Source organism: Collinsella sp. TF11-5AC, from assembly GCF_003436775.1.
Lineage (GTDB): Bacteria > Actinomycetota > Coriobacteriia > Coriobacteriales > Coriobacteriaceae > Collinsella.
The window spans coordinates 1-45,088 of record NZ_QSQO01000018.1; the positions used below are offsets into that span (position 1 = coordinate 1).

A 45,088-nucleotide genomic window follows, 5' to 3' on the forward strand; every position below is an offset into this window, starting at 1 on the left:
CGGCGCGCTGCGCGCCCCGCACAGGCTAAAGCCTGTAACAAGAAAGGGGGCGGCAACCGGGTGGTTGCCGCCCCCTTTGCGAAGCTAGTTGGCTTCGGAACTAGTGGTCGATGCCGTTGAGGTTCACCCTCGTGAGCGTATAGGTCACATAGTCGGGCGATTGAGGCTTTGCGCTCGCCACGTCACCCTTAACCAGGCTCGCTCTCATTACCAATCGATAGTTCGCGTAGAACTGCTCACGCTGTTCAACCTGCGTGTTGACCTTAACGGTAAAGGGCAGGCTAAACGTAGTGTCACCGTTCTGCGTTTTGAACTTGCCATTCTCCTTCGAGTCAGTGAAGGTGATCGTGCTACCGGAGGGAGCGACCGCGGCAAGCTTACTCTCCGTCACTGTTACGTAGTTGGAGATATCATCCGTTACACTCTCATACGTGCCGTCGGTTCCGCGGCGCTGCAGCTCGAGCGTGTACACAACAGAGTCGGCATTTGCAATTGCCTCGGCGGCGTTGCTAAGTCCACCCAGTTCATACGTGGCACCCAGACCAATCGTGCCATTCGCGATCGGACGTAGGTCGTCCACGTTAATACCAAGCTGCGACTTATCTGGCGCAGAAAGCGTAATGGTCGTATCACCCGTGTCCATGCGATAGTACCCGACGTTACCGGGCTTCGTCTGCGTCAGGCTCGAGGTATTAAGGCCTTCCTTACGCGTCGAAAGCTTGGCAGTATAGGACATCTTGGTACAGGCGTCCTCGCCAGACTGCTTGGACAGGGAGATAACCTTGTTGCAGCCGTCCGGCGTAAGGCGAATCTCTTCCACCACCGTATGCACGGTAAAGGATCCGTCCGTTGCGATCTTGCGGATTCCGGCGAGGTCATGGTCGAGCGTGAGCTTCAGCGAATCATCGCCTGTATCCGTCACGGTCTGCGTGAACGCAGGCATCGAAGCGTCACACGGCTCCCAATCGCCGCCATTCCACCTGTAGTTCTGACCGCCGATGGCAACATAAAACTTCGCAATTGCCGAGGTTCCGCTCGGGAAACTACTTACTCCCATTAGGTTGTTGTTGGCGCCATAGCGACACAGCGATGTATCGAGCTGATAGAACAGATGGTCACTCTCTGTATAGTATTGGCTCGGGCTAAACGTAACCCTATCTTTGACGTCAAGAGAAAGCACGTAGGCGGCACCGTCCTCCGACTTCGAAACCGGAATGCGCGCCGCATTTTTATTGTCGACTACACTCTGCTCATAATTGGACAAGATACTGTATGTCGATGCCGTACTGTTTTGATTATCTTCGCCACCGGTGCGCAAGACGTGATGCAAATTCCAAGATATGCGGGCACCCGAAGAATTCGAGTCAATAGACGAAGCCGTAAAACCGTTGATACTAGCTTGCGTCCCGCCGTCGCCCGACTTAGGCACGTTGACAACTAGGTAGACGCTCTCCGATGCACGCTTCTCTCTGCCGGTATCCTTCTCTTTAGGTACCTTTAGCGTATAGCGCTTGTTGCTGGGAACGTTAGCGCCCGCAACCTTAAACAGCGTCCACTTGTCTCCGATCTTCGCCTTAGCGGTCGCCTCTGCCTCGTTATTACACTCGGCCCATGTGCCGGCGCCATCCTTTTCGGCGTACACATCCAAAATCTCGCTCAGCCATCGCTCCTGATATGGATTGCCCGCAGAATCCTCAAAGCCCGCATTTCCGCTCAGGGAAACGCTCGTTGCTCCGCCTTCGCCCACCGTATAGTGGTACTCTCTGCCACCGGCCTTGCCATCAACGTTCGCATCGATGAGCGTAAGCTGGGTGCCCTGGGGCAACCTTCCGTCGGCACCATTGAAGAGGATGCTCTTGCCGAGCCCCTTCATCGAGCCGCCGGCAGCCATATAGCTGTCCCAGCCAAAGTCGACTTCCTTCCCATTAGCAGAATTGTATGTCCAGGTAAGCAGACCCGTCATCGGCTCGCCAAAGCTCGTAAGCACGTGTGCATCTTTTCCAAGGTTAGCGTAGTCTTTTTCTTTAAATTGAGTGCCGTAATCATACGTTGCAGTGAAATCGATCTCGAGCTTGCGCTTAACGATGATCGGCACCTGAACGTTGTAGCTCTGACCCGCCTCGGTAAAGGTAACGGTCAGGAGCGTAAAGCGACCTTTGCCATTGTCCCAATCGGAGCTTGGGCTAAACGACATGTTCTTTTTACCGTTGTTCACCACACGAAGTGTGGGATTGTTCGACGCGTCATCGTCCTTAACGAACACACCATCCTTGAGTTGGAACACCTCTGCTTTGGCCGTCACGTGCGGATTGGTGCCATTCTCGTTATTCAATCTGCAAGCGTCGGAGAAGCCGCCGTTCGTGACGATGTTTAGATAGCTCTTGACCGACGTATTATCGGTACCCGAGATCACCAAAACGGGAAAATCCGTTGCAACCTTGCTGTCGCTTGCATCGTTATTCGCATTGAACATGCTCGCCACGGATTTGGCGTTATAGCTCGACGTATTTTGATATGCGCCATCGTCATTGATGCCGCCGATGTTGGTGTAGGTGTAACGGTTGGCAACGCCGGGGCTCGACGGATTCTGGATGGCCGTGGCAAGGCCAACGTTCATGCCGTCGCCGAACAGATAACGGCCGGCCGTGTCAGCATCGGAGGCGCGCACAGCAAGGTCACTCGTCGGACTCGTCGTGACGTAGGGCGAAACGGCCACCGTCACATTGCCGTTCGCAGCATCGTTGCCATACAGTGTCGCGCCATTGGCATCGGAAAGCTTGTCTTCATAGGCAGCAAATGCGATGTATGACTTTTTGTTCACTTTTTTAAGGTCGTCGGTGCCGGAAGAATTGCGCATCAGCTTGAGCGATTCACTCGCGCTGTTTGGTCTAATGGCAATTCCTGCGACAAAAACGTTGACGAGATCAGCGGATGAACTATTTCCGAACAAATATCCCTGGCTAGTTTGCGCCCCAAAGATATTGCGATCCATGAGCACGTTTACGAGCCTAAATGAGCCACGGCCATCGCCAGACACGCCACCAGAACAACTTCCCAGTGATGGCCTCCATATTGCACTCTTGCTACCGGTAAAGTTGTTCTCACCAATGGTTGAATTCAGCAGCGTAATAGAGTTCGCCGTGTTACCGATCGAACCTACAACGCCACCAGAATATGAGCCATCAATGACGAGTCCGGTAATAGTTGAATTCTTGACCTCGAGGGCGAGCCCGCCGCTCAGATTACCGATTAAACCGGCAGAGCATTCGCGCGCACCAAGATAGATATCTTTTATTTCACAGCTATCGAACTTAAACGTGCTGCCCGAAGCCGCCTGACCGACTGCGCCAGCAACATACTTAAGATTATTCGATCCTCTAACACCAAATACCGTTTTACTCTGCACGTCGCCTTGGATGCACAGATTGTAGACAGACACGATTCCATTTTCGGACCTTCCGATAAGGCCGCCGGTCCCCTCGGTCGCGCTCGATGCTGCCGGCTGAAGCGTGACATTGCTGATCTCCGCCTTTCCGGCACCCTGCGAAGGCGTTCCAGCATCATCGGTGTTCACCAGGAAACCACCTCCAGCAAGGCCCGCGATACCGCCAGTCCTTGCGTTGGAAACAGTTGACATAATTGTGGAATTCTCGGCAATAGACATGCTCGCCGTTGTCCAAACGCCACCCGCGGAATTTTGGTTCAGTTTGCCGACGAAGCCACCGACGTTTTGCACGCCAGAAATGTCCATGTTGCTATAAGCACAATCGTAAAGCTTGACCGGAGAATAGCGCGCGTTCGAATTTGAAGTGTCGTTACGATTCACCAGCAAAGTTGCATCTTTGTCAGTCCTGCGGCTACCATAGCCGGATGCGCCAAGCAATCCGCCAACGTTATTGGGGCCATTCACCCTGCAGTTATCCATGGTAATTCCTGCATATTTGCCGTAATCTGCCAGCGAGCTCGCGTTCGCCGTAGTACCCGCAAGCAGACCGACGCCAACCTGCTCATTACCCGCACCACTGGGGGCGCCGGCTGCATTGGTATACGTAAGAGAAACATTGCAGTCGTAGAACTGTAAGTTCTGGACGGTATAGCCGCCGTTGCCCGTAGCGGCAGCATCGTCCGTTGCTGGAGTGCCGATACTCCCCGATACGTTGGTCGAGGTGTACGTTACGGTGCCAAAGAGAGCGCCCAATCCGGTGAGTTTGTAATTATCGTCGGCGTACTCCGTGACCCCATATACCTTGTTGGCCTTCTTGCTACCGACCTTTATTTTTGCACCGTTGCCGTTGATGCACGCAACAAGCGGCACGATTCGATCGCGGTCGGCGCCCTTACCGGATGCGCATGCGTTTGAGTAGTAGCGACCCGAAAGGCCCGTGTAACCCGTACCGTAAGGCGTCATGTCATAATCAATGTCCTTGTCCGTGTTCACGAACCGCAAATCCATTCCCGAGACCTGCGCGGCACAGATGTTGCCCGTCTGCCACGTGGCATACTTCGATACCAGGTAGGGAGAGTTAACATCCAAGCCATCGCCTGCATAGTCGAGAGCGTTACCCTCCTGGATACCGGGGCTTTTCATGTCATCGTTTTTCGCATTAGCAAAGTCGTCAGCGGCACTCGCCGGCCTTCCAACATGTGTATAGCTCGCGTTGCGAACTTTGCCGTATTGTTGGTTGCCGAATTTGTACATTCCCGTTGCGTTGCCGCCACCCATGTAGGCACGCGAGCCCGCATACGTTCCATACGCATCGTTCGTGGTATTCGTATTCGCCGAACCACCGGCCGCGCCGCTGCTGATAATGGCCGAAAGTACGAGCAGTCCCTGCGAGTCATTGACGGTTGTGGTTATGGCGAGGTTATTATTGGTGCCATCTCCCCTATAGCGGCCCTGTGTTGCACCCGTCTCGATGCAGTTCGTTTTCGAAGTATCAAGATTGTTCACCTTGTAGTTACGATCAGTGTTGTCGAGACTCTTACCATCGGCAAGCTCGCTGAACGCATAGCCGTCGATTACGCGGCCAACATACGGGTTGTCATAGAGAGAAGTACCGGCGCTATGCCAGGGGTTAAGGGCACCGTCGCCGCGCGAAGAGTTGCGGAAGATGACGCCGCCACCCGCAACAGCACCAACGTAGCCGCCAACGGGCACAAGGTGCGCGCCGCCGCCATTATCGCCTGCCGCCCCAGCAACGCTAAAGCCGGCATCCGCATTCACCGACACGTCATCGATGATATTGTCACCGCCCATGATGCAACCGATCACGCCGCCAAAGAACGCGCCCGGCACACCAGATGTATCTTTACTCTTATATGCAATTGAGACCGGCGTGCCCGAGTATTCAATATTCAGGTTGCTCACAACGCTGCCGTAGCTATACGGGATCAATCCGGAAAGCGCGCTTGCGCCTTCGGGCTTGTTAATCTTGATGGTCGCTAAACCGCCGTCTCTCAGATTGCCAACAACAACCCCCCTGAACGGGTTGCTCTGATTGCCCAAACCCTGGAAAGCGGTGGTATCGAGCACAAGTGTATCGCTACCTTTTCCCTCGCTATCAACCGGCTCGATACTGTAGTAGGCGCTTTGGAGATAGCGGTGCATCGTCGCATCGTCAAGCGAATCCCCAGAGTCGGTGGTGTTATCCTCCGTCTTCCTCTCCCATGTTTTGTTCGCCTGTTTGTAGATGTACGTCACTTCGTTTTCAGGCTTCTCACTGGACGAACGACGCTGACATAGCTCTTCCTGATTGGCGGCAATCGTTACTTCCCAACCGTCGATTGCATTTTGCGTGTTGATATACTCAGCAACCGTGTTGAGCTCTGATGCTTTAGTTATGGCATAGGGATCGCCATAGGTACCGCAGCCCGTCGTAAGCTTGGGCACACGCTGGTTAACTTTGATTTCGTGGTATTGGACTTTGTTTTCGTTGACATTGCCCTTTTTCACATACGGGAGATAACCACCGAATTGCGGAGTATCCGCATTTGCCTCTTTGTTGTCAACGGTGACGAGGCCAGCGGGGGTCCCATAGGTGCTCTCGTCGTAGTACCAGAGTTGCTTACCGGAGTATTCGCCCTTCGAGTCGATCTCGCTACCGAATGTGACCTTATCGTTTGTCTGGTCATCCTTCATAAAGGTATACACCGCAGAGCCAGTCTTGCCCTCGCCGTAGCCAAAGCTCTCAAGCAAGCTTGCACGGGTAAAGATGGCGTTGTTCGTAGCACTCGGCACGTTGATGGTACCAAACGTCGCCGTAACCTGGTCGGCACTCGAACCCACGCCCAGTCTTCCAAAAAGTGAGGTTGCTACCTTGGTGTTGCGGCCGTATCCCGTAGCCGTGATGTTCTTCGCGCTCAGGTTCACGTACGTCTGCATCTCGTTTATAAGCAGAGGCATATAAGCATCAGCGCCCGTGGCCTCACTAGCGCCATCGACGGTCAAATTGTTGAGCGTAAGGCCATCAATCGAGATTTTTCTAATAGTGGTGGTCGTGCCATTGTTAGACCCATACACGTAGCGACACACCAGCGCGCCCGAAGAGCTTCCACCCGCGGCGGCAATATCATTCTTGCTTCTCCCGTCATTGACAACGGGCCCAACAGTGCCACCCAAAGTGACGGCATTCACCGTAAGATCGCCATTTGCCACCGTTCGGAAAAGACCGCAGTGCATGTTCTCGTGCTGGGTAGCAGCAGAGTTCAGCTTGTTGCTTTTCTGCTCGGCCTTGATGTCGGAGTAATGGAAGGTGATGGTCGCATTACTAACCGTCACCTTTCCGTTCGGCTGGGTGGGATAGTAACTATAGCCCGTCAAATCAATTTCGACGCTTCTGCCGCTTTCGCCGCCGATGGCCACGGCGTCGTTGAACGCTTGCGGCACAATCATCGAGCGAATTGCGGCTGGAGCATAGCGGTAAGCGGACCATAAGAGCAGCTTTTCCGCCGTATCGATTTTGCTAATTTTGGAGCTGCCTTGCCCAAGTGCCGCATAGGCTTTGTCGAGGTTGTAGTAATACCTCGTCCAGGCATTCGTGTTGTGGTTCTTGCCGAAATCGGAACGGTTGCGATAGCTGTTGTCGTTTCCCGGCTCTCCGCTCATGTCGAGCTTGCCGTCATTAACGCCGTCTTTGGTATGAAGCGAAACGACGACATTCCATTCGCCGTCCATGAGTTTGCTGGCGTCTTTATTTCCATAGGCAGGCCTCGTGCTGTTGCCGACCCATTCATCAAACGAAGTAGCATTGTCGTTGCTTTTGATTGCCGTGTTGTTGATTTTCACGCCATTGCCCGCAGCAACACCATTGACCTTATATGCAGTGTCCCAACCCGCCTTGTTCTCCAGATACAAGCCGCTATAAGTTTCCACTCCATATGTTGTGGAATTCTCCGTCCTACCGCCTCGACCGATGATCAGACCAAGTACCGTTACCTTATCGGCATTAATGGTTGCGTTCGAAAGATCGATCGCATAGTCGTTGATGATCCATTGGCCACTGGCTGCGTATACGAGGCCGCCGAGTTCGCTTGAGCTGTTTGCGGTTATGGAAGCGCTGTTCGTCTTGAGAGCATACGTACTGTCGCTGGTGTTTTTGCTGCTATCCCCGATGGTGACAACAGCATTGCCCCAGCTATAGCCCAGAAGACCACCGGCGCCGTTCTTCGCGTCACCGTTCTTGCCAACGGTCATGCTGAACGAGTCGAACGAAAGGCCCGTGATGTTGACGTGTTTCTCTTGCGTTCCTTGAGCGATGCAGCCGATGAAGCCGCCGACCTGGGATTTCTTATTGCTCGCGCTGTCGCCCGCGGTAATCGCATTTTCGCTCGTCGTCGCGTCACCGACCTCGAGACTCGTCACGTTGACGATAGCGACAACGTCCGCCACATAACCGATAGCGCCGCCAATGCGCGTGTTGCCGTTGAGGGTAGCGCCCGTTTTGACGGTCGCTTGCGCCTTCGTGCTGCCACTTATGTTGCTGCTGCCGAAAGTAACGGTTCCACCACCCCTCACGCTACCAGCAATGCCGCCAATGTTGACATCGTTGCCGAACGTATCATCGCAGGTGATTTTCGGCTTGCACGTAACGCCGTTGAGTGTTGCCTCGCCAGTGATAGTTGCCGCAAGCGAGCCAGCGTCGACGCCTAAGCCGTTATCGAACTTCATAACGCCATCGACGGTAAGGTTATTCACCGTCGCGCCACCGCCGATAGCGGCAAAGAGGCCCAGACGGCTGTGACGGTAAATCTTGCCGTTGCCTTCAGTCGAATCGTTTGCGCCAAGCGCATTGCCGTTGCGCGTACCGTAAGGTTCGCCAATCGCCAAGGTAACGGTATGATGGTCTCCCTCGACAGCCCCTACGAAAGCGTTAACTTGCCCGGACCCATCACATGCAAGACCTTCAAGGCCTGTGCCTCGCAGGTCAATGTTGGAAGTAATTGAAAAAGTATTCCCGCTATTACCATACCAGCTTGTAATTTTATTTGCGCTGACGCCGAAGACGCCGCCAAAGTAACCGTTCGTTTGAACCGTCATGGCAATGCATGCGAATGTATCCGCATCATTAATGAGGTATCTACCCGACCTCCCGTCGCCATCTTGGGACCGTAGCTGATTACCCCAAGAGTAGCCAGCACTGTTGCCAGCATCTGGAGCACCACTCAGATTGCACAACGGCTGATAAAAGGTGCTTTCATCAAGTTTAATAAGATCCTTGCTGAGCTTGCCCTCCTCTCCGGTCAGGCGGATAACCTGGTTATAGGTCAGGTCATCGATCCTCGCCGCAGCAGGACGTTTGTAAAGCCAATAATTATCGTTCGTTGCCTCAGCATCCGAGCCTGAACCTAGAGCAAACACCAATGGGGCGCATCCATCCAAGGATCTAAGAATTTGGCTGGTATTACCGTTGGCCTCGAGCTTGCAATCGGATAAATCGGTAGTCCCACGCAAGCGCAAGACGCCGTTCCATGCCGAACCCACAATTCCGGCACCGCATGCGATTGATTCATTTTTATCAGTTTTAACGCGAACGTCCCCACAGTCCAGAATTCCAAAACGCGAACGCCCGCCCACGCTATAGCCGCTATCCAAGGCGCCAACAACACCGCCAAACCCGCAGTTCTTTCCATTGGCTTTTGGAGAATGGCACGTGACATCCGCGCCGTCAACGATTACAACGCCTCCAGTATTGTTGCTCTTTGCCACCCAGCCGACCAGGCCTCCTGCCAGTCGCGGCGCGGCGCTGCATGTAGTATCAACCGAACAGCGGTTGCCCGTGGCATCCGTCTTTATATGAAGGGTGTTGTTCGACTTCTCTGTGTTGGTCACATCCTGAACTCTACCGACCAGACCGCCATAGATGGAGCTGGAGCCCGTCACCAGTTTGCTAGTATACGAGCCACCTGATATTGCGACATCGCCGTTCGTTGTGTCCAGGAGACCGAACACGCCGCCCGCGCCCGTGTCCCCACTTTGGCCAAGATTCACGCCCTCGCCCGTATCGATTTGGTCGTTGTCGGCAAACTCGACCGGGCCGGCAAAACTAACGTCGCCGATGAAGCCGCCGGAACTTTTGCTGTTCTTATCGCCGACGTTGGCGGGACAGGTGAACTTCTTGTTGTTCGCGCCCAGCGCGAGCTTGGTCGCCTTACCGATGAAGCCGCCACTGGCGGTGGTGCCCTTGACGGTGAGCATGTGCAGGTCGAGAGCCTCCGTGACGTTGACTGTGGCGCCCGTGTTCGAACCGACGAGACCTACGACACCACCGGCGGAACCGCTTGCAGACTGAACGGTAGTAGCGGGAACATTAAGGGTGCCGACGTTCAGAGTCGCGCCATCCTCGACCGTGCCTACGAGCAGACCGGCATTACCGGAGCTCGTCTTGACGACACCGCCCGCGGCAAGGCTATCGGGAAACTTAACAGACCCCACCGTAAAGGTTCCGCTCTTGACTGTATTCGCTAAAAGACCGATGTTTCCCGCTGCATTTACGTTGAGCTTCTCGAGAGAACCGGCAGGGCCATAGGTGACCTCTGTAGTAAGGTCACCCATCGCCTCACCCAAAAGGGGCGCCGTCAGAGCGGAAGTCGTATCCGTCCCGTCGGTGCCTACGGGATTCGCGATGTTGACCACAGCGTTGAGCGTCTTGCCCCCACCGCTGACCTTCGAAGCGACCATCGGCGCGCTATAGCTAGTCGCGCCCACCCACTTCATCTTGACCATATTGTTTTGGTCAGTCAGCTTGAGGCTATTAAAAACCGTCCGATCAGCCGTAAGCTCGACGGGACTATCAACGCCATTCAGCGACCTATAGATCCTGCCTTCAAACGGACGCTCATCACTGCCAAGACCCTGAAAAGACATGCCGTTATTAGCCGACTCGGTGAGCTTCGCATCGCCTGTGATGATAACCTTGATCTGCGCATCATAGTAAAGCGAGGCGTCGGCGTTAGACAGGACGGCGAACGCCTCCGACGACTTGACATCAAGGCTTCGGATTCCACTCCTGTCGTCTTTGCGTACGATGTTTTCCGCACCGTTCGCCTCGAGCAGCTCGGCAAGCTCATCGAGATTTGTAATCGACGCATCGGCCTGGGCCTCAGCGTCTTCCGAAACCGCGGCATCGGCATCTTGCTCGACATCATCAGCGGCAGCATCCCCTGCCGCATCGTCGCCCTCCGTCTGGTCGCCCGTGGAATCGGAACCCGCGGCGCTATCGACGGTATCGCCCGTTGCGGCATCGTCTTTCGCAGCGCCATCCTGGGCACTGTCACCCGCGGCACCAGCATCACTCGCCCCAGACCCATTCGCGGTGTCGTTCTTGGTCTCGTCATTCTCGGCAGTATCCAACGCCTTCGCAGATGCGGCAGCAATCTCGTTCGAGATGTTCTGCCAGCCTGCCGCCACAGCAGCCACCGTGGGCGAGCATGCTTGGAGCACCATGACCACCGTCATGAACTCTGCGAATATGCGCTTTGCCGTTCTCATCGATTCCGTACCTCTTATCCTAAAACTCCGCTTCCAGAGTTATCGAGTCTCCGTTGTGCCCGTCAGAGTAGTTCCGTTCACGCTAATGTCCAGGTCGCCCCAGCCACCGGGCGTTTTGCCGTCCGCTCGGTAAAAGTTGACGACCATCGAACCCGGCTCCATGGTGAACGTAGCCTTGCGAGCTGCAGCATCCACCGTCGCGCCATGGTTGATCTCAAAGAACGGGTCGATCTCCACGTTCTCCCCCCACGCGAGCGTGACGTTTGCCGGTGCGCCCGTAACCGTCACGCGGTAGTTGTACGCAGCGTAATCAGCAAACTTGCCAGCCTCATCGACCAGCGCGCCCTCAACCGCAGCGGTCTTGACCTCGGCCCTCTTTGACGGCACGACTTTCGCCGCCAGACAGGCTAGCTCGGTGCCGGGGCTCTTCTCCGATACGACCGTGGCCTTAATCACAAAGTATGCTTGTCCCAACTTAGCCTCGGGGAAGGTCACGGTGTAGTCGTTCTTGGTAGGTTGATTCTCCGGAAGCGTGACGCTGCTACCGGGCTGGGGCGCATAGCTCCACGTGGCGCCATCAAGCCCGTGCCCCTCGACCGTCAAGGTGTATGTCACATTTTTGTCGTTGCAGAAGTTGCTGTTGCCCAGCAAGTAGTTGTAGATGCTAAAGGTAAAGTTGCATTGCCCGTTGCTGGGATACACCGTAACGGAGCGCTGGGCATGGGCGAGTTCGTCGTTGCTAGGCGCACTCATATAGCCCGTGAGCAAATCGCTCGCAAACAGGCTCTGCGCGGTGCCCGTTGCGGCGACGGACTTTAGAAATCCGTTGGCGGTGTAGGCGGAATAGGTAAAGTAACCACCCATCACGAGCGCCACGGTGCAAACAAGTGCGATTGCCGCCACAACCAGCTTATTCTTGACTAGGCTTTTGGCTTTCGCCAGCTGCTCGCGCTCGGCATCCTGCTGCTTCTCTCGCTTCTCCATGTGCGCCCCCTCTCCTACTTACCGCTCGTGTTGCGCGCTATCAGGTAGATCACGTCGGTCTCTTTGGTGCTCTCGTCCCACGAAAGCTTGATGATAAAGTTGAGTGTGTCATTGCCAGTCGAGCCGTCGAGCGTCTTGGCGTTGAGTTCGCTTTTGCCGAATTTCTTGTATCGGTAGAGCGGGCGCGCGTTGCGCTGGACGTTTTGATAGTCCTTGAATGTAGGATCGCTTGCGCCCTCGCCCGGCACGGCTGCCAGACCGTCGTTCTCCTTGTTGATATATTCGAAGCTCGTCAGCAGGTTCTCTCCGGTTGCTTTCCAGCTATAAGATTTGCCGCCTGCGGTACCGCTCACGTCGGGCGTCTGGAGCGCAGACGTGTTCTCGGCTTTATACAGCTCGATAGTGAGACCTTTAATGTTGGTCGTATTCGCAAGCTGCAGCTCAAACCCGTCGCCGCCCGTCTGCACGCAAAACGGGCGCTTGAGCGTCACCGTGTTGCCAGTCTTGGTATCGCCGTATTCGGGGTTGTAGCTCAGGTCGATCTGCTCGGCTGCCGTAGCGTTGGGGCCCAGCACCTTGAGCTCTGCCGGCTCCTTGATCTTGCCGACGGTGGAGCCGTGATTGGCATCGACAAACCATCCGAGCGTCAATCCCAGCAACGCGAGAAGCACGGCCACCAGACCCACGATGGCCAGGGATTCGCGACGGTGGTCGCTCACCCAAGCCTTGATGCGCTCGATGCGGCCAGCCGGACGCGCTTCGCCGTGCGAGCCGAACCCGTTGCCGCCGGGGTTTGCCGCTCCTTCGTTGTGCTTGATATCGCCCTGCTCGCGGGCATTAAGCTGCTCGTCCATTTATTTATCCGCCTCCTTGGCGGTGAAGCGCACGCGAATGTACTTGACGTTCTTGCCGATAATCTCGTCGGCGTTGTTGTAGTAGCCGGCGCAGGTTTCCACATCCGCAGAGGACATGCCGGCTCCGACAGGCGGAACCGCGCTAGGCGCCTGACCTGGCACGCTCGTGCTATCGGCGCGGAAATAGCGCGCGTGGTTATTGTTGATGTCGCCGACGAGGGCTGCGTATCCCGCGGCGGGGTCCGTGCTCGCAAAAAGGTTGCCACCGTAGCCGGCGTTGCCCGTGCGAACGTAGCTCTTAAACTGCTCCGGCCAAATCCAGTAGAGGGTTTTGGGTACGGTTTTGGTCGTGCTATTTGAGTCCGCAGGGCAAAAGTCCGACGCCGGAATGGTAAAGCTCTGCGTGATGACGGTAACGCTGGCTCCGTCCTGGGTCACCGTGGTTGTCGTGGGGACCAGCGGATTGGAGTAAAAGCCAGAGGTGTCTTTGCCCTGAAAAACCAGGATATGACCGCGCACCAAATCTTTAAGCGAGTTGATGATCTCTTCGTTTTTCGATGCATCCGCAGCGGTGCCGCCCGTGCCCGCAGCGCTCGTCTGGACAGAGATTTCCCAGGTCATTTCCACCGTGATATCACGCAGGTCATTACAGAGCGGCTTGACGTTGAGCTGAAGCTGGCCCGCCGATCCCGGAGAGAGACTGCCATCGGCACTCATGTTATTGAGGTTGAAAAGATTGTTCACGGCAAGGCTTGTACTGTCCGACGCGTAGTTGTCCTGGGCGTCGTACTTACCTGCCGTGCCGCCCTGCGTTCCCGAAAGCACAAACCGTGGGCCCTTCGCCCCGATCGTACTCCCCGTGGCACTCACTCGGTTATTCGCGGCAAACCAGGCCAGGCATGCAAAGATGGCAACGATGGCGGCCAGCACAAACAGACCGCTCACCAGGAAATCTTTCCAGAAATCCTTGAGGGTCCGCACGTGCTCGTCGGCAGCTTGGCGGTACTCGGCCGCCGTCTTGTGCTGCTGGAGCTCGCTATGTCGGTCCATGCCACTCATCGTTTACGTTTGCCCTGCTAGCGGGCGTGCCATCCTTTCCGCTTGGGTGTGCTCAATCCATTGCTCGTAGGCATAGAATTCAGGCAGAATACAACACCATACGATAAGGTAAAAGAATAGCATTGACCTGCGGTTTGCTCCACAGCGCAAGCCTTAATGATGTCTTAAAGATTACAAGCAGCAGCCTGTCCCCCTTGCACCAACCTGGTGCGTTGAGATTGAACGTCAACCCGTCCATCGCACATAGCTCGCGCAACAGTTCGCACGCCCACCCAAGCTTTGCCTCACCTTAACCTCATTTTGAGGTTAACAGCACCCTATTTTCAGCATTTGCCCAGTTGTTTGCTTGCCTCATCTTAACCTCATCTTAGCCTCATTTGAGGTGAAGATGAGGTTAAGGGTGCGTTTAAGCCAGTCGAGCACCCTTAACACGCCCTCGTTAGCGCCAGCGGCCTCCCCCCCCCCATATGTCAAACCCTTGGTGCAAACAAACCTGACCCCCTTGCACCAATCCGTAGCGCCGGGCGGAGAACACACGGCGTGCCGTCCCTTAACGCCCCAGCGCGCGCACGGGTATCACGTAGATACCGTCCTCGACCTCGCGGGCGTACTCGCCCACCCCCACAATCACGGCCATAAACTCCGGTTCGCGTGTGCGTGAACGAGGATTTCCACAGACCTTCTTGCGAACGCGCTTGAGGCTCTCAACGCCGGCGCTCGCTTTATCTTCGCTTACCTTAATCTCAAAGGCGGCCCACCGTCCGTCGGCTAGCTGCACGATAGCATCGCACTCAAGGCCCGAATCGTCGCGATAATAGCGCACGGGCGTGCTATCCAGCAGGTCGAGCGAACGTGCGTAGACCGAAAGGTCGCGTATGACCAAATTCTCAAACACCAGACCAAATGTCTGCCAGTCGGCAAGCAGCGCCTGCAAGGACATACCTAGCAAGGCGCAGGCAAGGCTCGGATCTGCCAGATAGCGCTTGGGCTTGACGGTAAAGCGTCGTTTGTCGCGCGCGGCGGGAACCCAACCGGGGACCTCCTCGAGAATGAACATGCCTTTGAGGGCATCCAGGTACCTGCGCACCTTGGTCTCATCGGCAAACGCTGCGGGTTCCTCCTCGGCACCGAACATATCCATAAGAATCGTTTTATACGTGGCTGCCTGTCCCAGATTGCGCGCGATCGATGCGGAGACTCGACGAGCAATATCGGGGTCGAGACCGACCGCCGGGAAGCTGCTCGAAAACGTGGTGTTGAGATATTCGCGGGCGATGAGCTGAGCGTCAGCCGAAACCATATCGATCGCCTCGGGCCAGCCGCCGCGGCAGGCGGCTTCGACAAGCCCCGGTGTATCGCCATTGCACCGACAGGGCTCAAAACGATGCTCAAACAAGCCCGCCAGGCTCACCTTGCCGTTGGACTCACCTGTCTCGGCAAGCGTCATGGGGTGCATGCGGACGCGGCCGATGCGTCCGGCTCCACTATGCGCGGGCGCCTCCGCCTTTGAGCCAAACGCAGGCGTGGCGGAACCCGTGAGGATATAGGCGCCGCGCGTGCCCCGGGTGCGGTCAACCTCGTGTCTAACGTAGTCCCAAATCTGGGGAACGCGCTGCCACTCATCGATAATATGCGGACGGTCTCCCAGCAACATCATCGCCGGGTCGGCACGCGCGAGGTCGAGATTCTCGTCGACATACGAGACGGACGCCCCGTGCTCAAGCGCGGCCCACGTCTTGCCACACCACTTGGTGCCTGCAATCTCGACCGCGCCAAAGACGCGAAGGTAGCGTTCGATTTGCGCATCCACGATACGTGGGATGTATCCGTCCCGATGTAGCCTCTCACCTGCCATGAGCCACCCCCGCAGATTTCCAGGTCCTGCTTTCTGATTCCTCTATTCCACTGTAGCAAATTCGGATTTTCGGGTGGTTGCGATTCGGATTTTCGTGTTCATATAATTCGGATTTTCGTGTTCTAAGTATTCGGATTTTCTGGTACTCAAGATTCGGATTTTCTGAACCAGCTGGTCAGCGGGCGCTCTTATTGGCAAAAAGGCGGGGAGCACCGATACGGCACTCCCCGCCCACTCAATACGCGATGGCTTTCTTGCTTAGAGCTCGTTGGCCGCGTGATACGCCGTGCGAATGGCGCTCGCGATGTCGGCGGTGCGCTCGCCCGAGCAGTCGCCCACGCAGGTCACGGGCACTGTCACGCCCTCCAGGTCAAACGCGTTGGCCTTGGAGCCCACGGCCATCACCACGTAATCGCAGGCGATCTTCACCGGCTCCTCGACGCCGTCCTCGGTGGTGCGAACGGCCTCCACGCCCTCGTCGGTAATGGCGGTCAGGCGGGTCTTCACGTGCTGCTCAACGCCATGCTCGGCAAAGTCGCTCATAATCAGCGGCAGGATGGTCTCGGACTCGCCCGCGGCAATCTTGTCGAGCATCTCCACGATCGCCACCTCGCAGCCGTGCTGCAGCAGGTACTCGGCAGTCTCGGTGCCCACCAGGCCACCGCCGATAACGGCGACGCGGCCCGTAAGCTCCACCTTGCCGGCCAGCACGTCCCAGCTCGAGACGACCTTCTCCGAATCGGCACCCGGAACGGGGATGACCACGTCGTGCGCGCCCACAGCCACAATCGCGGCGTCGGCAGCGTTGAGGTCCGCGGGGCTAGCGGTATGGTTGAGCTCAACCTTCACGCCCAGGCCGGGCAGAATCTTCTCGTAATACTCGACCGAGCGCATGATCTCGTCCTTGCGCGGAGGCGCGGCTGCCAGCACAATCTGGCCGCCCAGATGATCGCTCGCCTCGTAGACGGTCACGTCGTAGCCGCGCTTGGCCGCCACGCGCGCGGCCTCCAGGCCGGCAATACCGCCGCCCACCACGGCAATCTTCTTGTCGCCCTCGCCCGGCTTAATGGCGATGGTCGCCTCGTCTCCGTTCTCGGCATTGAGCACGCACGAAATGTACTTGCGGTTTTGGATCGCATCGACGCAGCCCTTGTTGCAGTTGAGGCACTCGCGAATGGGCTCGCCCGTGGCGGCCTTGAGCGCAATGTCGGGGTCGCACATGAGCGAACGGCCGTAAGCGATGATGTCGGCCGATCCGTCTTCCAGGATCTTCTCGCCGGCCTCGACCGAGACAACGCGGCCGACGGTTGCCACCGGCACGGAGACCAGGGCCTTGACGCGCTCGGCCACGGGCAGCGTCCAGTTGTAGGGCATGGCGCCCATGGGCGGAATGGTGTCGCCCATGTTGCCGGTGTGGTTGGCCTGTGCGACCTGGATCATATCGATGCCCGCGCCCTCGAGCAGCTTGGCAAACTCGCAGGCCTCGTCGGGCAGCAGGCCGCCCTTGCCGCGCGGCGTGCCGTCGGGGTTCTCCATGATCACGGGGAGCTTGTACTCCACCATCAGCTCCGGCGCGGCTTCCTTAATGGCGGCGACGACCTCCAGCGCATAACGGACGCGGTTCTCGAACGAGCCGCCATACTCGTCCGTGCGCTTGTTGAGGATGGCGGAGCACAGCGAACCCACCAGACGGTCGCCGTGGACCTCGATGGCGTCGATGCCAGCCTGCTGCGCGCGGGCGGCCGAGGCGGCGATGGCCTCCTTGATCTGGGTGAGTTGCTCCACGGTGGCCTCGTTCACAAAGTGCTGCATGTCGTGGTGCAGTTTGGCGTAGGCCTGCTTGCGGATCTCGTTGGACTCGGCCATCTTGGCGGCGAAGGTCTCCTCGTCGCCGGCGGCCTTGGCCTCCTGCGCGGCCTTGGCGGCAGCCATGGAGCCCATGACCATGCGGCCGACACCGGGCACGTCGTACTCGGGGTGGAACAGCTGCAGCGCGACCTTGGCGCCGTGCTTGTGGACGGCGTCGGCCAGTGCCTTAAACGTGGGGATCTGGGCGTCGGTCGCCAGCTTGGGCGTGGGGCTCGCGGTCATGACGGGAGCGACGTCGCCGATGACGATGTAGCTCACGCCGCCACGGGCCAGACGCTCGTAAAAAGCCAGGCTGCGCTCGCCGATGGAACCGTCGCGCTCCTCGTAGCCGGTGGTCAGCGGCGGGAACATAATGCGGTTCTTGAGCTCAAGGGGGCCAACCGTAATGGGCTGGAGCAGCTTGGATGCAAGTGCGGTCATGGATATTCCTCTCTTGTAGGCGCGGCGGCGATGATGCCGCGTAGTTGTCTAGAGGATATGGCATGGGAGCACGGCGACGCAACGGAAATCGGCGGATAGCGGGTGAGGGCTGGTGGATGGGGCAGGGTTGGGTTGGGGGTTTGTCTCGATCTGTAACAGTTACTCGGCAAATACCGTTCCTCGTGTTACAGATCAAGACATTCCCCTCGGCCCATCCTCAACAATCTAAATCTGTAACAGTTAGACCCACTTTTGACCTCTACCTGTTACAGATCAAGACAAACCAACCCGGTCTGCCAGAACATCTAAATCTGTAACAGTTACTCGGCAAAAACCGTCCCTTGTGTTACAGATTTAGACAAACGGAGGCCGGCTGCTGGTTTGTCTCGATCTGTAACATCTAGCCGCCCAAATCGGGCCTACCTGTTACAGATCGAGATTTTGTTTGAGAGGCTAGAGACCAGAAGCCCGAGTGGAAAAGCGGACAGGCCGACGGCATCGCCCCGCCGTCATACCGAGGACCGCGCCACGGCAGCCCGGGCGTGGGCCAACCCCGCAATTCCGGACATTTCATCCCTTTTCCGGACATTTTTAGCCCGTTTCCGGACATTGTCCGCGAATGTCCGGAAACGGGACCGTCATGTCCGGGATGGGATTTGGCCAACGGCAGCCCCCAGTAAAGGTTCCCAACCCCACAGCAGAGTTCCCTAATTCACGCCGCGCCGGTGCACGCCGGCATTAGTTAGCCATGGGGAGCGACAAAGGGGTAACCCCTTGGGTCATCGATGCCACCGCGGCCAAGGTGCGACATTACTGCGACAGAGGTGCGACATAGAGCGACCACTCTATTCGACCGACGAGCGCTTCGACCGGATATTCCGCCCGCTCGAAGGCGAGGCGGATGCAGGTTCAGGGCCTCTCCCAGACCCCGGACACCCCGGTGTGCTCGGACAGCGACTTCGGTTTCCACGACCCCGACAACTTCTCGACGTGGCAGAAGGGCCACTTCATCGAGCACGGTCTCGGCAGGATGGAGGAGGCCGAGGAGGGCGGCCGCAAGCGGAGGCTCTACGTCGGCTACGACTTCCACGAGCTGAGACACACGCAGGCCACCTTCCTGATCGGCAACGGCATCGACCCGAAGAGCGTGCAGGGAAGGCCCGGCCACGAGGTGTCGAGCATGACGATGGACGTGTACGCGCACATGATGGGAGGGAACGACCGCGAAGCCGCCGATCTTCTGGAGATCCAGCGCGAGGCGGGCGCGCCCATCACCATCGACGGGAGCCGGATCACCGTCATGGCGAAGGAGGCTTAGGGCAGACGTCGCCACGACGAAGCACACTCCCTCCCTAACGTCAGGGGTCATCGCCGCTGGACCGGCAGGCGATAAAGCCCAGGATGATAAAATGCTTTCGACGCAGGAGCGTCCCCATCTTTGAATCGAGGAACCATGAGCGATTTTGATGCCGAGGACGAATCGGTCGAAACGAGCGCGCCGATAGCCCCGACCGATTCCGCAAACATAGAGCCCCTAATCCATACCGTCCGTGGGCAGCAAATCATGCTCGACACCGATCTCGCTCGGTTATACGAGGTAGAGACAAAGAATCTCAACCGCGCCGCCGCACGCAACGCCGACAGATTCCCCGAGGACTTCCGTTTTCAACTGACCAAGGAGGAGGACGAGTCTTTGAGGTGCCAAATTGGAACCTCAAAGACCATGGAGGGCCGCGGCGGGCGACGTTACCTCCCCTATGCCTATACCGAGCAGGGCATAGCCATGCTGTCCGGCGTGCTACGCAGCGAAGTGGCGGTGCAGACCAGTATCAGTATCATGAGGGCGTTTGTCGCCATGCGCCACCTCCTCGCCGAAAATGCCACCCTGTTTGAGCGGCTGCGCGGCGTCGAGTTGAGTCAGGCGGCGTTTCAGCAATCGACCAACGAGCGTTTCAACCAGGTGTTCCACCTGCTCGAAGGCGAGGTCGAGAAACCCCAGCGGATCTTCTTCGCCGGGCAGATGCTCGACGCCTTCAGCCTGCTGACAGATCTCGTGGGCCGCGCCGAGCGCGAAATCTCCCTCGTGGATGGCTACGTAGATGTCCACACCCTGAACATCCTCGCAAAGAAGCGCAAGGGCGTCGCGGTGACCGTCTACACGTCCGGCAACCGGCTCACGCAAGGCGATGTCGACGTGTTCAACGCACAGTACCCGCAGCTCACCGTCCGCCGCACCAGAACGTTCCACGACCGCTTCCTTATCCTCGACGGTGCGACCGCGTATCACATCGGCGCATCCCTCAAGGACGCGGGAAAGAAGTGCTTCGGCATAGACCTCATCCAAGACGATGAGCATCAAACGGCTTGAGCGTTATCCGACCTCTTGCCACAAGCCCTAAAGTTTGAGCATGATCGCTGAAAGCCTCGTTAGTCAACATGTCAAAGTAGGCCCTGGTCCGCAAGCCCTCGATAATGTTTGCCGAGGAGCGTCAACCGGCAGAACTTGCTCTCCATCGCCGCGTTCCACATATGGTCGGCGCCAACTGGAACCAGAAGACCATGCCGGTTGTATTTCTGGAGCAGTGAGAACACCCGGTTGTTCCTGGGCTCTGCTGGAGGCATAGCGTCTGTTCTTCCTTCGTCCTTTGGCCCATACGACGGATCCAGCCTGTATTCATAGTCCTCTGTTGGGAAGAACTTTTTCGACTCCCCCTCCTTTCCTCCAGGATACACGGATGGCAAGAGTCGAAACGCCTCCTCAATATCCAGACTTCACACGAGCCTGATGCAAATAGAGATAGACGGATTCCAGACCTGGCAAATCAAGACACGACCAGCCGCTCGCACCCAAAGCCGTTTGCCTAAAAATGTATACCGCTGGCCGAAATGGAAAGATGGTAACAGCGAAAAAGACTAGCCGAGCTCGTTTTAAGCACCGTTTGTTCCGTCCCGCATGTTTTGTGAACACTCTATCTATCATGAAGCCAGTAAACAGAGGTGGACATCAACATCCAACGCCGGCAAGCATGTGAGCGCCTCCTCTGTCCAAGGGGCAAGCCCCCGAGATTAGTTAGGAGAGGGGAAGAGATGGATAAAGTCAAAACGGCCTTCCAGAACTTTGGCCGCGTTATCGTCGACCCTATTTTGTACCTTTCGGTAACGGGCATCATTTTGGCCATCGCCACGGTATGCTCGCTCGGCAGCGGAGTTGTCGCAGATCTGGGCACGCTGCTCTCCGCGGCAACCAACTCCGCGGTGATCGGCAACCTGCCGGTGATTTTCGCAGTCGGCCTAACGGCAGGCTTCGCAAAGAAACAAAAATCCAACGCGGCAGTGTTTGGACTTATTAGTTACCTCATGTTCCTGTATGTCAACAACGCCTACCTGACGCTCACCGATCAGCTGGCAAAAGCCGGCGCGATGGGTCTGTATGGCACTGGCCAGGCAACGGTGCTGGGTCTTCAAGTTACCGATGTCAACGTCTTCGGCGGCGTACTCATCGGATGCTTCTGCGGTTGGCTCTATAACAAACTGATCGACGTAAAGGTATCGGAGTATATCCGGATTTACGGCGGACCCCGCCTGGCCCTTCTGGCGATGGTTCCGCTGAGCATTGTCTTCGGCATCGGAGCGACTATCGTGTGGCCCCCTATCGCCAACGCCATCAGCAACGCTTCTTCATTCATCGCAGCCTCGGGTGGTCTGGGCGTTTTCATTTACGGCTTCCTGAACCGCGTCCTCGTACCTCTCGGCATGCACCACTTTATGTGGATGCCGTTTGACTACTCCGCGATTGGCGGCACGGCGGTCATCGCCGGCCAGAGCGTTTCTGGCGCAGCAAACATCTTCTATGCCGAGCTTCCTCTTATCGCCGACGGGTCCCTCACCACAGTCGACCCCTCTGTCCGCTTTGCCATGTTCGGCTTTGGCAAGGAATTCGTAACCCTTGGCACCGTGCTCGCAATGATTGCAACCTCCCGTCCTGAGAATCGAAAAGCCGTTGCAGCCATGCTGGTGCCTATTTACATCACAGCCATGCTCTCCGGCATCACCGAGCCGCTTGACTTCATGATCCTGTTCGCGTCTCCGATTCTCTGGGTTGCCTACAGCCTGTTCTACGGACTGGGCGAGATGCTCCTGTTTGTCCTGGGAGTCCGCTTGCTTAACATGTACGGTGGCATCGAGCTGCTCACGCTCGGCCTGCCTTTGCCAATGGGCGTCACCAAGTTCCCGATTTACATCGTCTTGGGCATCGTGTTTGCCGCCGTTTCGTTCATCGTTCTGGCGATGGTAATCAAGAAACTCAACCTCATGACGCCCGGCCGTTCCGCAGAGTGGTCTGCAGAGGTCTCCGGAGACAACAATGCTCTCGAGTCCTCCGGAACGCCGGAAGTCGACGCAAAACAGCAGGAGATGGTGCAGAACATCATCAACGGCCTTGGCGGCAAGGACAACATCAACACCATGGGCTGCTGCATGACTCGTCTCCGTGTCGAGGTCAAAGACCCCAGCAAGGTCAACGAAGAGACCATCAAGAAGGCTATCGACAAGGGCTTGTTTAAGAACGGTACCAATGTCCAGATTGTTGTGGGAACCAACGTGCACTCCGTCTACGACCTGCTGCGTCCCATCCTTAATCTGGAAGATTAACGATCGCCTAATCGACGGGCGATAAGCGAGGAGACCTCATGCTAACCAAGACGTTTCATTCAATCCAAGACATGTTCGAACGTTTGCTCAACATGTATAAAGAAAAGTCGACAAAGGGTCTTCTCGCTCTCATGGCTGCATTCGTATGTGGTTTTATCTGGCCGCTCCTTGGTCTGCTCGCAGCGGTTTGGACCCGGCATTCAGGAAGGCACACGGACGCAGGCAGCATTGCAGGCATGGCAGCGGTTATCAACATCGCTACTTACTTCATACAGATAGTGGTCAAGATTATCTGCGGCTCAATTTGATTTGAAAGGCATGAACAACATGAACGGATACAAGATTGTCATCTGCGGCGGCGGCAGCACCTATACCGCCGGCATCGTCAAAGACCTGATCGACCAAAAGGATGAATTGGGGATTCGCGAGCTTTGGCTCTATGACATCGACGAGGAGCGCCAAGATACGGTCGCCGTGGTGGTTAAAGCAGTCATCGATGACCTTGCTCCCGAGATTCCCCTGCATGTAACCGTCGACCCCAAAGAAGCATTTACAGATGCGAACTTTGTTATGGCGCAGATGCGCGTGGGCGGGCTCAAGATGCGTATCCAGGATGAGCAAATCAGCCTGCGCCATGGCGTAGTCGGCCAAGAGACCTGCGGAGCAGGTGGCATGGCATATGGCATGAGAACCATCTTCCCCATGTGCGAGCTTGTCGATTTCTGCGAGGAGTACGCCTGCAAGGACTACTGGATCGTCAACTACTCCAACCCCGCTGCCATCGTAGCCAAGGCAATGCACAAGCTGCGTCCTAACGCTCGCATTCTCGACATCTGCGATATGCCAGTGGAGATTGAAGCCCGCATGGCAGAGATTTTAGGGTGCGAACTCAACGACATTGAGGTCGACTACTTTGGCCTCAATCACTTTGGGTGGTTTACCAACGTACGCTGCAAGGGCGTCGACGTTACGGACAAGCTCAAAGAACATGTGCGCAAGTACGGTTACATTTCCGAAGCAAGCCTCAACGATGCCTTGGTGAAGGACCCAGATTGGGCCCACACCTTCAAGAATGCGGCAACGATTTCTACGCTATTCCAGGATTACCTCCCCAACACCTATTACCAGTATTACCTGTTGCCCGACGCCTGCGTGGAGTACATGGACATCAATAACACGCGTGGCATGCAGGTCGTAAACGGCCGCGAAAAGCGCATCTTCGACGCATCTGCGGCGCTTAAGCGCGGTGAAAAGGTCGATCTCACGCAGTTCTACGTAGGCGTGCATGGCAAGTTCATTGTCGATGTCGTCAAGTCTCTGGCAAAAGACCTGCGCCATCGCCAGCTGGTGATCGTGCCCAACAATGGTGCAATCGAGAACCTCTCGGACGACGCGACAGTCGAGGTTCCGGCGTACATCACTGATCGAGGAGCCGAACCGATTCGCGTCGGGAAGATTCCCCGCTTCTATAAGGGCCTTATCGAACAGCAGGATGCCTGTGAAGGCCTTGTGGTCGAAGCCGTTATCGAAGGTTCCTACCAGAAGGCACTCGAAGCCTTCGCCCTCAATCGCACGATTCCCTCAGCACGCGTGGCCAAGGAAGTCTTGGACGACATGATCGAGGCGAACAAGGGCTATTGGCCTGAGCTGAAGTAGAGGAACCGCCCAAATACCAAAAGCACAAAAGATGGCCCCAAGGCAATTGCCTTGGGGCCATCTTTTATATGCCTAGATCTCAGCAAAACTCGTGAAGATGAATGAATCGGCCTCGTGTTTTACACGATAGTTCTCTTGATAGTCCTGATTGAATATAAGCGAATAAATAACCTGAAGCGTATACGTGAGCGAGACCAAAGAAGAGTAATTTGCCACCTTTCCAATCACGCGTTCTGATTTTGGAATGGGCAAGACAGTATCGCATTGCCTGGCGAGCACCGAATCAGAAAACGCCGTAATTAGACACGGCTTGATTCCGCGCTCGGAAAGAGTGGCAGCGTATTTGGAATAGTCATAGTGAATGCCACTGTAGCTTAGGAATAAAAACAGGTCGCCGGGCTTGCCGTTTTTAACATGCAGTGTCTGCAGGCCTCCGTCGTCCGCCATGGTGACATGACGATCGAGCTTAAGAAGATTGTTGCGAAAGATGCATCCCGCCAGGTAGCTTTCCCCTTTGGCAAAGATGTAAATTCGTGGGGCGCTAAGAACCGCCTTAGCGATTATGCTTAATTTGGCGCTATCGAGCTCGATTTTCGTTTGATCTATGATGCCCTTCAAGAGATTCGCAAGGTTACCCTCGATGGCCTCAATTGAGTCGGTGCTGTCAAAAGGACGATTGCGATCAACGGTGGCAGCCAGAAGATAATCCCCGCTTATCTCCTGGATGAGTTGCATGATCAACTCTCGATAGCCGCTTAGGCCCAGTTTCTTGCAAAAGCGGATGATAGTCGCGTTCGAAGTATAAGTCTCCTGTGCGAGCTTTGCCATAGTGAGGGTCTTAAGGTCGCCGGTATGATTGAGCAGATAGGTAGCAATAGCTCGGTCGGTTTCATTAAAAGACGCGCTGTTACGCAGGCTATCAAGAATCATGGTCGCTCCGATCGCTTTAGTTTGCCGCTTAATTATGTCATTATCAAAACGACGGGCAGCCCTTCATGCACTGACTTACGCCCTGCGATCTCTCTTCTGGTATTCCGCATATAACGGCAACATTAATTGCGAGGAGCGTGTCGCTCAGTTCCTAGAGAACAAATGCGAAGAGGTTCGATTGCCTGAGTTCACTGCCCGCCTTGAGGCAAAGAGACGGCCCCGGCCAAGCTCCATGCGGATTTGAGGCAGCATGGTGCTTGTCCGTCGGCATCCTACAACCCGTAATCCCTACCCTCTGTTTCTGTGCTGGCTGGTTCAGGCAGGCGCCCTGTTCAAAATAGGCTGTTTAAAATTGATTTCGACCAAAATTCGACCAAGATTGAAAGTCAAAAAAGAAAACAGCCCAGAGGAACAATGCCTCTGAGCTGCTAAAAGTCTTGGTCGCGGGGGCAGGATTTGAACCTACGACCTCCGGGTTATGAGCCCGGCGAGCTACCAGACTGCTCCACCCCGCAATGTCTGGGCGCCTCATGTGCGCAAGAAAGAATATTACGCGGGAGTTCGGTAAGCGGCAAGGAAAATCTCGTAGAGCATAATTCCTTCATATTTAAACCCCTCAGCCCATATCACCGTAAGCGAATCGCGGCTCAGCGGCCCCGACGGCGCGTATACAATGGTGCGCGTCCTTTTACGCCGACACCTGGAGTAGACATGCTGCTCGCTATCGATATGGGAAACACGCAGACGGCCATGGGCCTGTTTGACGGAGACAAGTTGGTGCAGTCGTGGCGTATGCCCACCGACCGCTCCTATACCGCCGACGAGGTCCACGTGCGCCTGATGGGTTTCTTTAAGATGTACGACCTCTCGCTCGGCGCGGTCGACGCGATCGCCTTTGCCGGCGTGGTGCCACAGCTCTCGCGCGAGTGGCACGCCGTGGCCAACCGCATTGCCGCGGACGCCATCGTCATTGGGCCGCAGACGGCGGCCGTGACCAAGCTGCGGGCGGCGCGTCCCCAGGCCGTTGGTGCCGACCGCATCGCCAACGCCGTCGCTGCCGAGACCTTCTACGGCGCCCCGGCGATCGTGGTGGACTTTGGCACCGCAACCAATATCGACGTCATCGACGAGGACGGCTATTACATTGGTGGAGCGATTGCGCCGGGCATCCGCATTTCGATGGACGCGCTCGCCGCCCGAGCCGCCAAGCTCGCCAGCGTTCCGCTCGAGGCGCCCGAGCACGCCATCGGCCGCGATACCGAGGAGTGCATCAAAGTCGGCGCCGTAACGGGCGCCGCCGCCATGGCCGAGGGCTTGGTCGCGCGCATGAAGCGCGAGCTGGGGCGCGAGGACGCCACCGTTATCGCCACGGGTGGCCTCGCCAGCATCGTCGCCGATTCAACCGACGCCTTCGACGTGGTCGACGGGCAGCTCACCATCAAAGGCATCTGCGAAATCTACCGCCGCATGCAGAGGCTGGGGTAAGGCGGGGTTTAAGTCGAGCGCGAGCGGCGAACTAGGCAACGCATCGGTCCTATTCCTCAAAATCAAAATTTTTTCGATTTTGAGGAATAGGACCTTTTGCTAAGCCTCGCCGCACAACCACCTCGCCAGGTCCACGATCTGCACCCCATCGCGATCCGTGGCCTCGTGATGCGTGCGGGCGAGAATCATCTTGGGGTACGCGTCGCCAATGCTCAGCAGTGGTGAAATCTCGCGTTCAAATGTCTTATCCGAGCTGATGTCGTCGCTCACCTGAATATAGAGCTTCTCGCTCCGTTTGATTGCTACAAAGTCTATTTCCTTTTTATAGAGCACGCCGACATATACCTCGTATCCGCGGCGCAGCAGCTCGACTGCCACCATGTTCTCGTATACGCGTCCCCAATCCATATCACGTGTACCAAGAAGCGCATATTTAAACGCATGGTCCGCCAGATAGTACTTCTCGCCGCTCTTAAGGTATTTTTTGCCACGAATGTCGTACCGACGAACTTTATAGAAGGCAAACGCATCGCACAGGTACCCCATGTACGTGCCGACCGTCTTGTTCGTAATCTTTAACCCATCCGCATTTAATGCATCAGTAATGTTGCGTGCCGACGTAATGTTGGAAACGTTGTCCATCATGTAATCGGCAATGCGCAGCAGCGCCGATTCGTTTCTCACGTTATGCCGCTGCACGATATATCTCACAATGAGCGTCTTGAAGACGTTGGAGAGATATTGATAGCGCTGCTCCTGCAGTGGATAAGGGTAAGAGCCGGACATACCGCCGGTTCTCGCGTACTCATCGAAGTCGCGGTCGACCTCGCCCTCGTCGCCATAGAGACGATACTCCTCAAACGAGAATGGGAAAACCTCGATCTCGAACGTACGCCCCGTAAAGAGCGTCGACAGATCGCTCGACAGCAAAAAGGCATTCGATCCGGTAATGAATATGTCGTACTGCTCGGATGCGTGAAGGCTATTGATCGCACGCTCAAAACCGTCGCACATCTGAACTTCATCGATAAGCAGAAAGTTTTGTTTGCCGGACACTCGATGCTCTTTTACATAGGCGAGCAGCGCGTGATACTCGAGCAGGTTCTCGAACTCATCGAGGTTGTAGTTGATATGGATGACATTCGAATTGGACAGATGTGCCTCCACGTAATCGCGGAGGGCCTCGAGCAATTTTGATTTACCGCTACGACGGATGCCCGTGATGACCTTGATGTCCGGCACGCCAATAAGACTCGTCAACGTGTCCATATATGACGTTCTATTGATGAGTTTCATCGGGGCCTCCTCGCGGTCTTTTATCGCTATTCCTCAAAAACGAAAATTTTTCAGTTTTGAGGAATAGGATGCTGGCAACCCATTCCCCAGATAGGCGAAACCCTCCCCGGCACAGGCCGAGGAGGGTCTTGTTGTCATCGTTATCTTTGAGTGCGGGCGCCGCGCGCTACAGCCCGCGAATGCGCACGGCCTCGGGCGGAAACTCTTGCTCGCCGGCGTCAGTCTTAATGGTCGCGCGGCCCCAGATGTCCAGGCCCGCAAACACGCCGACCGCGAGCGGCAGGCCGTTGGGCGACACCGCCGCGACCTGACGACCCAGCAGCGGCACCATATCGAAATACTCGCCCAGCACCGGGGCCAGCGGGCCGGCAGCGCCCTGTGGTGTGTTGGCGGCAACCGCCCAGGCGTCAACGCGAGCGAGCACCGCCGCGGCCAATGCCTCGACCAGTACCTCGTCGCCCATATCCACGCCGAGCTCGCCCAGTGCCGAACGCTCAATATCCACCGTCACCGCGGCAAACATGCCCGCGGCACCGGCACCGCCGTTGACGGCGACGCGCGCGAGCGACGTCTCAAACGCAGGCGCGCCGCACACGATGCCACTCGGCCACTGGATGCCCACCTTGCCGGCAAGCCCCAGGCCCGGCGTTGCGGCCGTGCCCGCGAGCGCGTCCATCATGCCCATTGCGGCCACAAACGGCAGGCCGTGGAAGGCGTGCATGTTCACATCGGGGCGCACGACCAGCGAAAACGTCAGCGATGCATCGCCCGCGCTCCACGCGCACCGGCCCGCGGACATGCCCTCGCGGCCCGCGTCACGCGCCGCGTCGAGCTCGGTACCGGCGACAACAGCATTCATCTCGATCATCTACATACGCCCCAATTCGCCCACGATATGGCCCACGCGATCCTCGGGCTCCTTGACCTCGACGCCGTTGAAGCGGAAGAACCGCGCCGGGTCGTGCATCAGGTCCTCGAGCGGCACCAGCACAAAGTCGCGCTCGCCGATCAGCGGATGCGGCAGGCGCAGCTTTTTGCCGCCGTGAGTCTCGCCATCCATCCACAGCAGGTCCAAGTCGATAGTGCGTGGGCCGTTGACCTTAGCCTTCTTGGAACGGTCGCGGCCCAGCTCGAGCTCGATCTTCTGCAGCTCGTCGAGCAGCACCAGCGGCGCCAGCTCGGTTTTGATCTCGATAACGGCGTTGGCAAACGCGTCCTGGCGCGTCTCGTAGGCCGGCTCGCTCTCGTAGATGCGCGAGGAGTTGGACACGCAGGTGAGCGGGATCTCGGCAATCATGTCGCGGGCGGCGCGGATGTTGTCGCAGCGATGCCCCAGGTTGGAACCCACGGCCACAAACGCGCGACGTGGCTGCGGCTTGGCGACAGCCCAGTAACCGTTCAGGAACTGCGCGAAACCGGTGACGTCGTGCACGCGCACGATGTTGGCACCGGCCTGGATGGCGCCCAGGCACACGCCAAACGTGGCGGCATCGCGCGCGGCGGCCTCGGTCACGCCCGAGACGGCGCCCACAAAACGCTTGCGCGACACGGCGCACATGAGCGGATAGCCCAGCGACGCCATCTTGGCGGTCTCGCGCTGGATGACGATATCCTCGTTGGCCGTCTTGCCAAAGCCCGGACCGGGATCGATGCAGATGCGGTCGCGCGACACGCCGGCATGGATGAGCGTGCGGGCCTGATCGGACAGAAAGCCCATGACGCGGCGCATGATGGGCGCCGAATCGGGCAGGGTAAAGCGGCGGAGCTGCGAGGTGGGCACATAGGCTTCCTCACGGCGGGCACTGCGGCGCATCATGGCGGCCAGGTGGTCGCTGGGCTCTGGTGTGGCTTCGGTAGCTGCGGGCACGGTCTCGGGTGCAGCGGCGGCAGGGGCAGCCTGCTCGGCAGTCGGCGTCTCTGGCTCGTCAACAGGCTCGGGCGCGGGCTCCGATTCGCCAAACGGCAGCGAGGGCTGCACCACGCCACCCGGGAGCTTTGCCTCGGGCTTAGGGTCGCCCAACAACTTGCCGCGACGGCGACGAGCGGGCTTCTCAGCCTCGCGCGCAGCCTCGGCGGCCGCCTCGCGCGCCTTCTCGGCAACAAACGCCGCGGCCGAAGTATCGAGCTGCACCGTCGCGTGCGTACGAGCGGGTGCGGCGACCTCGCCGGCGTGCATTACGATGACGCCGCAGGTGCTCGTCTTAACGAACTCGACCATCTTGGGGTCGGTGAAGCCCGTCACATCGTTGACAATCGAAGCACCGCAGCGCACCGCCGCCTTGGCAACCGCCACATGACGCGTATCGATCGAGACGATAGCGCCCTCTTTGGCGAGCGCGCGCACGACGGGCAGCACGCGACGCGCCTCCTCGTCGGGGTTGACCGGGGTAAAGCCGGGGCGCGTGGACTCGCCGCCCACGTCGATGATGTCGGCGCCGGCATCGAGCATCGCCAGGCCGTACTCGATGGCGGCATCCGGGTCGAAGTGCTCCCCGCCGTCGCTAAACGAATCGGGCGTCACATTGAGGACGCCCATGATGCGCGGACGATCAAAGCTGAGCTCGTACTTTCCGCACCGCCATGTCTTGCTGTCGTTCGCCATGAACATCCTCCTAAAATGCCCACGCCGCCGCGCTCGGGCGCTGACGGCGGGGTCGCTTTGCAATCAGTCTTTCTATTGTATCCGCGCGCGCGGACTAGAACGCAAACGCGGCCGCGATGTCGCAAGAAATCAGCAGGTCGGCATTTGCATCCTGATCGGTGGGCGCCAAATTGCAAATGGCCAGCGTATCGCCAGTAAAGTAACGCGTAAGGCCCGCCGCCGGATACACTACGAGCGAGGTTCCGCCCACGACGAGGGCGTCGGCTGCGGCGATGGCAGCAACGGCGCCGGTAAGCACACGCTCATCGAGCGGCTCTTCGTAGAGGACCACATCGGGCTTGATGCGACCGCCGCACGCAGGACACACGGGCACGCCCACGGCATCCTCGTGCTCGCGCGCGCAAATCCATTCGGCGCTGTAGACCGCGCCGCACGTCTGGCAGATATTGCGGTGGACCGAGCCGTGCAGCTCAAACACGCGCCGTGAACCGGCCACCTGATGCAGGCCATCGATGTTTTGCGTCACCACGGCGTCGAGCTTGCCGGCACGCTCCAGCTCGGCCAGCTTGGTGTGGCAGCAGTTGGGCTTGGCGCCAAGCGCGATCATCTTGGTGCGGTAGAAGTCGAAGAACTCGGCCGGATGCGTCTCATAAAAGCTATGCGAGAGCATAGTCTCGGGCGGATAGGAAAACCGCTGGTGATACAGACCGTCCACGCTGCGGAAATCGGGAATGCCGCTTGCCGTGGAAACACCCGCGCCGCCAAAGAAGACCACGTGGCTATGGGTTTCGAACAGCTCCGCCAGCGCGGCGGAGGCCTGCTTGGGATCCGATATTGCCTGCGTCATATATGTCCTCCGTCCGTGTCTCCGGGACGGCGGCGTTCGCACTATCACTCGCGGACTCCGCCCCGCTCTAGTTGCGTTAATCTTAAGCCTGCCAACCCCGTCGAAAGGACACCATGCCTCAGACTTACACCTTTGCCTCGTGGAACGTTAACGGTCTGCGCGCCGTGCTCAAAAAGGACCCGAGCTTTATCCAGATCGCGCAGGAGCTCGATGCCGACATCCTGGCGCTGCAAGAGACCAAGCTGCAAGAGGGCCAGGTCGATATCGACCTGCCCGGCTATCACCAAACCTGGAGCTACGCCGAGCGCAAAGGCTATTCGGGCACCGCGGTCTTTAGCCGCCAGGAACCGCTGCGCGTGCTGCACGCCGATGCCCTGCTGCCCTACGCCGGCGAGGGCGAGGCGGCCGAGCTCGTAGCGCAGGCTGCAACCGAGGGCCGCGTCTGCGCGCTCGAGTTCGACAAGTTTTGGTTTGTCGACGTCTATACGCCCAATGCCCAAAACGAGCTCGCGCGCATCGACGTGCGCATGGCGTGGGACGATGCCTACCGCGGCTTTTTGGGCGCACTTGAGCGCGAGGGCGGCAAACCCGTCGTAACCTGCGGCGACTTTAACGTTGCGCACGAGGAGATCGACCTTAAGAACCCCAAGTCCAACCGCGGCAACGCGGGCTTTTCGGACGAGGAGCGCGGCAAGTTTACCGAGCTGCTCAACGCCGGCTTTACCGACACCTGGCGCGCGGCAAACCCCGACGTCGAGGGCGTCTACAGCTGGTGGAGTTACCGATTTAATGCGCGCAAGAACAACGCCGGCTGGCGCATCGATTACTTCCTGGTGAGTGACGCCATCGCCGACAACGTACGCGACACCGGCATCCGCGGCGACATCTTCGGCAGCGACCACTGCCCCGTCACCCTCGCGCTAGAGCTCTAGCCCCAGCTGATCCCCTGGGGACGGAGGAAAACGAATCATTTTGGGCCTCGTGGGGGTATCCACGTGACCCATCCGCCACGAAACACGCCCATCTACTACGTTTAAGCCACCACCCTCAACCACAGCGAACAACGCAAAAAGAAAACCGCACGTAGAAAGCCTGCGGTTTTTCATAAAACGCGGTCATGGTCGGGACTATCAAGCTAAACGTAGTAGATGGGCCAGTTTCGTGGCAAGCGCCGTCAACTGATTCCCTGGGGACATCTGGGGACGGAAGAAAATGGATCAATTTGGCTCTCTGAGGGCCACGATGCCCGTCATATCAGCCGGCCATTCCAAAACTATGCCGGTTTACGGGGCTGAATCGCGAACCCCCAACCATATGCAATTCCGAGATAATAAAACGCAGGTAGACGGTGTGCCCTATTTCGAAAAATGCTGGTATGGTCGGCCCGCGCCAATCTAGCCCCGTAAACCGGCATAGTTTTAAAATGGCACTTCGGCAGTATTGATTCCCGCCCCGGCGCGACCAGCCCTACAGCCCGTATTTCACGACGACACGGTTAATGCGACGGCACCAAGGCTTGTACAAGGCGGCCAAAAACACGCAGGTCGCAAGGCCGTGCGTAATATCGAACGGCACTGCCGTGGCAAGACGCGCCACGGCACCCGCCCAAGTAAGCGGCTGTACAAAACCAATGATGTCATACGCGTTGATCACGACGCCATACAGCAAGCCCGACGCAAAGCCATACGCCAACAGTGCCGGCATTCGCACGGTTCCATCGGCGCGGTCAAACGCGCCCGCATGCGCCAGTGCGCCACCGATATAGCCCACCAGACCCCAGGCATACATCTGCCACGGCGTCCACATGCCCTGCCCAAAAAAGAAATTGCTGGTCAGCGCTGCCAACACGCCAACCATAAAACCATTGCGGCGACCAAGCGTCGCCCCCGCGATAATGGCGATGGCGCTCACCGGTTTAAAGTCGGGAATGGGGCCAAACAAGATGCGCCCCGCCGCGGCCAACGCCGCCAACACCAGCGTGGGCATAATCTGGCGCAGGCCCGGGCGCGACGCCTCGTAACCCGCAAAGAACAGTGCGAGCACGAGCGCCACTACAACCAGCATGGCAAGCGCCGCCTGCTCAATGCCCACCAGCAACGCCGCAGCCATCACGGCTGGCACCGCCAGCAGCAGCGGGATCTCCAGTTTTGCAAGCAAGCGCGAGAAACGACAGTCCGTCATCCCATCACGCCCTATAGAACACGTTGTCGGCAAAGAAGTCGGCCGGGGGCTCCATGCAGGCAATCTCGCCGTCAAACATCATGGCGACGTCGTCGGACACCTGCTCGGCAAAGTCTAAGTCGTGCGTGGCCATGATGACGGTACCGCCGGCATTCGCATGGTCACGCAGGGCGCGGGCGATGATACGGCGGCTCTCCAGGTCCAAGCCCTTCGTGGGCTCGTCAAGCAGCAGCAGCTCGGGGCCAATCAGCAGCAGCTTTGCCAGCGCGAGCAGCTGGCGCTGTCCGCCCGAGAGGTCGTAGGGGTGGCGCGTCTCCAGGCCGTCCAATCCCAGTTGCGCCGCACGCTCCCGCGCCAAGTTCTCGTCATATCCGCAGGTCGAGGCCCATTCCATCAGCTCATCGCGAACCGTCTCGGCGACCAGCAGGGCCTTGGGATTCTGTGGCAGCAGCGCCGCCGAAGCCGCTCCGCGCACCATGCGGCCGCGCTGCAGCTTGGCGGTCTTGGCCAGCACCGAGAGCATCGTCGACTTGCCGCAGCCGTTTCCGCCCACGACCGCATGCACCGCGCCGGCTGAAAACGTCACATCGAGCCCGCGCAGCACCCAACCGCCAACGCGATCGTAGCGAAACCAGCCTTCCGACAGGGTGGTAGCCGACCCGCCGTGCATTTTTTGGAGTATTCTGCCTCCATCCGTGCGCGGGAAGGCTTCCGAGCCGTTCTCGAGTGACGTTTGCGCCACAAATTCGGACGATTTGTCCAATTCCGAACTTTTTTTCGCGCTCGCTACGTCCCCGGGCGGCTCCAGAGAGCCCAAATTGTCCTCACGCCTGCTGAATACTCCGTTTTTTGCACATCGGATGGCACCCCACCCCAACATGTCATCGGAAAACAGCGATTCTCGGCGTCCCAAAGAAGCCATATCCGCCACCTCGCGCACACGACCGCCCTCAATCCGGTACGCACACGTCGCATACTCGAGCATCGGCCGCGGTTGATGCGTAGCCACAACAACCGTGCAGCCCAGCTCACGGTTCGCGCGAAACAGCGCGTGCAGAAAATTCTTCTCGGCAACGGGATCGAGCTGAGACGTGGGCTCGTCGAGTAGCAGCACACGCGGACGCAGCGCCAGGACGGCGGCAAGCGACAGCAGCTGTTTGCGGCCACCCGAAAGCGTATCGGTATCGCGATGAAGCCAGTCCTCCAGACCAAAGAAATAGCTGGTCTCGGCAACACGGCGGCGCATCTCGTCGCGCGACATGCCTAAGTTTTCCAGGCCAAACGCCATCTCGTGCCACACGGTCTCGCACACAATCTGGTTCTCGGGATCCTGGAACACGTAGCCCACGCACTCCGCAGACGCGCGCACGTCCATGTCGGCAACGTTCTCGCCCAGCACGCGCGCATCGCCAGTGCGCTCGCCCGCCGGAGCGATCTCGGGCTTGAGCAGCGACAGCAGCGTCGACTTACCCGATCCGGTACCGCCAACAAGCAGCGCAAATGCACCTTGGGGGACAGACCAGTCGAGCCCCTCGAGCACCGCAGCATCAGCCCCGGGGTAGGTAAAGCTCAGGCTCCGCACCTCAATCGCCGGCATATCCGGGTCGCACGCCGCGCCCGACACCGGGCCACTATCCAACCGAGCCATCAGCCGAACCTCTTCTCATCGATCGCATGCAGCACGCAGGGCAGCACCATCCAGGCAGCGTACACGACATAGCCCAGCCACGGCGCGGGCACCGAAAGCTGCGGGTAAAACGAATACTGCGTTGTCGCGGTCCATGCCACCGCCACCGCGGCGGTACCAAACACTGAAAGTCCAACCAGCGCGGCAACATCGCCGCGCCTCAGCCGATACCGCGCATACGTCGTACGGCGCGACGCAGCACCCCACCCGCGCGAGCGCATGGCATCCGCGCGCTCAAGCGAATCTTCCATGCCCCAGCCCATCAGCACGCTCGAGGCCCGCAGGCGCGAACGCACGGGGTCGGCCGGCGCGCGCCCCGGCACATCGATCGCGTCCTGCACCGCCAGCACCGTGCGACCGCGGCGCAAAAACTGTGGGATAAGCCGCATGCACATCGAGATCATGAGCGCGATCACCGGCGCGGCGTTGCCCAAAAGCGCAAGCACCTTATCGTATTCGAGCATCGACGCCGCGGCCTCAAACCACAGCACGCTCGCCACAAACAGCCCACCCATGCACAGGCCGTACATCATGCTCTCCAAATACACCACGCGCATGCCAATATGGAAAAGCTCGGTCGAGCCCGATGCGCTAAACAGCGGGTTGACCAGTGCAATGATCAAAATCACCGGCAGCTGCCAGCGAAGCGCGCCCAACGTGCGGGCAGCCCCGCGCGTCGCAAATCCATACGCCAACCCGCCCGCGAGCGACAGCGCAATCAGCACCGGTTGCATCGAGAACATGGTGAGCCCCAACGTCAGCACCATGTAGAGTGACGGCACCGCCGGATGCGACATCGAGAATGCCGCGACGGGCTCGTTGCCCGATTCCTCTCGCATGATATCCACGGGCACCCCCGTCCCCTCGCTCAAACGACAACGCCGCAGCGCCTCCGCCATACACAACCAGCGCAAACGCCGCACCGACGGCCCAAGCCTCAACCGCCGCAAACCAATCGTTACGCGCTCGTCATATGCCTGCGGTATCATATTGCGCCGTGTATCGTTTCCAAACACACGTCTCTATAACGTAACAGGAGATCACATGGACGCAACCGCAATTATCCTCGCTGCCGGCGAGGGCACCCGCATGAAGTCGAACCACTGCAAGGTTTCGCACAAGATCCTGGGTAAGCCCATGGTCCAGTGGATCGTCGACGCTACCATCAAGGCCGGCTGCAGCCGCGTCGTGGTCGTCATCGGCAGCCACGCCGACGAGATGCGCGCCCTCATCGACGGCGCCTACGCCAACAGCGCCACCAAGGTCGAGTGCGTCGAGCAGACCGAGCGCCTGGGCACCGGCCACGCCGTAAAGGTCGCGCTCGAGGCCTGCGGCATCACGCAAGGCCCCGTCGTCGTGCTCAACGGCGACCTGCCGCTCATCACCGCCGACACCGTCGCCAAGTTCGCGCAAACCGTCGCCACCGGCGAGCTCGCCTGCACCGTCATGACCATGACCCCGCCCGATCCTTTCGGCTACGGCCGCATCAAGCTGGGCGCCGATGGTCAGATCGAGCGCATCATCGAGCAGAAGGACTGCACGCCCGAGCAGGCCGCCACGCTGCTGGAGTGCAACGCCGGCTGCTACGCATTTGACGGCACGCAGCTCGCCGCCCACATCAACGAGATCGGCAACGACAACGCGCAATCCGAGTACTACCTGCCCGACATGCTCGAGATCCTCAAAGGCCACGGCCAGGCTGTCTCCATCTTCCACTGCGACGACTACCGCGACGGCCTGGGCGTCAACAGCCGCATCCAGCTCGCACAGCTCACCGCCATCGCGCGCGACCGCATCAACGAGCACTGGATGGCCGAGGGCGTTACCTTCATCGACCCCACACAGGCCTGGATCGGCCCCGATGCCGTTATCGGCCGCGATACCGTCGTGTGGCCGCAGACGCACCTGATCGGCCACGTCACCGTGGGCGAGGAGTGCCAGCTCGGTCCCAACAGCCGCCTCACCGACACCACCGTCGGCAGCGGCTGCACCATCGATGAGACCATCGCCATTGAGGCCGTCATCGAGAACGGCGTCGACTGCGGCCCGCGCGCCTACCTGCGCCCGGGCACCCACATGCTCGACGGCTCCAAGGCCGGCACGCACGTGGAGATCAAGAAGTCCACGATCGGCGAGGGTTCCAAGGTGCCCCACCTGTCCTACATCGGCGACACCACCATGGGCTCCGGCGTCAACGTGGGCGCGGGCTCCATCACCTGCAACTACGATGGCGTGCACAAGCACAAGACCGTCATCGGCAAGGACGCCTTCATTGGCTCCGACACCATGATGGTCGCGCCCGCCCAGATCGGCGACGGTGCACTCGTGGCCGCCGGCTCCGTCATCACCGAGCCGGTCCCGGCAGACGCGCTCGGTCTGGGCCGCGCCCGTCAGGTAAATATTGAGGGCTGGGCCGCCGATTACCGCCGCCGCCTGCACGAGGACGACGAGGTATAACGTTTTACCAAGCACAAAAGGAGCTGCTCCATGGGGGCGGCTCCTTTTTCTATCGTGACCTGCGCAACCGGATGAGTGGTCGGTTCGTGTCCGTTGGCGGTAAAGACGTTATCAAGACCCGATAAACCCCGCCGCGCGGTTACAATGCAACAAGGCATCTATATGGCATTCGATGTATAAAGGAGAAGGGTAATGCCGATTAATGATCCCGAGAAGTCGGAGAATATGCGCAAGTCCATCCGCGTGTATTCCGGTTCCTCCAACCGTCCCCTCGCTCAGAAGATTGCTGAGTACCTTGGGGTCGAGCTTTCGGGCCTTACGCTAAAGCAGTTCGCCAATGGTGAGATTTACGCCCGCTACGACGAGACCGTCCGCGGCGCCGACGTCTTCCTGATTCAGTCCGTGGCCGGCGGCAACGTCAACGACATGCTCATGGAGCTGCTCATCGCCACCGACGCTGCCAAGCGCGCATCCGCCCGCTCCATCACCGCCGTTATCACCCACTACGGCTATGCCCGCCAGGACCGCAAGGCCGGCCCGCGCGAGCCCATCACCGCCCGCCTCGTCGCCAACCTGCTCGAGCGCGCCGGCGTCAACCGCATTATCACCCTCGACCTGCACCAGGGCCAGATCCAGGGCTTCTTCGATATCCCGGTTAACCACCTGTCCGCACTGCCGCTGTTTGGCCAGTACTACAACGACATGCACTTCGACACCGACAACCTGGTTGTCGTCTCCCCCGACGTGGGTCGCGCCAAGGCCGCCAAGAAGCTGTCCGACATGCTCGGCTGCGACCTGGCCATCGCCCACAAGGGCCGTCCGCGCCACAACGCCGCCGAGGTCATGGGCATCATCGGTGACATCAAGGGCAAGACCTGCATCATCAACGACGACATGATCGACACCGCTGGCACCCTGTGCGCCAACGTCAAGGAGCTCAAGGCTATGGGCGCCGGTGACATCTACGTCTGCGCCACCCACGGCATCTTCTCCGGTCCGGCCATCGAGCGCCTGAACGATGCCCCCATCGTCGAGTGCGTCGTCACCGACGCCATCCCCGTCGAGGTCGGCGGCAAGATCAAGACTATCTCGGTCGCCGAGGAGTTCGCTCAGGCCATCTCCGCCGTTTACCACGAGGAGCCCGTCTCCACGCTCGTCGGCGGCGACTTCGCGCTGTAGTCCAACGCGTATCGCATCATCTTTGATGTTTTTAAAGGGTCGGAAGCTCGCTTCCGACCCTTTTTCTATTCCTCGCCAATCCGCCCTGGATAGTTAGTTCAGATACGTATTTTTTAAAGCTCCAAAGGTCCGTTCGGAGCCTTCTGAGCTCCCCGGCGGATGCCATGCCGCCCGAAGCTCATCGTTTTCGAGTACAACCGCCGCATATATTATCTTCAAATCGCCCTCGAAGGCCCTTAGAAACACCTCGAACGCCCGCCGCCTTATACGTATCTGAACTAACTGTCCAGTAGCCATCGTCAACCTTCTCGGCAGAGCTCAATTTCCTGCAATCCCCTCAACCGATTCCACCGATTTCCTAACACCCGGCCGTTCATGGCGCCCAGCACCCCGCTGAGCGAAAAGAACGGTATGGCGGTCGCATTCTGCCGCCAACTTAGTACGTTATAGCTATGACGACCGTGATTTCACATTTCTCCGCCCTCCGCGCAATTCGTCGCGCACGACGGGCGTACTCTGCCCTACCCTGGAGCTCCATTGATAGTGAACAGCAAGCACAGGCCTTGGCTAGCTGCATTCCCAATAATGACGCGATAGACTTTGGCGCACTTTCGATACTCGACGCCTGGAATGAAGATGATTCCGAGCTGCTCGATCTTCTCGTTTCAAACGAAGGCAACCGACGCCCCGACAAGCGACTTCTTCAGCATATTCTCTCCGCTCCGCTTCCTGAAGGTGCAATTATGCACGTCGAGGCCGACATCTACGCAACGTCTCCTGCCATGACAGCCATGCTTTGTTCTAAAAATGAATCAGTCGCCAAAACCTTGATGCTTCTCATGGAACTGGTCGGAACTTACTCCCTTCCTCCCGGGGCAACATACCCCATTGCCCATGACGACATCTGGCCCAAGGGCGATGGCTACGAAGCGACGGGCGATCTTGATTGCCTGGGCAACCAGTCAGCGGCCGAACAACAGAACGAAACCCGCTATGAACAGGCGCACTACAAATGCAAGCCCGCCACGACCATCGAAGAGCTCGAGGCGGTCGCACGGTTCGCCAAAAGTAGCTCATACGCCTCGTTTCGCACGGCAGTCAAACTCGCCCGGGCTGGATCCGCACCCCCAGCCGAATCCCTAATGTTTGCCGTTCTCGGAGCGCCCATGCGCTTTGGCGGATTCGGATGTTGCAGCCTGCCCATGGGAGGCCTGCAACTCAACCATCGAATCGACTTCGATACTCTTGCGGTCAACATGTCCTCGGGCATCCCCTATGCCATCTGCGACCTATATTGCCCGGCAGCCGGAGTCGACAACGAATACAACGGAATTGGGCATGAGCTTCAAAACGCTCGCATCCACGATGGCAATCGAAATAATGGCCTCAAGGCCATGGGCATCCACGTCCTGGTTATCAATCGCGACCAAATGAAAGACCTTGTTGCACTCGAAGCCTTCGCCCAAACGATGCATCGACTCGCAGGAGTCCGATTCCGGTACCGTATCAAGGGCTATCGCAAGCGTCAGGCCGCTTGGCTCAACGCTCTGCGGGCCGGAACCGGCCTCGCGCCGGTCTAAACGGCGAATCACCCGTGCGCCGTCGAGCAGGGCTGGGCAGTTAGTTCAAATACGTATAAATGGACGCATTGAATTAGACTGTTTTGCAGCTATCTCTATACCATTCGCCCTATTTGAAGGCAGGGTAGACTTCAAAACAGCGCCATATGGACTAACTAAAGCTCCAAAACAACGTATCGGCATTGAATTGAGCAATTCGAGTCCTCAGAACTTATACGTATCTGAACTAACTGTCCACCTCGGATTTCGACGGCCGTCCAAACGCCCCCAAACGCCCTCAATTACCCTCCATTTGACAGCGGCAACAGGGTCGCTCACCATAGCAGGCGACAAATCAACGAAAGGATGAACATGGCAGCTGCACAGCCGCTTAAGATTCGCATGGTTGCCGGGCTTGGCAACCCGGGCGAGGAATATGCCGAGACCCGCCACAACGCCGGCTTTAAGGCGATTGACGAGCTGGCCCGTCAGGCCGGCGTCACGTACTGGAAAAACCAGGCCGGCGCCGAGGTCGCACTCATCAACATCAACGATCCCGAGGAAGAGGGTGGCAAGCGCCAGATCGTGCTGGTCAAGCCGCAGTCGTATATGAATACCTCGGGTGGCCCCATCTCCAAGCTCTGCCGCGAGTACAAGATCAAGGCCGAGGAGCTGCTCGTCATCCACGACGAGCTCGACATCCCCGCCGGTGACGTGCGCGTCAAGGTGGGCGGTGGCCACGCCGGCCACAACGGCCTGCGCTCCATCATCGACAAGATGGGCAGCCGCGACTTTAGCCGTATCCGCACCGGCATCGGCAACCCTCCCGGCAAGATGGCCGTGGCAGACTATGTGCTCAAGCAGCTGCGCGCCCGCGAGGCCGAGGCCTTCCAGGACACCTGCGCCCGCGCCGCCGACGCCGCCGGTCTGGCCATCGTGCACGGCGTAATCTACGCCCGCGACCACGTCAACGGCGCCGCCTCCGCCAACGGCAAGCACTAAAACCTACCGTTTAGGGATGTTTATTTTGGCAGGTTTTATCTGCGGAAACGCCCCGGTGGCCGCATCGCAATAAACCCCGCGCCGCCATACACGCATAACACCCCAAAGGGGGCCGGCCTCATCACAACCCGAGGCCGGCCCCCTTTGCCGTTTTGCCTGATAAAACCGACCAAAATAAACCTATCCCTATTTGGTAGGTCGAAGTGGATAAACCCTTTTCCCAACCGCCGAAGACACACGTAAACAGCATGTCCATGAGGGTATAATTTGCACCGTATGTCTGCACAACGCCTGTGCGCGTACGGTTTTACTCGGGCTACCGTCCATTTCCGTGGAGGCACGGTTCGGCGGCCCTAACAAGAGAGGGGTTCTATGTATAAGATCCTGGAGAAGACGCAGTTCTCGGAGAAGGTGTTCAAGTTCCGCATCGAGGCGCCCGCAATCGCCAAACATGCGCACGCTGGACAGTTCCTCATGGTTCGCGCCAACGAGACGGGCGAGCGTGTCCCGTTTACCCTGGCCGGCTGGAACGGTGACGAGGGCTGGGTCGAGTTCATCTTCATGGTGATCGGCAAGACCACCGAGATGCTGTCCACCTACGAGGCCGGCGAGTCGCTGCGCGACGTCGTGGGCCCGCTGGGCGTTCCCACCGAGATGGCCGAGGGCCCCTGCGCCGTCATTGGCGGCGGCGTCGGCCTGGCAATTGCCTTCCCGGTCGCCAAGCACCTGGTCGAGACCGGTCACGAGGTGCACGCCATCATGGGCGCCCGCGCCAAGGACCTCCTGCTCATGGAGGACCAGTTCCGCGAGCTCCTCGACGAGGACCACATCCACATCACCACCGATGACGGTTCCTACGGCGAGCAGGGCGTTGTCACCGCTCCGCTGGAGCGCCTGCTGCAGGACAAGGCCGTGAGCCAGGTCTTCTGCGTCGGCCCCGTTCCGATGATGAAGTTCTCGACCCTCACCGCCCAGAAGTACGACACCCCCATCACCGCGTCGCTCAACCCCATCATGGTTGACGGCACCGGCATGTGCGGCTGCTGCCGCGTCGAGGTGGGCGGCGTGACCAAGTTCGCTTGCGTCGACGGCCCCGACTTCGATGCCACCCTGGTCGACTGGGATGACCTTCGTGCCCGCCAGGCCGCTTACCGTTCCGAAGAGGGCGAGTCCCTCAAGGCCTATGAGGAAAAGAGCTGCGCATGCCACTAGTTAACGGTCGTTTCGTTGCCGATATGAAGTCGCCCCGCACCCCCGATAACGAGGAGCCGGCTGCCGAGCGCGCCTGCGACTTCCGCCCCGTCGACAAGGGCTTCACCGAAGAGATGGCGCTGGCCGAGGCCGAGCGCTGCCTCAACTGCAAGAAGCCGTTCTGTGTTGAGGGCTGCCCCGTCAACATCAACATTCCCCGCTTTATCGAGCAGATCCGCGCGAAGGACTTCGGCGGCGCTCTCGATACCATTCGCGAGGACTCCATGCTTCCCGCCATCTGCGGCCGCGTCTGCCCGCAGGAGAACCAGTGCGAGGGCAAGTGCATCCGTGGCAAGAAGTCCGAGCCCGTGGCCATCGGCCAGCTCGAGCGCTTCCTGGGTGACCGCCCCGAGCTCGCCTCCACGCCCAAGATGGCCCCCAAGAACGGCAAGAAGGTCGCTGTCGTCGGCTCCGGCCCGTCCGGCATCACCTGCGCCGGCGAGCTCGCCCGTAACGGCTTTGACGTTACCGTCTTTGAGGCCTTCTTCACCGGCGGCGGCGTGCTGGTCTACGGCATCCCCGAGTTCCGTCTGCCCAAGGCGGTCGTCAAACGCGAGATTGACGGCCTGGAGGACATGGGCGTCAAGTTTGAGTACAACTCCGTCGTGGGCAACATGGCCACGGCCGAGGAGCTGTTCGAGCAGGGCTTCGACGCCATCTACGTGGCGACCGGCGCTGGCCTGCCCAAGTTCCTCAACGTCCCCGGCGAGAACCTGCCCAACGTCTTCTTCGCGAACGAGTACCTCACCCGCGTGAACCTGATGAAGGCCAACAAGTTCCCCGAGTACGACACCCCCACCAAGCACGGCAAGAACGTCGTTGTCTTTGGCGGCGGCAACGTGGCCATGGACGCCGTCCGTACCGCCAAGCGCCTGGGCGCCGAGCACGCCATCATCGCCTACCGTCGTACCGAGGACGAGATGCCCTGCCGTCGCGCCGAGCTGCACCATGCTAAGGCCGAGGGCGTCGAGGTTCTGCCGCTCGTCTCCCCGCTCGAGTTTGTCGCTGGCGAGGACGGCTCCGTGTGCGCCGTCAAGGTCCAGAAGATGGAACTCGGCGAGCCCGACGAGTCCGGCCGTCGTCGCCCGGTGCCCATCGAGGGCGCCATCGAGGAGATCCCCTGCGACGTCGCGATTTCGGCTATCGGCACCAACGCCAACCCCTTCGCAAAGAAGATCGGCGGCAAGATGGAGCTCAACAAGTGGGGCTACATCGTCGCCGACGAGGAGACCGGCCAGACCACCGATCCCCGCATCTGGGCCGGCGGCGACATCGTCACCGGTGCCGCTACGGTCATTCTGGCGATGGGCGCCGGCAAGAAGGCCGCCGCTTCCATCACCAAGAGCCTGCTGGGCGAGTAATCACCTACAGCGCTAGCCACCAAACGGCAAAGTCCCCGTCGAGCACACGCCCGGCGGGGACTTTTTTCTATGCCGGCCGCCCGACCACCACAAAGGGGACAGGCACCTTAGTGGTGGTTTTGGACTTGCCTGATCGTTTTGTCTCAATCTGTAACAGTTGGAGTCCGTTGAGCCCTGCAGTTGTTACAGATCGAGATATTGTGCCGGCCGCCCACGCCGCATCTCAATCTGTAACAGTTAGAGACCAAATATGCCGCCTGGTGTTACAGATCAAGACGTTGGGCTGACGGCCGAACGGCTCATCTAAATCTGTAACAGTTAGAGCCATTTTCGCTGGCTTGGTGTTACAGATCGAGACTATGCAAAAGCCGAGGATAGGCACTGCCGCCAAGGCCTTCCCCTCGGCCTAAAACAAAAACCACCACAAAGGTGCCTGTGAACTGCCTCCCATTTCTTGGACATCGGGAAATGGGAGGTTTTCCATGAGTATAGACCTCAGGGTGAAGCACGACCTGGAGTCCAGGAGGCGGGCCGTCGAGCTCTTCGACGCCGGCGTCGGCTGCAAGCCGGCGGCCGAGGCCCTGTCCGTCCCCCGCGAGACCGTGAGAGAATGGCAGTGGGTATACCGGGCGTTCGGAAGCGAGGCGCTGCTGTCCATGGGCGGGAAGCAATCCAGGTACACATTCGAGCAGAGGGTCGCCGCGGCGTCGGCCGTGGTCGACGGCGGGATGGCGAAGGCCGACGCCATGGCCGAGTTCGGGATCAGGTCGAAGTCCCCGCTGGAGCGCTGGTGCAGGCTCTACCGCGAGGGCGGCGCCGAGGCGCTGCGGCCCGGCCCGAAGGGCAGGCCGAGGGGGTCGAGGTCGAAACCCCGGGGCTGTTAGCGTCAATATATTTTTCACCATTTTCACCAACGT

General features: G+C 58.7%; 29 protein-coding genes and 1 tRNA gene. 14 read left to right on the forward strand and 16 right to left on the reverse strand.

The features are described 5' to 3' along the window. Positions 1-100: 100 nt before the first annotated feature. The 6 genes from DXD16_RS07815 to bilR form a co-directional block, all read right to left on the reverse strand. Positions 101-10,987 (reverse strand): hypothetical protein, encoded by a 10,887-nt coding sequence (locus DXD16_RS07815; protein WP_117655715.1) that lies wholly within the window; start codon positions 10,985-10,987, stop codon positions 101-103. A gap of 39 nt (positions 10,988-11,026) precedes the next feature. Then, positions 11,027-11,971, reverse strand: coding sequence for a hypothetical protein (locus DXD16_RS07820; RefSeq protein WP_117655716.1), 945 nt, complete (start codon positions 11,969-11,971; stop codon positions 11,027-11,029). A 14-nt stretch (positions 11,972-11,985) separates the two neighbouring features. Then, entirely contained in the window at positions 11,986-12,825 is an 840-nt protein-coding gene (locus DXD16_RS07825; RefSeq protein ID WP_117655717.1) for a hypothetical protein, read from the reverse strand. Then, positions 12,826-13,875 carry a hypothetical protein gene (locus tag DXD16_RS07830; RefSeq protein ID WP_117655718.1) on the reverse strand — a complete coding sequence of 350 codons (1,050 nt, stop codon included), beginning with the start codon at positions 13,873-13,875 and terminating at the stop codon, positions 12,826-12,828. Positions 13,876-14,434: 559 nt separating this feature from the next. Continuing rightward, entirely contained in the window at positions 14,435-15,739 is a 1,305-nt protein-coding gene (locus tag DXD16_RS07835; protein ID WP_117655719.1) for an ATP-binding protein, read from the reverse strand. Between the two features lie 258 nt (positions 15,740-15,997). Then, positions 15,998-18,028, reverse strand: a complete 2,031-nt coding sequence (gene bilR / locus DXD16_RS07840; protein WP_117655720.1) for a bilirubin reductase, long form — start codon at positions 18,026-18,028, stop codon at positions 15,998-16,000. A 901-nt stretch (positions 18,029-18,929) separates the two neighbouring features. Between bilR and DXD16_RS07845 the strand changes: the two genes are divergently transcribed. The 5 genes from DXD16_RS07845 (at position 18,930) to DXD16_RS07870 (ending at position 24,334) form a co-directional block, all read left to right on the forward strand. Then, positions 18,930-19,346 (forward strand): tyrosine-type recombinase/integrase, encoded by a 417-nt coding sequence (locus DXD16_RS07845; protein ID WP_117655721.1) that lies wholly within the window; start codon positions 18,930-18,932, stop codon positions 19,344-19,346. Positions 19,347-19,481: 135 nt separating this feature from the next. After that, positions 19,482-20,396, forward strand: a complete 915-nt coding sequence (locus DXD16_RS07850; RefSeq protein WP_117655722.1) for an ORF6N domain-containing protein — start codon at positions 19,482-19,484, stop codon at positions 20,394-20,396. Positions 20,397-21,115: 719 nt separating this feature from the next. Then, positions 21,116-22,678, forward strand: a complete 1,563-nt coding sequence (locus tag DXD16_RS07860) for a PTS transporter subunit EIIC (protein WP_117655723.1) — start codon at positions 21,116-21,118, stop codon at positions 22,676-22,678. A 38-nt stretch (positions 22,679-22,716) separates the two neighbouring features. Next, entirely contained in the window at positions 22,717-22,986 is a 270-nt protein-coding gene (locus tag DXD16_RS07865) for a hypothetical protein (RefSeq protein WP_117634623.1), read from the forward strand. Between the two features lie 19 nt (positions 22,987-23,005). Further along, positions 23,006-24,334: a 6-phospho-alpha-glucosidase gene (locus DXD16_RS07870; protein ID WP_233502673.1), complete on the forward strand. Its 1,329-nt coding sequence runs from the start codon at positions 23,006-23,008 to the stop codon at positions 24,332-24,334. Positions 24,335-24,406: 72 nt separating this feature from the next. Here the strand turns inward: DXD16_RS07870 and DXD16_RS07875 are convergent, their stop codons facing one another. Next, entirely contained in the window at positions 24,407-25,264 is an 858-nt protein-coding gene (locus DXD16_RS07875; RefSeq protein ID WP_117634627.1) for a MurR/RpiR family transcriptional regulator, read from the reverse strand. A gap of 438 nt (positions 25,265-25,702) precedes the next feature. After that, positions 25,703-25,779, reverse strand: a tRNA-Met gene (locus DXD16_RS07880). 196 nt (positions 25,780-25,975) lie between these two features. Here DXD16_RS07880 and DXD16_RS07885 point away from each other — a divergent pair. Next, positions 25,976-26,749 (forward strand): type III pantothenate kinase, encoded by a 774-nt coding sequence (locus tag DXD16_RS07885; protein WP_117655724.1) that lies wholly within the window; start codon positions 25,976-25,978, stop codon positions 26,747-26,749. Between the two features lie 99 nt (positions 26,750-26,848). Here DXD16_RS07885 and DXD16_RS07890 read toward each other — a convergent pair whose 3' ends face one another. The 4 genes from DXD16_RS07890 to DXD16_RS07905 all read right to left on the reverse strand — a co-directional run bounded on the left by DXD16_RS07890 (position 26,849) and on the right by DXD16_RS07905 (position 31,494). Further along, positions 26,849-28,045: an ATP-binding protein gene (locus DXD16_RS07890; RefSeq protein WP_117655725.1), complete on the reverse strand. Its 1,197-nt coding sequence runs from the start codon at positions 28,043-28,045 to the stop codon at positions 26,849-26,851. Positions 28,046-28,211: 166 nt separating this feature from the next. Beyond that, positions 28,212-28,913, reverse strand: coding sequence for a hypothetical protein (locus tag DXD16_RS07895; protein WP_117655726.1), 702 nt, complete (start codon positions 28,911-28,913; stop codon positions 28,212-28,214). Beyond that, on the reverse strand, positions 28,914-30,647 hold the full coding sequence (gene folP, locus DXD16_RS07900) for a dihydropteroate synthase (protein WP_117655727.1): 1,734 nt from the start codon (positions 30,645-30,647) through the stop codon (positions 28,914-28,916). 94 nt (positions 30,648-30,741) lie between these two features. Further along, positions 30,742-31,494 (reverse strand): NAD-dependent protein deacylase, encoded by a 753-nt coding sequence (locus tag DXD16_RS07905; protein ID WP_117655728.1) that lies wholly within the window; start codon positions 31,492-31,494, stop codon positions 30,742-30,744. A gap of 113 nt (positions 31,495-31,607) precedes the next feature. Here DXD16_RS07905 and DXD16_RS07910 point away from each other — a divergent pair, with 113 nt between their 5' ends. Beyond that, positions 31,608-32,426 (forward strand): exodeoxyribonuclease III, encoded by an 819-nt coding sequence (locus DXD16_RS07910; RefSeq protein WP_117655729.1) that lies wholly within the window; start codon positions 31,608-31,610, stop codon positions 32,424-32,426. Positions 32,427-32,961: 535 nt separating this feature from the next. Here DXD16_RS07910 and DXD16_RS07915 read toward each other — a convergent pair. The 3 genes from DXD16_RS07915 to DXD16_RS07925 are packed head-to-tail and all read right to left on the reverse strand — an operon-like array spanning position 32,962 to position 36,201. After that, positions 32,962-33,675 carry a DUF6580 family putative transport protein gene (locus DXD16_RS07915; protein ID WP_117655730.1) on the reverse strand — a complete coding sequence of 238 codons (714 nt, stop codon included), beginning with the start codon at positions 33,673-33,675 and terminating at the stop codon, positions 32,962-32,964. Positions 33,676-33,679: 4 nt separating this feature from the next. Further along, a complete protein-coding gene (locus tag DXD16_RS07920) occupies positions 33,680-35,323 on the reverse strand; it encodes an ABC transporter ATP-binding protein (RefSeq protein WP_117655731.1) in 1,644 nt (547 codons plus the stop codon). Continuing rightward, positions 35,323-36,201 (reverse strand): energy-coupling factor transporter transmembrane component T, encoded by an 879-nt coding sequence (locus DXD16_RS07925; RefSeq protein ID WP_117655735.1) that lies wholly within the window; start codon positions 36,199-36,201, stop codon positions 35,323-35,325. The genes DXD16_RS07920 and DXD16_RS07925 overlap by 1 nt, the downstream gene beginning before the upstream one ends. A gap of 205 nt (positions 36,202-36,406) precedes the next feature. Between DXD16_RS07925 and glmU the strand changes: the two genes are divergently transcribed. Both glmU and DXD16_RS07935 read left to right on the forward strand, forming a co-directional pair. Continuing rightward, a complete protein-coding gene (glmU, locus tag DXD16_RS07930; RefSeq protein ID WP_117646163.1) occupies positions 36,407-37,819 on the forward strand; it encodes a bifunctional UDP-N-acetylglucosamine diphosphorylase/glucosamine-1-phosphate N-acetyltransferase GlmU in 1,413 nt (470 codons plus the stop codon). Positions 37,820-38,011: 192 nt separating this feature from the next. Beyond that, the gene (locus tag DXD16_RS07935) at positions 38,012-38,998 is read left to right on the forward strand and encodes a ribose-phosphate pyrophosphokinase (RefSeq protein ID WP_089573682.1); all 987 of its coding nucleotides are present in this window, start codon (positions 38,012-38,014) and stop codon (positions 38,996-38,998) included. Between the two features lie 93 nt (positions 38,999-39,091). Here the strand turns inward: DXD16_RS07935 and DXD16_RS07940 are convergent, their stop codons facing one another. Next, the gene (locus tag DXD16_RS07940; protein WP_117655732.1) at positions 39,092-39,295 is read right to left on the reverse strand and encodes a hypothetical protein; all 204 of its coding nucleotides are present in this window, start codon (positions 39,293-39,295) and stop codon (positions 39,092-39,094) included. A gap of 266 nt (positions 39,296-39,561) precedes the next feature. On the opposite strand from DXD16_RS07940, the gene DXD16_RS07945 reads away from it, so the two are divergent. From DXD16_RS07945 to DXD16_RS07965, 5 genes are all read left to right on the forward strand, one after another. Beyond that, the gene (locus tag DXD16_RS07945) at positions 39,562-40,578 is read left to right on the forward strand and encodes an endonuclease domain-containing protein (protein ID WP_233502674.1); all 1,017 of its coding nucleotides are present in this window, start codon (positions 39,562-39,564) and stop codon (positions 40,576-40,578) included. A 351-nt stretch (positions 40,579-40,929) separates the two neighbouring features. Further along, positions 40,930-41,559, forward strand: coding sequence for an aminoacyl-tRNA hydrolase (pth, locus tag DXD16_RS07950; protein WP_197032170.1), 630 nt, complete (start codon positions 40,930-40,932; stop codon positions 41,557-41,559). Between the two features lie 372 nt (positions 41,560-41,931). After that, positions 41,932-42,771 (forward strand): sulfide/dihydroorotate dehydrogenase-like FAD/NAD-binding protein, encoded by an 840-nt coding sequence (locus DXD16_RS07955; protein ID WP_117655734.1) that lies wholly within the window; start codon positions 41,932-41,934, stop codon positions 42,769-42,771. After that, positions 42,762-44,171, forward strand: a complete 1,410-nt coding sequence (gltA, locus tag DXD16_RS07960; RefSeq protein ID WP_022094914.1) for an NADPH-dependent glutamate synthase — start codon at positions 42,762-42,764, stop codon at positions 44,169-44,171. The genes DXD16_RS07955 and gltA overlap by 10 nt, the downstream gene beginning before the upstream one ends. Before the next feature lie 482 nt (positions 44,172-44,653). After that, positions 44,654-45,055: a helix-turn-helix domain-containing protein gene (locus tag DXD16_RS07965; protein ID WP_233502675.1), complete on the forward strand. Its 402-nt coding sequence runs from the start codon at positions 44,654-44,656 to the stop codon at positions 45,053-45,055. The last annotated feature ends 33 nt before the right edge of the window (positions 45,056-45,088 follow it).

What these genes read in the sequence shown, in the direction of transcription:
- DXD16_RS07815 (WP_117655715.1), bottom strand. Translation starts at nt 10,987, where the DNA reads ATGAGAACGGCAAAGCGCATATTCGCAGAGTTCATGACGGTGGTCATG.
- DXD16_RS07820 (WP_117655716.1), bottom strand. Translation starts at nt 11,971, where the DNA reads ATGGAGAAGCGAGAGAAGCAGCAGGATGCCGAGCGCGAGCAGCTGGCG.
- DXD16_RS07825 (WP_117655717.1), bottom strand. Translation starts at nt 12,825, where the DNA reads ATGGACGAGCAGCTTAATGCCCGCGAGCAGGGCGATATCAAGCACAAC.
- DXD16_RS07830 (WP_117655718.1), bottom strand. Translation starts at nt 13,875, where the DNA reads ATGGACCGACATAGCGAGCTCCAGCAGCACAAGACGGCGGCCGAGTAC.
- DXD16_RS07835 (WP_117655719.1), bottom strand. Translation starts at nt 15,739, where the DNA reads ATGGCAGGTGAGAGGCTACATCGGGACGGATACATCCCACGTATCGTG.
- bilR (WP_117655720.1), bottom strand. Translation starts at nt 18,028, where the DNA reads ATGACCGCACTTGCATCCAAGCTGCTCCAGCCCATTACGGTTGGCCCC.
- DXD16_RS07845 (WP_117655721.1), top strand. Translation starts at nt 18,930, where the DNA reads ATGCAGGTTCAGGGCCTCTCCCAGACCCCGGACACCCCGGTGTGCTCG.
- DXD16_RS07850 (WP_117655722.1), top strand. Translation starts at nt 19,482, where the DNA reads ATGAGCGATTTTGATGCCGAGGACGAATCGGTCGAAACGAGCGCGCCG.
- DXD16_RS07860 (WP_117655723.1), top strand. Translation starts at nt 21,116, where the DNA reads ATGGATAAAGTCAAAACGGCCTTCCAGAACTTTGGCCGCGTTATCGTC.
- DXD16_RS07865 (WP_117634623.1), top strand. Translation starts at nt 22,717, where the DNA reads ATGCTAACCAAGACGTTTCATTCAATCCAAGACATGTTCGAACGTTTG.
- DXD16_RS07870 (WP_233502673.1), top strand. Translation starts at nt 23,006, where the DNA reads ATGAACGGATACAAGATTGTCATCTGCGGCGGCGGCAGCACCTATACC.
- DXD16_RS07875 (WP_117634627.1), bottom strand. Translation starts at nt 25,264, where the DNA reads ATGATTCTTGATAGCCTGCGTAACAGCGCGTCTTTTAATGAAACCGAC.
- DXD16_RS07885 (WP_117655724.1), top strand. Translation starts at nt 25,976, where the DNA reads ATGCTGCTCGCTATCGATATGGGAAACACGCAGACGGCCATGGGCCTG.
- DXD16_RS07890 (WP_117655725.1), bottom strand. Translation starts at nt 28,045, where the DNA reads ATGAAACTCATCAATAGAACGTCATATATGGACACGTTGACGAGTCTT.
- DXD16_RS07895 (WP_117655726.1), bottom strand. Translation starts at nt 28,913, where the DNA reads ATGATCGAGATGAATGCTGTTGTCGCCGGTACCGAGCTCGACGCGGCG.
- folP (WP_117655727.1), bottom strand. Translation starts at nt 30,647, where the DNA reads ATGGCGAACGACAGCAAGACATGGCGGTGCGGAAAGTACGAGCTCAGC.
- DXD16_RS07905 (WP_117655728.1), bottom strand. Translation starts at nt 31,494, where the DNA reads ATGACGCAGGCAATATCGGATCCCAAGCAGGCCTCCGCCGCGCTGGCG.
- DXD16_RS07910 (WP_117655729.1), top strand. Translation starts at nt 31,608, where the DNA reads ATGCCTCAGACTTACACCTTTGCCTCGTGGAACGTTAACGGTCTGCGC.
- DXD16_RS07915 (WP_117655730.1), bottom strand. Translation starts at nt 33,675, where the DNA reads ATGACGGACTGTCGTTTCTCGCGCTTGCTTGCAAAACTGGAGATCCCG.
- DXD16_RS07920 (WP_117655731.1), bottom strand. Translation starts at nt 35,323, where the DNA reads ATGGCTCGGTTGGATAGTGGCCCGGTGTCGGGCGCGGCGTGCGACCCG.
- DXD16_RS07925 (WP_117655735.1), bottom strand. Translation starts at nt 36,201, where the DNA reads ATGCGAGAGGAATCGGGCAACGAGCCCGTCGCGGCATTCTCGATGTCG.
- glmU (WP_117646163.1), top strand. Translation starts at nt 36,407, where the DNA reads ATGGACGCAACCGCAATTATCCTCGCTGCCGGCGAGGGCACCCGCATG.
- DXD16_RS07935 (WP_089573682.1), top strand. Translation starts at nt 38,012, where the DNA reads ATGCCGATTAATGATCCCGAGAAGTCGGAGAATATGCGCAAGTCCATC.
- DXD16_RS07940 (WP_117655732.1), bottom strand. Translation starts at nt 39,295, where the DNA reads ATGGCTACTGGACAGTTAGTTCAGATACGTATAAGGCGGCGGGCGTTC.
- pth (WP_197032170.1), top strand. Translation starts at nt 40,930, where the DNA reads ATGGCAGCTGCACAGCCGCTTAAGATTCGCATGGTTGCCGGGCTTGGC.
- DXD16_RS07955 (WP_117655734.1), top strand. Translation starts at nt 41,932, where the DNA reads ATGTATAAGATCCTGGAGAAGACGCAGTTCTCGGAGAAGGTGTTCAAG.
- gltA (WP_022094914.1), top strand. Translation starts at nt 42,762, where the DNA reads ATGCCACTAGTTAACGGTCGTTTCGTTGCCGATATGAAGTCGCCCCGC.
- DXD16_RS07965 (WP_233502675.1), top strand. Translation starts at nt 44,654, where the DNA reads ATGAGTATAGACCTCAGGGTGAAGCACGACCTGGAGTCCAGGAGGCGG.